The 54269-nt window shown below is 64.7% G+C and carries 62 protein-coding genes (2 of these 62 cut by a window edge); 42 read left to right on the top strand and 20 right to left on the bottom strand.

Features of this window, described 5'->3' with window-relative positions:
• The 13 genes from rplN to D3876_RS19550 form a co-directional block, all read left to right on the top strand.
• Positions 1-83, top strand: partial view of a 50S ribosomal protein L14 gene (gene rplN / locus D3876_RS19610; protein ID WP_119765380.1) — the 3' end only. It extends 286 nt beyond the left edge of the window; the window shows 83 of its 369 coding nt (coding positions 287-369); the start codon falls outside the window, past its left edge; its stop codon occupies positions 81-83.
• 2 nt (positions 84-85) lie between these two features.
• Positions 86-406, top strand: a complete 321-nt coding sequence (rplX, locus tag D3876_RS19605; protein WP_119765378.1) for a 50S ribosomal protein L24 — start codon at positions 86-88, stop codon at positions 404-406.
• Positions 399-974, top strand: coding sequence for a 50S ribosomal protein L5 (rplE, locus tag D3876_RS19600; RefSeq protein WP_119765376.1), 576 nt, complete (start codon positions 399-401; stop codon positions 972-974). Before rplX ends, rplE begins: the two co-directional genes overlap by 8 nt.
• 41 nt (positions 975-1015) lie before the next feature.
• The gene (gene rpsN, locus D3876_RS19595; RefSeq protein ID WP_119765374.1) at positions 1016-1321 is read left to right on the top strand and encodes a 30S ribosomal protein S14; all 306 of its coding nucleotides are present in this window, start codon (positions 1016-1018) and stop codon (positions 1319-1321) included.
• 12 nt (positions 1322-1333) lie between these two features.
• Entirely contained in the window at positions 1334-1729 is a 396-nt protein-coding gene (gene rpsH / locus D3876_RS19590; RefSeq protein WP_119765372.1) for a 30S ribosomal protein S8, read from the top strand.
• A complete protein-coding gene (gene rplF, locus D3876_RS19585; protein ID WP_119765370.1) occupies positions 1729-2262 on the top strand; it encodes a 50S ribosomal protein L6 in 534 nt (177 codons plus the stop codon). The genes rpsH and rplF overlap by 1 nt, the downstream gene beginning before the upstream one ends.
• A 3-nt stretch (positions 2263-2265) precedes the next feature.
• The gene (gene rplR, locus D3876_RS19580) at positions 2266-2619 is read left to right on the top strand and encodes a 50S ribosomal protein L18 (protein ID WP_119765368.1); all 354 of its coding nucleotides are present in this window, start codon (positions 2266-2268) and stop codon (positions 2617-2619) included.
• Between the two features lie 2 nt (positions 2620-2621).
• Complete coding sequence (gene rpsE, locus D3876_RS19575; RefSeq protein ID WP_119765366.1) at positions 2622-3347, top strand: 30S ribosomal protein S5; 726 nt, start codon at positions 2622-2624, stop codon at positions 3345-3347.
• Positions 3348-3352: 5 nt separating this feature from the next.
• The gene (gene rpmD, locus D3876_RS19570) at positions 3353-3535 is read left to right on the top strand and encodes a 50S ribosomal protein L30 (protein WP_119765364.1); all 183 of its coding nucleotides are present in this window, start codon (positions 3353-3355) and stop codon (positions 3533-3535) included.
• A 121-nt stretch (positions 3536-3656) separates the two neighbouring features.
• The gene (gene rplO, locus D3876_RS19565; protein WP_119765361.1) at positions 3657-4211 is read left to right on the top strand and encodes a 50S ribosomal protein L15; all 555 of its coding nucleotides are present in this window, start codon (positions 3657-3659) and stop codon (positions 4209-4211) included.
• Between the two features lie 111 nt (positions 4212-4322).
• Complete coding sequence (gene secY / locus D3876_RS19560) at positions 4323-5690, top strand: preprotein translocase subunit SecY (RefSeq protein ID WP_119765359.1); 1368 nt, start codon at positions 4323-4325, stop codon at positions 5688-5690.
• A complete protein-coding gene (locus D3876_RS19555; protein WP_119765357.1) occupies positions 5687-6337 on the top strand; it encodes an adenylate kinase in 651 nt (216 codons plus the stop codon). Before secY ends, D3876_RS19555 begins: the two co-directional genes overlap by 4 nt.
• A gap of 163 nt (positions 6338-6500) precedes the next feature.
• The gene (locus D3876_RS19550; RefSeq protein ID WP_119765755.1) at positions 6501-7025 is read left to right on the top strand and encodes an SRPBCC family protein; all 525 of its coding nucleotides are present in this window, start codon (positions 6501-6503) and stop codon (positions 7023-7025) included.
• 224 nt (positions 7026-7249) lie between these two features.
• Here the strand turns inward: D3876_RS19550 and D3876_RS19545 are convergent, their stop codons facing one another.
• Together D3876_RS19545 and D3876_RS19540 are read right to left on the bottom strand one after the other, a co-directional pair.
• Positions 7250-7558 carry a DUF7957 family protein gene (locus tag D3876_RS19545; protein ID WP_119765355.1) on the bottom strand — a complete coding sequence of 103 codons (309 nt, stop codon included), beginning with the start codon at positions 7556-7558 and terminating at the stop codon, positions 7250-7252.
• A 111-nt stretch (positions 7559-7669) separates the two neighbouring features.
• On the bottom strand, positions 7670-8212 hold the full coding sequence (locus D3876_RS19540) for a hypothetical protein (RefSeq protein ID WP_119765353.1): 543 nt from the start codon (positions 8210-8212) through the stop codon (positions 7670-7672).
• Between the two features lie 199 nt (positions 8213-8411).
• Here D3876_RS19540 and gdhA point away from each other — a divergent pair, with 199 nt between their 5' ends.
• The 7 genes from gdhA to D3876_RS19505 all read left to right on the top strand — a co-directional run bounded on the left by gdhA (position 8412) and on the right by D3876_RS19505 (position 14178).
• On the top strand, positions 8412-9767 hold the full coding sequence (gene gdhA, locus D3876_RS19535) for an NADP-specific glutamate dehydrogenase (RefSeq protein WP_119765351.1): 1356 nt from the start codon (positions 8412-8414) through the stop codon (positions 9765-9767).
• Between the two features lie 28 nt (positions 9768-9795).
• Positions 9796-10380, top strand: a complete 585-nt coding sequence (locus D3876_RS19530) for a beta/gamma crystallin-related protein (RefSeq protein ID WP_119765753.1) — start codon at positions 9796-9798, stop codon at positions 10378-10380.
• Positions 10381-10506: 126 nt separating this feature from the next.
• Entirely contained in the window at positions 10507-11433 is a 927-nt protein-coding gene (locus D3876_RS19525) for a CHAD domain-containing protein (protein WP_119765349.1), read from the top strand.
• Positions 11433-11927 (top strand): CYTH domain-containing protein, encoded by a 495-nt coding sequence (locus D3876_RS19520; RefSeq protein ID WP_119765347.1) that lies wholly within the window; start codon positions 11433-11435, stop codon positions 11925-11927. Before D3876_RS19525 ends, D3876_RS19520 begins: the two co-directional genes overlap by 1 nt.
• Before the next feature lie 321 nt (positions 11928-12248).
• Positions 12249-12617 carry a 30S ribosomal protein S13 gene (gene rpsM / locus D3876_RS19515; RefSeq protein ID WP_119765345.1) on the top strand — a complete coding sequence of 123 codons (369 nt, stop codon included), beginning with the start codon at positions 12249-12251 and terminating at the stop codon, positions 12615-12617.
• Positions 12618-12632: 15 nt separating this feature from the next.
• Positions 12633-13022 (top strand): 30S ribosomal protein S11, encoded by a 390-nt coding sequence (gene rpsK, locus D3876_RS19510; RefSeq protein WP_119765343.1) that lies wholly within the window; start codon positions 12633-12635, stop codon positions 13020-13022.
• A 94-nt stretch (positions 13023-13116) separates the two neighbouring features.
• Positions 13117-14178, top strand: a complete 1062-nt coding sequence (locus tag D3876_RS19505; RefSeq protein WP_119765341.1) for a DNA-directed RNA polymerase subunit alpha — start codon at positions 13117-13119, stop codon at positions 14176-14178.
• A gap of 142 nt (positions 14179-14320) precedes the next feature.
• Here D3876_RS19505 and D3876_RS19500 read toward each other — a convergent pair whose 3' ends face one another.
• Entirely contained in the window at positions 14321-18319 is a 3999-nt protein-coding gene (locus D3876_RS19500; RefSeq protein ID WP_119765339.1) for a beta strand repeat-containing protein, read from the bottom strand.
• A gap of 456 nt (positions 18320-18775) precedes the next feature.
• Between D3876_RS19500 and rplQ the strand changes: the two genes are divergently transcribed.
• Both rplQ and D3876_RS19490 read left to right on the top strand, forming a co-directional pair.
• Positions 18776-19198 (top strand): 50S ribosomal protein L17, encoded by a 423-nt coding sequence (rplQ, locus tag D3876_RS19495; protein WP_119765337.1) that lies wholly within the window; start codon positions 18776-18778, stop codon positions 19196-19198.
• Positions 19199-19884: 686 nt separating this feature from the next.
• Positions 19885-20334 carry a YegP family protein gene (locus D3876_RS19490; RefSeq protein WP_182912079.1) on the top strand — a complete coding sequence of 150 codons (450 nt, stop codon included), beginning with the start codon at positions 19885-19887 and terminating at the stop codon, positions 20332-20334.
• Positions 20335-20415: 81 nt separating this feature from the next.
• Here D3876_RS19490 and D3876_RS21095 read toward each other — a convergent pair whose 3' ends face one another.
• Positions 20416-20550, bottom strand: coding sequence for a hypothetical protein (locus tag D3876_RS21095; protein WP_274378995.1), 135 nt, complete (start codon positions 20548-20550; stop codon positions 20416-20418).
• A 212-nt stretch (positions 20551-20762) separates the two neighbouring features.
• Between D3876_RS21095 and D3876_RS19485 the strand changes: the two genes are divergently transcribed.
• Positions 20763-22898: a prolyl oligopeptidase family serine peptidase gene (locus D3876_RS19485; protein WP_238475458.1), complete on the top strand. Its 2136-nt coding sequence runs from the start codon at positions 20763-20765 to the stop codon at positions 22896-22898.
• Between the two features lie 145 nt (positions 22899-23043).
• On the top strand, positions 23044-23298 hold the full coding sequence (locus tag D3876_RS19480) for a hypothetical protein (protein ID WP_119765331.1): 255 nt from the start codon (positions 23044-23046) through the stop codon (positions 23296-23298).
• A 400-nt stretch (positions 23299-23698) separates the two neighbouring features.
• Here the strand turns inward: D3876_RS19480 and D3876_RS19475 are convergent, their stop codons facing one another.
• Positions 23699-25195, bottom strand: a complete 1497-nt coding sequence (locus D3876_RS19475; RefSeq protein ID WP_119765751.1) for an arylsulfatase — start codon at positions 25193-25195, stop codon at positions 23699-23701.
• Between the two features lie 215 nt (positions 25196-25410).
• On the opposite strand from D3876_RS19475, the gene D3876_RS19470 reads away from it, so the two are divergent.
• From D3876_RS19470 to D3876_RS19455, 4 genes are all read left to right on the top strand, one after another.
• On the top strand, positions 25411-25947 hold the full coding sequence (locus tag D3876_RS19470; RefSeq protein WP_147417693.1) for a hypothetical protein: 537 nt from the start codon (positions 25411-25413) through the stop codon (positions 25945-25947).
• A 160-nt stretch (positions 25948-26107) separates the two neighbouring features.
• Entirely contained in the window at positions 26108-26548 is a 441-nt protein-coding gene (locus D3876_RS19465; RefSeq protein WP_119765327.1) for a hypothetical protein, read from the top strand.
• A 307-nt stretch (positions 26549-26855) separates the two neighbouring features.
• Entirely contained in the window at positions 26856-28415 is a 1560-nt protein-coding gene (gene guaA, locus D3876_RS19460; RefSeq protein WP_119765749.1) for a glutamine-hydrolyzing GMP synthase, read from the top strand.
• A 121-nt stretch (positions 28416-28536) separates the two neighbouring features.
• Entirely contained in the window at positions 28537-28920 is a 384-nt protein-coding gene (locus D3876_RS19455) for a RidA family protein (protein WP_119765325.1), read from the top strand.
• Positions 28921-28964: 44 nt separating this feature from the next.
• Here the strand turns inward: D3876_RS19455 and D3876_RS19450 are convergent, their stop codons facing one another.
• Entirely contained in the window at positions 28965-29456 is a 492-nt protein-coding gene (locus tag D3876_RS19450) for an SRPBCC family protein (protein ID WP_119765323.1), read from the bottom strand.
• The gene (locus tag D3876_RS19445; protein ID WP_119765321.1) at positions 29453-29824 is read right to left on the bottom strand and encodes an ArsR/SmtB family transcription factor; all 372 of its coding nucleotides are present in this window, start codon (positions 29822-29824) and stop codon (positions 29453-29455) included. Before D3876_RS19445 ends, D3876_RS19450 begins: the two co-directional genes overlap by 4 nt.
• A gap of 134 nt (positions 29825-29958) precedes the next feature.
• Between D3876_RS19445 and D3876_RS19440 the strand changes: the two genes are divergently transcribed.
• The 3 genes from D3876_RS19440 to D3876_RS19425 all read left to right on the top strand — a co-directional run bounded on the left by D3876_RS19440 (position 29959) and on the right by D3876_RS19425 (position 32103).
• Positions 29959-30198, top strand: coding sequence for a hypothetical protein (locus D3876_RS19440; RefSeq protein WP_119765319.1), 240 nt, complete (start codon positions 29959-29961; stop codon positions 30196-30198).
• Between the two features lie 31 nt (positions 30199-30229).
• Entirely contained in the window at positions 30230-30577 is a 348-nt protein-coding gene (locus D3876_RS19435; RefSeq protein WP_119765317.1) for an ArsC family reductase, read from the top strand.
• 548 nt (positions 30578-31125) lie between these two features.
• Positions 31126-32103: a glycerophosphodiester phosphodiesterase gene (locus D3876_RS19425; protein WP_119765313.1), complete on the top strand. Its 978-nt coding sequence runs from the start codon at positions 31126-31128 to the stop codon at positions 32101-32103.
• Here the strand turns inward: D3876_RS19425 and D3876_RS19420 are convergent.
• Positions 32063-33079, bottom strand: a complete 1017-nt coding sequence (locus D3876_RS19420; RefSeq protein WP_119765311.1) for a phosphatase PAP2 family protein — start codon at positions 33077-33079, stop codon at positions 32063-32065. The two genes, D3876_RS19425 and D3876_RS19420, sit on opposite strands and share 41 nt — an antisense overlap.
• A 99-nt stretch (positions 33080-33178) precedes the next feature.
• Positions 33179-33331 (bottom strand): hypothetical protein, encoded by a 153-nt coding sequence (locus D3876_RS20555; protein WP_182912078.1) that lies wholly within the window; start codon positions 33329-33331, stop codon positions 33179-33181.
• On the opposite strand from D3876_RS20555, the gene panB reads away from it, so the two are divergent.
• The 6 genes from panB (at position 33330) to D3876_RS19390 (ending at position 38699) form a co-directional block, all read left to right on the top strand.
• Complete coding sequence (panB, locus tag D3876_RS19415) at positions 33330-34190, top strand: 3-methyl-2-oxobutanoate hydroxymethyltransferase (RefSeq protein ID WP_119765309.1); 861 nt, start codon at positions 33330-33332, stop codon at positions 34188-34190. The two genes, D3876_RS20555 and panB, sit on opposite strands and share 2 nt — an antisense overlap.
• A gap of 120 nt (positions 34191-34310) precedes the next feature.
• Positions 34311-35012, top strand: coding sequence for a tetratricopeptide repeat protein (locus tag D3876_RS19410; protein WP_119765307.1), 702 nt, complete (start codon positions 34311-34313; stop codon positions 35010-35012).
• Positions 35009-36382, top strand: a complete 1374-nt coding sequence (locus D3876_RS19405; protein ID WP_119765305.1) for an outer membrane protein assembly factor BamB family protein — start codon at positions 35009-35011, stop codon at positions 36380-36382. Before D3876_RS19410 ends, D3876_RS19405 begins: the two co-directional genes overlap by 4 nt.
• 111 nt (positions 36383-36493) lie before the next feature.
• The gene (gene der, locus D3876_RS19400) at positions 36494-37858 is read left to right on the top strand and encodes a ribosome biogenesis GTPase Der (RefSeq protein ID WP_119765303.1); all 1365 of its coding nucleotides are present in this window, start codon (positions 36494-36496) and stop codon (positions 37856-37858) included.
• A gap of 108 nt (positions 37859-37966) precedes the next feature.
• Positions 37967-38182: a sulfurtransferase TusA family protein gene (locus tag D3876_RS19395; RefSeq protein WP_119765301.1), complete on the top strand. Its 216-nt coding sequence runs from the start codon at positions 37967-37969 to the stop codon at positions 38180-38182.
• A gap of 91 nt (positions 38183-38273) precedes the next feature.
• Positions 38274-38699 (top strand): Hpt domain-containing protein, encoded by a 426-nt coding sequence (locus tag D3876_RS19390; protein WP_119765299.1) that lies wholly within the window; start codon positions 38274-38276, stop codon positions 38697-38699.
• Positions 38700-38861: 162 nt separating this feature from the next.
• Here the strand turns inward: D3876_RS19390 and D3876_RS19385 are convergent, their stop codons facing one another.
• The 4 genes from D3876_RS19385 to lptF form a co-directional block, all read right to left on the bottom strand.
• Positions 38862-40013: a GNAT family N-acetyltransferase gene (locus D3876_RS19385; RefSeq protein ID WP_119765297.1), complete on the bottom strand. Its 1152-nt coding sequence runs from the start codon at positions 40011-40013 to the stop codon at positions 38862-38864.
• 108 nt (positions 40014-40121) lie between these two features.
• Positions 40122-40916, bottom strand: a complete 795-nt coding sequence (locus tag D3876_RS19380) for a sterol desaturase family protein (protein WP_420801986.1) — start codon at positions 40914-40916, stop codon at positions 40122-40124.
• 97 nt (positions 40917-41013) lie between these two features.
• Positions 41014-42108 (bottom strand): LPS export ABC transporter permease LptG, encoded by a 1095-nt coding sequence (gene lptG, locus D3876_RS19375; RefSeq protein WP_119765295.1) that lies wholly within the window; start codon positions 42106-42108, stop codon positions 41014-41016.
• Entirely contained in the window at positions 42109-43314 is a 1206-nt protein-coding gene (gene lptF, locus D3876_RS19370; RefSeq protein ID WP_119765293.1) for an LPS export ABC transporter permease LptF, read from the bottom strand. It lies immediately after the preceding gene.
• 123 nt (positions 43315-43437) lie between these two features.
• On the opposite strand from lptF, the gene D3876_RS19365 reads away from it, so the two are divergent.
• The 3 genes from D3876_RS19365 (at position 43438) to D3876_RS19355 (ending at position 45936) form a co-directional block, all read left to right on the top strand.
• Complete coding sequence (locus D3876_RS19365; protein ID WP_119765291.1) at positions 43438-43965, top strand: DUF2141 domain-containing protein; 528 nt, start codon at positions 43438-43440, stop codon at positions 43963-43965.
• A 7-nt stretch (positions 43966-43972) separates the two neighbouring features.
• Positions 43973-44947 carry a diacylglycerol kinase family protein gene (locus D3876_RS19360; protein WP_119765289.1) on the top strand — a complete coding sequence of 325 codons (975 nt, stop codon included), beginning with the start codon at positions 43973-43975 and terminating at the stop codon, positions 44945-44947.
• Between the two features lie 110 nt (positions 44948-45057).
• A complete protein-coding gene (locus D3876_RS19355; protein ID WP_238475457.1) occupies positions 45058-45936 on the top strand; it encodes a hypothetical protein in 879 nt (292 codons plus the stop codon).
• Here D3876_RS19355 and D3876_RS19350 read toward each other — a convergent pair.
• The 3 genes from D3876_RS19350 to D3876_RS19340 form a co-directional block, all read right to left on the bottom strand.
• Positions 45893-47911: an ATP-binding protein gene (locus tag D3876_RS19350; RefSeq protein ID WP_119765285.1), complete on the bottom strand. Its 2019-nt coding sequence runs from the start codon at positions 47909-47911 to the stop codon at positions 45893-45895. The genes D3876_RS19355 and D3876_RS19350 overlap by 44 nt on opposite strands.
• Before the next feature lie 48 nt (positions 47912-47959).
• On the bottom strand, positions 47960-49162 hold the full coding sequence (gene spt, locus D3876_RS19345) for a serine palmitoyltransferase (RefSeq protein ID WP_119765283.1): 1203 nt from the start codon (positions 49160-49162) through the stop codon (positions 47960-47962).
• Between the two features lie 106 nt (positions 49163-49268).
• Positions 49269-49511: an acyl carrier protein gene (locus D3876_RS19340; protein ID WP_119765281.1), complete on the bottom strand. Its 243-nt coding sequence runs from the start codon at positions 49509-49511 to the stop codon at positions 49269-49271.
• A gap of 104 nt (positions 49512-49615) precedes the next feature.
• Here D3876_RS19340 and D3876_RS19335 point away from each other — a divergent pair, with 104 nt between their 5' ends.
• A complete protein-coding gene (locus tag D3876_RS19335) occupies positions 49616-50155 on the top strand; it encodes a Pycsar system effector family protein (protein ID WP_119765279.1) in 540 nt (179 codons plus the stop codon).
• Positions 50156-50193: 38 nt separating this feature from the next.
• The gene (locus tag D3876_RS19330; RefSeq protein ID WP_238475456.1) at positions 50194-51141 is read left to right on the top strand and encodes an EamA family transporter; all 948 of its coding nucleotides are present in this window, start codon (positions 50194-50196) and stop codon (positions 51139-51141) included.
• 2 nt (positions 51142-51143) lie between these two features.
• On the opposite strand, the gene D3876_RS19325 is transcribed toward D3876_RS19330, so the two are convergent.
• The 4 genes from D3876_RS19325 to obgE all read right to left on the bottom strand — a co-directional run.
• Positions 51144-51848, bottom strand: a complete 705-nt coding sequence (locus tag D3876_RS19325) for a carboxymuconolactone decarboxylase family protein (protein ID WP_119765277.1) — start codon at positions 51846-51848, stop codon at positions 51144-51146.
• 74 nt (positions 51849-51922) lie between these two features.
• Entirely contained in the window at positions 51923-52837 is a 915-nt protein-coding gene (locus D3876_RS19320) for an NAD-dependent epimerase/dehydratase family protein (RefSeq protein ID WP_119765275.1), read from the bottom strand.
• On the bottom strand, positions 52834-53976 hold the full coding sequence (gene proB / locus D3876_RS19315; RefSeq protein WP_119765273.1) for a glutamate 5-kinase: 1143 nt from the start codon (positions 53974-53976) through the stop codon (positions 52834-52836). The genes D3876_RS19320 and proB overlap by 4 nt, the downstream gene beginning before the upstream one ends.
• Positions 53961-54269, bottom strand: the end of a protein-coding gene (obgE, locus tag D3876_RS19310; RefSeq protein WP_119765271.1) for a GTPase ObgE. Its footprint extends 744 nt past the window's final position; the window shows 309 of its 1053 coding nt (coding positions 745-1053); the start codon falls outside the window, past its right edge; it ends in the stop codon at positions 53961-53963. Before obgE ends, proB begins: the two co-directional genes overlap by 16 nt.

The raw sequence follows: 54269 nt of genomic DNA, 5'->3' as shown, positions 1-54269 counted from the left end.
CCCGTATCTTTGGCCCCGTCGTTCGCGAGCTGCGCGCCAAGAACTTCATGAAGATCATCAGCCTTGCGCCGGAGGTGCTCTAACCATGGCTGCTGCCAAGATCAAAAAGGGTGACACCGTCGTCGTCCTGTCCGGCAAGGACAAGGGCCGCACCGGTGAAGTCACCAAAGCCCTTCCGAAGGAAGGCAAGGTGATCGTGTCGGGCATCAACGTCGCGACGCGCCACCGCAAACCCACCCAGGCCAACCCGCAGGGCGGCCTGGAGCGCATCGAAGCGCCGCTGCACGCCTCCAAGGTCGCGATTGCCGACCCCAAGAGCGGCAAGGCGACGCGCGTGCGCTTTGAAACCAAGGACGGCAAGAAGGTCCGCGTGGCCGTGAAGTCCGGGGAGGTCATCAATGGCTGACAAGTACACGCCGCGCTTCGAGACTCTCTATAACGAGAAGATCGTCAAGGCGATGACCGAGAAATTCGGTTACAAGAACGTGATGGAAGTTCCGCGCCTCGAGAAGATCGTTCTCAACATGGGCGTGGGCGAAGCGACGCAGGACAAGAAGAAGGTCGAGATCGCAGCTTCGGAAATGGAGCTGATCGCCGGCCAGAAGCCCGTCGTCACCAAGGCGAAGAAGTCGATCGCGCAGTTCAAGCTGCGTGAAGGCATGCCGATCGGCGTGAAGGTTACCCTTCGCCGCGCTCGCATGTTCGAATTCCTCGACCGGTTCATCACCATCGCGCTGCCGCGCGTCCGCGACTTTCGCGGCCTGAACCCGAAGAGCTTCGACGGGCGTGGCAACTATGCGTGCGGTCTCAAGGAACAGATCGTGTTCCCCGAGATCAATTATGACCGTATCGAAAAGGTTCGGGGCATGGACGTGATCGTCACGACCACCGCAAAGACCGACGAGGAAGCGCGCGAGCTGCTCCGTCTGTTCGGTTTCCCGTTCCCCATTGAAGAAGAAAAGCAGGCGGCCTGAAAAGGTCCGTCTCGCTAGCAGGAAAGGCGAGAACTTAAGTCATGGCGAAACTGAGTTCGATCAACAAGAATGAGCGTCGCAAGAAGCTGGTGAAGAAATATGCCGGCCGTTATGCGAAGCTGAAGGCGATTGCCGCGGACAACGCGCTCGATGAAACCGAGCGTCTGATTGCGCGGCTGAAGATGGCCGAGATCCCCCGCAACGGGAATCCCACGCGGATTCGCAACCGCTGCGAGCTCACGGGCCGTCCGCGCGCCTATTACCGCAAATTCCGTCTCTGCCGCGTGCAGCTGCGTGATCTGGCCAACAAGGGCCTGATCCCGGGTGTCACGAAGTCGAGCTGGTAAGGATTACAGATCATGGCATTGACCGATCCTTTGGGTGACCTGCTCACCCGCATCCGCAACGGCCAGCGGGCCCGCAAGGACAGCGTGGTTTCCCCCGCTTCCAAGCTGCGCGCGCGCGTCCTCGACGTGCTCCAGCGCGAAGGCTATATTCGCGGCTACAAGGAAGAGGCGCTTGGCGATCACAGCGGCCTGCGCATCGAGCTGAAATATTTCGAGGGCCAGCCCGCGATCCAGCATGTCGCGCGCGTCTCGAAGCCCGGCCGTCGCGTCTATTCGGGTTCCAAGGAACTCCCGCGCGTTCGCAACGGCCTTGGCATCACCATCGTGTCGACGCCGAAGGGCGTTCTGTCGGACGCCGAAGCGCGCGAACAGAATGTCGGCGGCGAAGTGCTGGCGGAGGTGTTCTGATGAGCCGCATCGGTAAAGTTCCGGTCACCGTGCCTGCGGGCGTGACGGCGACCATCGAAGGCGCGATCCTTTCGGTCAAGGGACCGAAGGGCACGCTCTCCATGCCCATGCTCGATGACATCAGCTATGGCATCGAGGACGGCCGCATCGTCGTGAAGCCCGCCAACGAGACCAAGCGCGCGCGCTCCTTCTGGGGCATGCACCGCACGCTGGTGCAGAACCTGGTCACGGGCGTGACCGACGGGTTCAGCAAGGTTCTCGAGATCACGGGCGTCGGCTACCGCGCGAACGCGCAGGGCAAGAAGCTCAAGCTTCAGCTCGGCTACTCGCACGATGTAGACATCGACGTGCCCGAGGGCATCGAGATCAAGACCCCGGACAACACGACGGTCGAGATCTCGGGCATCGACAAGCAGAAGGTGGGCCAGGTTGCGGCCGAAATCCGCCGCTGGCGCAAGCCGGAGCCCTATAAGGGCAAGGGCATCAAATATCGCGGCGAGTTTATCTTCCGCAAAGAAGGCAAGAAGAAGTAAGCCATGGCGAAACTCTCTCTCTTCGAGCGGCGCCGTCAGCGCGTCCGCACCGCACTCAAGGCCCGCGGCGCGCTGCGTCCCCGGCTTTCGGTTCATCGCTCGGGCAGGCACATCTATGCCCAGGTCATCGACGATGCGGCGGGCAAGACCCTCGCTTCGGCCTCGACGCTGGAAAAGGATGTTCGCGGCAAGACCGGCGCCACTGCCGAGGCTGCGGCCGACGTTGGCAAGCGCGTCGCCGAAAAAGCCAAGAAGGCGGGCGTCACCAGGGTGGTGTTCGACCGTGGCGGCTTCCTGTTTCATGGACGCGTCAAGGCGCTGGCGGATGCCGCGCGTGAAGGCGGATTGGAGTTCTGATTATGGCTGACGAAACCGAAAACAAGGGCGTCGAAGCCGCTCCCGCAGCCGCTGCCGAAGGTCAGCCGACCGAGGGTCGTGGTCCCCGTGGCCCGCGTGGCGGCCGTGGCGGCCGTGGCGGCGGCGGCGATCGTGACCGTGGCGGCCGTGGCCGTCGCGACGACCGCCGCGGTGGTTCGCAGGAAGAACAGGGCGAGGAGCTCATCGAGAAGCTCGTCCACATCAACCGCGTCTCGAAGACGGTGAAGGGCGGCAAGCGCTTTGGCTTCGCTGCACTCGTCGTCGTCGGCGATGGCAAGGGCCGTGCAGGCTTCGGCCATGGCAAGGCGCGCGAGGTGCCTGAGGCGATTTCGAAGGCGACCGCTGCTGCCAAGAAGGCAATGGTCCGCGTTCCGCTGAAGGAAGGTCGCACGCTGCACCATGATGGCAACGGCCATTTCGGCGCGGGCAAGGTGACGCTGCGTTCGGCACCTGCGGGTACCGGCATCATCGCGGGCGGCCCGATGCGCGCCGTCTTCGAGAGCCTCGGCGTTGCCGATGTGGTGACCAAGTCGGTCGGCACGTCCAACCCGTACAACATGATCCGGGCGACCTTCGAGGCGCTTGGCGAACAGACCAGCCCCAAGTCGGTTGCGCAGCGTCGCGGCAAGAAGATTGCCGATCTGCTGCGTCGCGGCGGCGCCTCCGAGGCGGTTGCCCAGGCCGACGCCGAAGCGGTCGTGGAGTAAATCACATGGCCAAGAAGACGATCAAGGTTACCCAGACGGGTTCTCCGATCCGCCGCGATCCGAGCCAGCGCAAGACGCTGATCGGCCTCGGCCTCAACAAGATGCACCGCACGGTCGAGCTGGAGGATACTCCCTCGATCCGCGGCATGGTGCAGAAGGTCCACCACCTCGTGCAGGTGGCCGACTAAAATCGGGCTGGCACCCCGGCGCAAGCCGGGCTAAGGCCCCACCCGAACTGGACCCCGGCCGCAAAGCCGGGGTGCAGTCGTTTAAAGTTCAGCGCGAACATAGCGAAAGCGAGTGCAAGACATGAAACTCAACGACATCCGTGACAACAAGGGCGCCCGCAAGGAGCGCGTGCGCGTCGGCCGTGGTATCGGCTCGGGGCTCGGCAAGACCGCCGGCCGCGGTCAGAAGGGTGCCAAGGCACGCTCGGGCGTTGCGATCAACGGCTTCGAGGGCGGTCAGATGCCGCTCCACATGCGCATCCCGAAGCGCGGCTTCAACAACATCTTCGCCAAGGACTTCGCGGAAGTGAACCTGGGCGCGATCCAGAAGCTGGTCGATGCCAAGAAGCTCGACGCCAAGGGCGTGATCGATCATGCCGCGCTCAAGGCTGCCGGCGTTGCGCGCGGCGGCAAGGATGGCGTCCGCATCCTGGGCAAGGGTGAGTTCAGCACGAAGCTGTCGTTCAAGGTTGCCGGCGTGTCCAAGGGCGCGAAGGAAGCCATCGAGAAGGCTGGCGGTTCGGTCGAAGTGATCGAGGTTGTCGCCGCGGCGGACAAGGCCAAGGCCAAGCATCGCACGGTCCAGAAGGTCCGCGCTGCCGAAAAGGAAGCGAAGAAGGCAGCGGCGAAAGCCTGACGCCGCTTTTCGCCGCATCAGGCTTAGACAAAGCCGGATCGCACACTATATGGGGCGGCGGGGGGCAGCGATGCATTCCGCCGCTCATGTTTTTCGGGGTCCAGAACATTTATGGCATCCGCAGCCGATAATCTCGCATCCAACCTGAACCTGTCCAAATTCGCGCAGGCCACCGAGCTCAAGAAGCGGCTGTGGTTCACGCTGGGCGCGCTCATCATCTTCCGGTTGATGAGCCATGTGCCGCTGCCGGGCGTCGACCCGCGCGCGCTCGCGACGCTCTACGACACGACTCGCGGCGGCGTCCTCGACTTCTTCAACACCTTCTCGGGCGGTTCGCTCGAGCGCATGAGCGTGATCGCGCTGGGCGTGATGCCTTACATCACCGCCTCGATCGTCGTGCAGCTCGCGACCGCATTGTCGCCCACGCTCTCCGCCATCAAGAAAGAGGGTGAGAGCGGGCGCAAGCGGCTCAACCAGTATACGCGTTACGGCACTGTCGGCCTGACCGCGATCCAGGGCTATTTCATCGCGGTTGGGCTCGAAGCCTGGGGCGCGACGCAGGGTATGTCCGCGGTCGTCGAGCCGGGCTGGACCTTCCGCATCGCAGCGGTGATTTCGCTCATCGGCGGCACGATGTTCCTGATGTGGCTGGGTGAGCAGATCACCAGCCGCGGCGTCGGCAATGGCGTTTCGCTCATCATCATGGCGGGCATCGTCTCGCAGCTTCCGATGGCGCTCGCCAACCTGTTCGAAGGCGGCCGTACGGGCTCGATGTCGCCGCTGCTGATCCTCGGGATCATCGCGCTTGCGCTCGGCCTGATCGCGTTCATCTGCTTCATGGAGCGCGCGCAGCGCCGCGTGCTGATCCAGTATCCCAAACGCCAGACGCAACGCGGACTGATGCAGGCGGAAAAAAGCCACCTGCCGCTCAAGATCAACACCGCGGGCGTGATCCCCCCGATCTTCGCCTCCTCGCTGCTGCTCATGCCGCTCACGCTCGTCCAGTTCTCGGGGCAGCAGGTGACGGGCGAGAGCGCGACGGGCGATTTCATCATCGGCGTCACCACCGCGCTCCAGCACGGCGCGCCGCTCTACATGGCGCTCTATGCCGCGGGCATCATCTTCTTCTGCTTCTTCTATACCGCCGTCGTCTTCAATCCCGAGGAAACCGCGGACAACCTGAAGCGCTATGGCGGCTTCATCCCCGGCATCCGTCCGGGCAAGAACACCGCCGATTATCTCGATTATGTGCTGACGCGCATCACCGTGATCGGCGCGGCGTACCTGACGGTGATCTGCCTCGTCCCCGAATATCTGATCTCGGCGGCGGGCATACCCTTCTACCTGGGTGGCACGAGCCTGCTCATCGTGGTCAACGTGACTATGGACACGGTGACGCAGATCCAGAGCCATCTGCTGGCACATCAATATGGCGACCTCATCAAGAAGGCGAAATTGAAAGGCGGGAGAGCGCGTTGAATATAATCCTGTTGGGCCCGCCGGGGGCGGGCAAGGGGACACAGGCAAGCCGGCTCGTCGCAGAGCACGACATGGTACAGCTCTCCACCGGTGACATGCTCCGCGAGGCGGTGAAGGCGGGCACACCCGTCGGCCTCAAGGCCAAGGCCGTGATGGATGCGGGCGAACTCGTTTCGGACGAGATCGTCTCTGCGCTGATCGGTGACAAGCTCGACGATATGGGCCCAGACAAGGGCGCGATCTTCGACGGCTATCCGCGCACCGCGGCGCAGGCCGAATCGCTGGACCAGATCCTTGCCGATCGCGGACGCACGCTCGATCATGTTATCGAGCTCGAGGTTGACGAGGACGCGCTCGTCGAGCGCATCACCGGCCGTTTCACCTGCGCGAAGTGCGGTGAGGGCTATCACGATACGTTCAAGCAGCCCAAGGTCGAGGGCGTCTGCGACGTCTGCGGCGGCACCGAGTTCAAGCGCCGTCCCGACGACAATGCCGAGACGGTGCGCACGCGCATGGCCGAATATCGCGCCAAGACTGCGCCGATCCTGCCGATCTACGAAGCGCGCGGTCTGGTGAAGCGCGTCGACGGCATGGCCGACATCGCGCACGTCAACGACGCGATCGAGGCGATCCTCGACGGCCGCTGAGCGGTTCCCTTCAAAATTGTCATTCCCGCGAAAGCGGGAATCCAGCTACGATGCCGATCTGGATCAGTGCCGGGTCGGATCGTCCCCCAGACGATCCTTGAACATGCGGGGCATGTTCAACCCGGCGCTCTTTCGCGGGGATGACATGATAGGGGGTGCCGCCATGAAACTGTTTCTGCTCGCCATTGCTGGTCTAGCCATCGCGACGCCCGCCGCCGCAGAAGTGAAGTCCGCAAGCGATGGCGGCTTCGAGGTCGTCAGCGTCGAAACGGTGAAGGCAACGCCCGCTGCCGCCTATGACGCGCTGCGCAATCCCGGCCAGTGGTGGAACGGCGAACACAGCTATAGCGGCGACGCGAAGAACATGACGATCGACGCGCGCGCCGGCGGCTGCTTCTGCGAAAGGACACCGGGCGGCGGCACGATCGAGCATGGCCGCATCATCTACGCGCAACCGGGAAAGGTGCTGCGCTTCGTGGGCGGGCTCGGCCCGCTCCAGTCCGAAGCGATCACCGCGACGATGACCTGGACGATCGAACCCGCGCCGGGTGGCGCGAAGATCACCCAGCGTTATGTCGCCAGCGGCTACATGCCGGGCGGGTTGAAGGGTATCGCGCCCGTCGTCGACAAGGTGCTCGCCGAACAACTCGGACGGTTGAAGGTAATCCTCGACAAGCCTGCGGGCTGACGACCTGAGCCCCTGTCAAAACCCGTTCGGGCTGAGCCTGTCGAAGCCCTTCGCTTCCTGTTCCCTCCCTGTCCCCGGTACCAGATTGAAACGAAAGGGCTTCGACAGGCTCAGCCCGAACGTCATTTGGCTTTGAAGTCTGGTTTGTCGTGGTGAGCGGACTGGCGGCTTATGGGAAAGGCTAGCCCGATAGCGGACGGTCACGAAGCATGATCACCAATCCGCTACTTCGTGAACGCGAGAACCGTAATATTCCCGTCGTCTGGATCAACGGAGACTTTGTAGCCAGACCACGTGAACGCGGTGAGGCTCACGCCGTCCCATCGAATCGCGGTGAAGCAATCTTGTTGCCTTGGATCGTTAAAGACGACCGGCTTAGCTCTCCAGAGTTCTGTGCCGTCGCGGTTCGTAGCGATTAGATTGCGCCCGTCTCGGACATCGTCGGCCATCCAATCATAAAGCGTCACAGTAGCGTCGTTAAGAAGCCTTGCCCTTTCGAGGATTTCGGCATTCACAGCAAACGGCTGCACCATGGATTTTTGTCCTTGTTTTTGGCTCTCTTGCAGCGTCAGCTTAATGGTAAGGAGGGGAGCCGGATAGATGACCGACTTTGCGGCGATAGCAGTCTCCCCGCGTCAACCACCTCACCCACCAACCCCCTTCAAAAACGGCCCCCAATACCCCTTCCACCGCGCCACCGCGTCGGCATCCGCCAGCTTGTCGTGATTGACCGCGAGCCCCGCCTTTCCCGGCGCCTTATCCGATCCCATCGCGGTCACCTTGGTGCCGTCGGCAAGGTCGACGCGCCAGTAGCGCCATTTCTCGGTGCTGCTTTCGCGTGGGGGGCCCGCAAAGGGCACGCCGTCGAACGTGTCCATTCCCGCGACCGCTGCGCGCCAGGCCGCGATCGCCGCGTCCTTGTCTCCCGGCAGCGTGCGCGTGGCAGCGGCGGAAAAGTCGCCCGTGCAGGTCTGTCCGATCACGCGGCGGCCGATCGCGCGCTCATATTCGACCGTGAGCATCTGCGACCACCAGCCCGGCACGCCATGTTCGCTGTGGAGTTTCGCCGCAATGTCCTTGTGCGACAGCTTTGCGGCGTCGATGCCGTCGAGTAGCTGCCGCCATTCGGGCCATGTCCTGCCCGTCGCCGCCGCGATTGCCTCATCGGAATATTGCGCCTGCGCCATAACGATCTCCCTCCGGTCCACGAAGCCAGCGTTGGGCTCACGATACCGCGAAACCGGCGGCTTCCCTACCCGCGGAAACCAGCGCTCGTTTCGCAGCGAAAACGTGATAAGCCTTTCTTCGCAATGGACGGCTCCGACTCGAACAGGAGCCGCCATGGATGGGTCGCCTGATAACTGTTTGAAGAGCAGGGGGCGAGGAATGGCCGTTAGTGATCATGTGGATCTGCCGACCTTCATCGAGGGGGTGAAGAAGCGCAATCCGGGGCAGGACGAGTTCGTGCAGGCGGTGCAGGAAGTCGCCGAGGATATTTTCGACTTCATCGCCGACAAGGAAGAATATCACCATTATCAGATCCTGCGGCGGATCGCCGAGCCCGATCGCGTGATTTCCTTCCGCGTCTGCTGGGAGGACGACAAGGGCAATATCCGCGTCCAGCGCGGGTGGCGCGTGCAGAACAACAACGCGATCGGACCCTATAAGGGCGGCATCCGCTTCCACCCTTCGGTGACGGAAAGCGTGCTCAAGTTCCTCGCTTTCGAGCAGACCTTCAAGAATGCGCTGACCGGGCTCCCGATGGGTGGCGGCAAGGGCGGCGCGAACTTCAATCCCAAGGGCAAGAGCGACCATGAGGTGATGCGCTTCTGCCAGAGCTTTATGACCGAGCTCTACCGCCATGTTGGCGCTGACGTCGACGTGCCCGCGGGCGATATTGGCGTGGGTGCGCGCGAGATCGGCTATATGTTCGGCCAATACAAGCGCATCACCAACCAGTTCACGGGCGTGCTGACGGGCAAGGGCATCGAATTCGGCGGCTCGCTGATCCGGCCCGAGGCGACGGGCTATGGTGCAACCTATTTCCTCCAGAACATGCTGGGGACCAGGGGCAGGGACCTGGCGGGTCTGACCGCCGTTATCTCGGGCTCGGGCAATGTGGCGACACATGCAGCCGAGAAGGTGACCCAGCTCGGCGGCAAGGTGCTGACGCTGTCCGACAGTCAGGGCTTCATCCACGATCCTGACGGCATTGATCTGGAAAAGATCAACTGGGTGAAGGCGCACAAGACCAAGAGACGCGGGCGGATCGCCGACTATGTCGCCGAGTACAGGAACGCGACCTTCCACGAGGGCAAGACGCCCTGGGGCGTCCCGTGCGACGTTGCGCTGCCCTGCGCGACGCAGAATGAGCTGCTCGGCGCGGATGCGAAGACACTCGTCAAGAATGGCTGCTTTGCGGTTTCCGAAGGCGCCAACATGCCGACCAACCTCGAGGGCGTCCACGTCTTCAAGGATGCGAAGATCCTCTTCGCCCCCGGCAAGGCTGCCAATGCGGGGGGAGTCGCGGTCTCGGGCCTGGAGATGAGCCAGAATTCCGAGCGCCGCTCATGGAAGGAAGCGGAACTTCAGCAGCTTCTGCTCGATATCATGGAAGGCATCCACAATAGTTGCCTGCAATATGGCCGCGTGTCGGATGACTATGTCGACTATGTCCGCGGCGCGAATATCGCGGGTTTCAAGAAGGTCGCCGACGCCATGCTTGCCTATGGAGTCGTCTGACGGAGCGGAGCGGAAGGAGGAGAGCGCCATGCGTATCATGACCATGCTCGGCCTGACGGCGTTGGTAGCCGTTTCAGTTCCGGGCTCGGCCCAGCAGGACGAACGCTTCCGGCCGCCGGGCGGTCAGGCTGAAGCGACGATCTATCGCGATGCCTATTATTCGGGGCCCGCGGTTGCGGTGCAGCGTGCTGAACCCGACATGGGGCTGGCGTGGCAAGTGCGTTCGATTCGCGTGCGGAGCGGCCGCTGGCAGATCTGCACGGGACGCAATTTCACCGGTCGCTGCACCACCGTCGATCAGGACACGCCCAGCATCGCCAACCAGTTCCGCACACTCCAGTCGATGCGGCCTTTGGGCGGCGGGGGATCGGGCGGTGGCGGCGGTTCGGGTCAGTCGCTGCGCGGCATGGGTGCCGAATTCTTCCCCGAGCCCATGCGCTATGGCCAGCGTATCCAGTGCCCGGGCGGACAATCGACCGCCAATTGCGCCAAGACGACGGCGGACCAGTTCTGCCGTTCGGCAGGCTGGAACGGCTCGCGCAACCAGTCGCTCCAGACGGTTGGCCGTCGCGTCTACATTGCCGACGTGCTCTGCGTGCGTTCGGGTTTTTGAACCGGAAGGGGCGGGCGGCGTCGGTGCCTGGCCGCCCGATGGCAACGCTCCGGACGCATCAGGCGCCGGCCTTGCCTTTGTTTCGACCCCGGTCATAATGGCGATGGGGCTGGATCGGAGCGCGCATTGGCGTATCGCCTGAAACGCAGCGACAAGTCGATTGAGAAGACGCTGCACCGGATCGTAAGCGAACAGATCGAGGCGGCGATCGTCGAGCTCGTCAGCCCACGAACCGATCGCGTCGAAATGGTCCATTCGGCGCGCAAACATTGCAAGCAGCTTCGCGCGCTGATCCGCCTTATCCGTCCGGGATTTGCCGACTTTGATGAGGCTGACGACAGGCTGCGTGCGCTCGCCGCGCCGCTTGCACTGACGCGCGATGCCGATGTGATGATTGAGACGTGCGACACGATCCTGCGTGAGTGGCCGGAGACGGATCGTTCCTCCGCCGCGGCGGTGCGTCGTCGGCTCTTGCACAATCGCAAGATGCTGGGGGCGATCGTCGACCTTGACGAGCGGCTCGCGACATTCGTCCGGGACATCGCCGTGCTGCGGGAGGATGCCGCGCACTGGCGTATCGACGGAGACGGTTTCGACATGATCGCCCAAGGCGCGGCGCGCAACTATCGCAAGGCCCGCAAGGCGATGAAGCGTGCCGCAACAAGCGGCGATGCCGAGGATTTTCACGACTGGCGCAAATCGGTGAAATATCATTGGTATCACACGCGGTTGCTCGCGCCGATCTGGCCAACCGAAATGGCGGTGCATGTCGACGCCGCGCACGATCTTGGCGAAGTGCTTGGCCATCATCACGACCTCGCGGTGCTCGATCATGCCATTGCCGCACATCCCGAAGATTTCGGTGGCATCACCGTTGTCGCGCCCTTTCGCGCTGCGCTCGCACAACGAAGCGGGTCGACCGCAGATCGCGCGCTGAACGAGGGCGGTCTTTTGCTGAGCGAGTCGCCATCTGCGCTGGTCAAGCGCTGGCGCGGTTACTGGGAGGTCTGGCGTGCCGAGGGCGACGCGGCAGATCAGGCAAGGGCTGCGTGATGGCGATCGAGATCGAACGCAAATTCCTCGTCGCGGATGATCGCTGGAAAAGCGAGGTCGTGGCGGTCAAGGCGATCCGCCAGGGCTATCTTGCACGCGAAGGCGCGGCGTCAGTGCGCGTGCGCGTCGTGGACGGGACATCCGCCATGCTCACCGTCAAGTCGGAGCGCGGTGGCGAGGGGCGTCTGGAGTTCGAATACGCCATACCCATCGAAGATGCCGAGCCGCTGCTCGGGCTTGCGACGGGTGAATTGATCGTCAAGCGCCGCCATCTCGTGCCCGTGACCGGAGACAAGCTCATATGGGAGGTCGATGTCTTCGAGGGACGACTAGCGGGGCTCGTCCTCGCGGAGATCGAGCTCGATCATCCCGGGCGCGCGGTCGATTTGCCCGACTGGTTGGGGCCGGAGGTGACCGACGACCCGCGATACCAGAATGCACGGCTCGCCGCCGCGGTTGGTCCACCCGCCATTGTTGACACCCAACCGCGATGATGGGAGCGGCGTTGCGCCAAAGCGACGATATCCTTCGATTCAGGAGCAATGTGATCTTGCGCTTTGGCATCGTGCCCGACAAAAGCTCCCCTGGAGAGCGAGGGCGATGAGACGACGCGCTTCATCAGTGCGCACGCGACACAGCGCGTTGACCGCAGCCGCGCTTGACTCCGCGGCGTCGCGACCGTATTGGGTCCTGCATTCCGAAACCCCGGCTCTCCGGCGGCGCTTTCTTGCGCTCGCCGCGTTCGTGCGTTTCGGGACTGACGCGATGAGATGGGCGGTTCTGCCAAGGCCGCCTGTGGAGCAGGAGAAAGAAAGATGGCACGTATTGCGGGGGTTAACATCCCGACCAACAAGCGCGTTCTGATCGCGCTTCAGTATATTCACGGAATCGGCCCCGCCAAAGCGCAGGCGATCATCAACCAGCTCGGCATCACGCCCGAGCGCCGCGTGCAGGACCTGTCGGACCAGGAAGTCCTCCAGATCCGCGAGACGATCGACGCCGGCCACACGGTGGAAGGTGATCTTCGTCGCCAGACCGCGATGAACATCAAGCGCCTGATGGACCTGGCCTGCTATCGCGGCCTGCGTCACCGTAAGGGCTTGCCCGTCCGCGGCCAGCGCACGCACACCAACGCCCGCACCCGCAAGGGTAAGGCCAAGCCGATCGCCGGCAAGAAGAAGTAAGGGGCGCGACAAACCATGGCACGTGAACCGCAGCGCCTTCGTCGGCGCGAACGCAAGAACATCACCGCAGGCGTCGCGCATGTGAACGCCAGCTTCAACAACACCATGATCACGATCACCGACGCGCAGGGCAATGCGATTTCCTGGTCGTCGGCGGGCATGATGGGCTTCAAGGGCAGCCGTAAGTCGACGCCCTATGCCGCCCAGGTCGCCGCCGAGGACGCGGGCAAGAAGGCCGCCGAGCACGGCGTCCGCACGCTCGAGGTCGAGGTGAAGGGTCCGGGTTCGGGCCGCGAATCGGCGCTCCGTGCGCTCCAGGCGGTCGGCTTCAACATCACGTCGATCCGCGACGTGACGCCGATCCCGCACAACGGCGTGCGGCCGTCCAAGCGCCGCCGCGTCTGATGTGATCCCCGATGGGCTGCCCGAGAGGGCGGCCCTTCGACCTATTGTTATCGGCCGGAGCGCCCCTCGCTCCCGCCCAGCCAAGGGGAAGCCCGTGTCTGTCAATGTCAAGAACTGGCAGGAATTGAAAAAGCCCAATGGCCTGGAGAAGAAAGCTGGCGGCGACGCCAAGCGCAAAGCGGCGTTCGTCGCGGAGCCGCTCGAGCGCGGCTTCGGCCTGACGCTCGGCAACGCGCTGCGCCGCGTTCTCCTCTCCTCGCTGCAGGGCGCCGCGGTCACCTCGATCAAGATCGAGAATGTGCTGCATGAGTTCTCGTCGCTCGCGGGTGTCCGCGAAGACGTGACCGACATCGTCCTCAATGTGAAGCAGATTGCGCTGAAGATGGAAGGCGAGGGCGCCAAGCGCCTGCAGCTTTCCGCGACCGGCCCCGCCGAAGTCACCGCGGGCATGATCTCGGTGTCGGGCGACATCGAGGTGATGAACCCCGATCTCGTCATCTGCCACCTCGACGAGGGTGCGACGCTCAACATGGAGCTCGTCGCGGATACCGGCAAGGGCTATGTCCCCGCCGCCGCGAACCGCCCCGCGGACGCTCCGATCGGCCTGATCCCGATCGACGCGCTCTACTCGCCCGTGCGCCAGGTTGCGTACAAGGTCGAGAACACGCGCGTCGGCCAGGAACTGGACTATGACAAGCTGACGCTCACCATCGAGACCGACGGCACCGTCACCCCCGACGATGCGCTGGCTTATGGCGCGCGCATCCTGCAGGACCAGCTCCAGCTCTTCGTCCACTTCGACGAGGGTCTGGCGGCGGCTGCGCCGACGATCGGCATGGCGGCCCCTGCGGCAGCGGAGTCGGAGAGCGACACCAACCAGCTCAACCGTTACCTGCTCAAGAAGGTCGACGAGCTCGAGCTGTCGGTGCGTTCGGCGAACTGCCTCAAGAACGACAACATCATCTATATCGGCGATCTGGTTCAGAAGACCGAGGCCGAGATGCTGCGCACGCCGAACTTCGGCCGCAAGTCGCTCAACGAGATCAAGGAAGTCCTCTCCAGCATGGGTCTGCGCCTCGGCATGGAGATCCCCGGCTGGCCGCCCGAGAATATCGAGGAAATGGCCAAGAAGCTGGAACAGGAGATTTTGGGCTAAGACGCTCCGGAGTCTGCGTTACCGAACAAAAGGGCCGTCCCGTTGGGGCGGCCCTTTTTTCTTTGACGAGCCTGACGATGCGAAGGCCAGTGCCGCATATCTCGTGGATCTCTTCATCCGTCTGGTTGAGTTTGTGACACCCTCACCATCCGAATGTCACACCTGCGCGCCCTCCGGTGGAGCCCTTCACGGTGGACCCCGCGACACCACCGCTCACCCAGACCCGATCGGTCACGCGGGCGACTACCGCACCCGAAAAGCCCTGTTGGCCGCGATAGGTGGAGAGGTTGAACGAGACAGCGACGTTCATGTCGGGCGGGAGCAGCGTGCCGCCCATCGCCATCGCCGCCGCGATTCCGCCGTTGGCCTGGCGCATCTGGCGGTCGAGCACGGCCACCTGTCCCTCGAGTGCGCTCGTTCGCGGGCCCAATCCGCCCAGCGTCGCAATGTCGAGTGTGCTCGTGCCGAGATTGCCGGCCATGTCGGTCGTCACCAGCCGCAGCGCGCCGCTCTGCGCCGCCTGGCTCGCCGAGGAATTGATTCCCGCCAGCGTGTAGGTCGAGGTGCCGGAACCGAGCGCGACCTGGTTCGGCCCCATCGCGGATGCGCCGGCACCGATCGCGACCGCGTTGGCGCCCGTTGCCTGCGCGCCCTGCCCGAGCGCGACAGCGCCCGCTCCGGTCGATTGTGCCGCCTGGCCCACCGCGACCGCGTTGTCGGCGGTCGCCTGAGCATTGTTGCCGAGCGCGGTCGACGTGGCGCCGGACGCCGTGCTGCTGTTGCCGACCGCAAGCGAGCGAGCGCCCGAGGCCACGGCGCCCGCGCCACCCGCCGAGGAATCGGCCCCCGACGGATTGGGCGGCAGCGCACCGCTCGTATTGTCGGATCCAAAGCCGCCCAGCGCCTGACCGGTGACGAGGTTCGCGACGTCCGCCAGCACTTCGTTGGTGAAATTGAGCTGGTCTCCATTCACCGCCTCGGTCGACCCGGCTGCGATCGTTCCCGGCCCGACGCCCGCGAGCGTGCGCGCGCCCTGTGCGCCGGCAAAGCTGACCGCGACTCCGTCGGTCGCGGCGCCGACCGTGAGATTGCTTCCGGGTCCCGCCTGCTGGACCAGGCCGATCGTTCCCGCGCTGATCGCATTGTTGAGGTTGGTTACGTTATTGCTGACCGTCGTGATGTTCGCGCTATTGGTGGCGGTCTGCCCCTGCAGCGTCGTGATCGCCCCCGTATTGCCCGCAACCTGCCCCTGCAGCGTCGTGATCTGGCCAGCACTGGTCACCGCCTGCCCCTGCAGTGTCGCGATATCGCCCGAATGGGTTGCCACTTCGCCCTGGAGCGCTGTGATCGCGCCGGCATTGGTAGCGCCCTGGTTCTGCAGCCCGGAGATCGCATTGGTGTTGGTGGTCACCTGACCATCGAGTGCGGTCAGCGCGCCGCCCACGCTCGTCTGGGTCGCGCCCTGGATCGTGTAGCTGGGTGCGGTGACCGTGCCGTCGGGATTGACGGTCGAGCCACCGCCCAGCGCGGTGGCGACACTTTGTGCCGAGCCAGCAAGCTGGCTGCCGTTTACGGCGTCGGTGGAGCCCGCATTGACCTGCCCGGCCGCGACGCCGGTCAGTTGGCGTGCCCCCGCCGTTCCCGTGAAGTCGACTCCTGCGCCGTCGGTGCCCCCGCCGACCAGGATGTTGGCCCCGGCCGCGGGCTGGACCACCAGTCCCGATCCCGTCGGCGGAATCCCCGCCGTCAGGCCCGCAATGGCCGCCGTGTTCGCCGCGATCTGTGAATCGTGAGAGCCCACCTGTCCCTGCAGCGTCGAGATATTGCCCGCGGCGGCAGTGGCCAGGGTCTGCAGGTTTGTGATGTTGGTGCCAGCGGTCGTGATGGCACTCGTGTTGTTGGCCGTCTGCCCCTGCAGCGCCAGAATATCGTTCGTGCTGGTTCCGACCTGCCCCTGCAGCGCGCTGATGTCAGTGACGTTGCTCGCGATGAGGCTCGAATTTGTCGCAACCTGGCCCTGCAGTGTGCTGATGTTCGCGGTGTTGGTAGCGATGTTGCCGGTATTGGTCGTGAGCTGGCCGTCGAGCGCGGCCAGCGCGGTGCCGATATTGGGGCGCGCAGCGCCCTGGATGGTGTAGCTGGGCGGAGAGAGCCTTCCCGTTGCGCTTGAATAGCTGGCGCCGCCGCCCAGGGCGGTCGCGATATCGCCGCCAAGGGCATCCGCGCGTGAAACCGCGCCCTGCAACTGAAGGACGTTGACCGCGTCGTTGGCCTGGGATCCCGCAGCCACGCCCGTGATCTGCCGCTGGCCCGAGGTGGTTCCAACGGAGACTTCGCCGATCGAGTTCTGCGGCGAAGTAAGCACAGCGGCCGTATAATTGGTCTGCGCGCCGCGCGAGGCATTGCTGTTCGCACCAACTGCCACGCTGTTGGATTGCGCGACGGTCGCGCCGAAACCGAACGCCGACGCCTGCGTCGCCCCCGTGGCGATCGTGGAATTGGTGCCGACCGCGGTGCTCTGGTTCGCAAGAACCCGGGCGTTCCATCCAATGGCGGTATCGCCCACACCCACAGCGAGGGCACTGTCTCCGACAGCCGTCGATCCCCTGCCGCTGGAAACGGTGATGCGGCCGAGCGCAACCGAACCTTCGCCGCTGGAAACGGAGTCCCTGCCGAGTGCCATAGCCCCCAGTCCGCTGGCATTTGCGGTGCGGCCGAGCGCAACCGCGTTGGCCGCGCTCGCCTGCGCCGCATTGCCGACAGCAAGCGCGTCGGTGCCCGTCGCGTCGGCCGACTGGCCGAGCGCGACGCTGCGCACACCCGTGGCAGTGGCGTTCTGCCCGAGCGCGGTGCTGACCTGGCCCGTCGCGCGCGCCGAAGTGCCAAGCGCCACCGAATTGGCGCCCTGGGCAAGGCTGTTCTGCCCGATGGCGCTGCCTTGCGCTCCGGTGGCGCGCGCCGTGGTGCCAAACGCGACGCTGTTCTGGCCGCTGGCAATCGTGCCGGTGCCAACGGCGGTCGCATCACTGTTGCTCGTCACGCTGTTGTTGCCGATCGCGATGCCATTGGTGATCGCCGTCCCGCTGCCATCGGTGGCGGCGACCGACGCGCGGGTTCCGAGCGCAAGGCCATTGGCCGAATTCACCACACTGTTGTTGCCGATCGAGATGCTGTTGACACCGACTGGAGCGACCACCGCCTGGGTGCCGAGTACGATGCTGTCGGCCGCATTCGCGGTGGAGAGAAAACCGATCGCGATGGTGTTCGCCCCCAACGCCTGTGCAAGTGTTCCCACCGCCGAACTCTGGTCGCCCGTAGCACGGCTGCCGCCGCCGAGCGCCGAAGCGCCACGCGCCGTCGCCTGCGTATCGAAGCCATAAGCCGTGCTGGCGAGCCCCGATGCGATCGAGATCGAGCCGACCGCGGTCGTCCCATCCTCGGTTGCCAGCGTGTTTCCGCCGATTGCCACCGACCCCGTCCGCGTCGCCTGCACGTTGGAGCCGATGCCGACCGCCGCGTCCCCGGATACCGTGTTCGAGCCCCCGATGGCCACTCCCAGGATCCCGCTTGCGCGCGAGTTGGAGCCGACCACCGTCGCCGTGTCGCCGCTGGCGTTGGCGCCGGTTCCGACCGCCGTGGCGTTCAGCGTTCCGGCATTGCTGCTTGCTCCCAGCGCGACACTGCTACCGCCTTGCGCCACCGCGTTGAAGCCGCCCGCGAACGAGTTCAGGCCGCTCGCACGGCCGCGAGAACCGATGGCGACAGCCTGACCCACGCCTGATGACCCTGCGGTTGCGCCGGTGCCGATCGCAACCGAGTCACCGGTGCCGCTGGTGGTGGTCGGGGTGCTGCGGTCGTTGCCGATTGCAATCCCGCGATCATCGTTGACCTGTGCGGCGGGGGTGGGCCCGGCCGGGCAATCGGTCGCGCCGCTGATCGCGATGCCGCTTGTCACCGGCGGGTTCACCACCGCCGGCGGATTGGCGGGGCATGCTGGAACGGGCGCCGGCGTGGTGGGCTGGACAACGAGCCCTTGTGCCATCACGGGCTGAACGAGCATGGGCATGGCCAGCCCAATCGACGTAAGCGCGGTGGAAAAGAGTAATGACACGATCTTCGCACGATGATCTGGGCGCTCCATGATTATCCTCCTGTGACTTCATCAGCCGGATTCGAATAATTTGGTCTTGGCCCCCCGATTTTTTCGTTCGTAGCTCAATGTGTCTCGCGCCGTTCTCCCTCGAATCTGGCCGTCGAGGATAGATCAGCAGCGGGCAGTCGCAATCGGGATAATCCCCGGCTTTCCGGTCTATTTTGGCATTATGCGCGAGCGTCCGGGTACGTTCCGTCCCTTCGCGGCGGGCTGGTTCGCCTGTTTTCACGGCCCGGAGAAGAAGGCTGGCGACGACGCCAAGCGCAAGGCGACTTTCGGCGCGGGCCAATCGAGCAGATCCCCTGAAAAATCCTTGACTCGAACGCCGTGATCGGCTTTGGGGCTGCTCTTCACGCATATGTGACTGGTTTTGGGCGGTGGCCTTATTCACCGCCTGGTCCGGGGTACCTGATACGGCCCCCGAACGAACGAAGGAAGAAGACAATGCGTCATCGCGTAGGCGGCCGCAAGCTGCAGCGTACCGGTTCACACCGTACAGCCATGTTCCGCAACATGGCGGCAGCGCTGATCAAGCACGAGCAGATCATGACCACGACAGCCAAGGCGAAGGAACTTCGCCCCTATGTCGAAAAGCTGATCACGCTCGCCAAGAAGGGCGGCCTTTCGAACCGTCGTCTCGCGCATGCGCGCCTGCTCGACGACACGCAGCTCAAGAAGCTGTTCGACGTTCTGGCCGAGCGCTACAAGGACCGTAACGGCGGCTATACCCGCATCATCAAGGCCGGCTTCCGCGCCTCGGACGCGGCGGCGGTCTCGTACATCGAGCTGGTCGACCGCGACGTCAGCGCCAAGGGCCAGGATTCGGGTCCGGTCGCTGGTGACGATGACATGGACGAAGCGGCCTGATCGCTTAGGTTCATCAAGAACACGTAAAAGGGCCTCGCGGAAACGCGGGGCCTTTTTTGTTGATCGGGGGGCTGGTCGACGCGTTGCGGATATGCCTGCGCCGGCCTCGCCGCATCCCCTCATATGCGAGGATTGGCGGCTACCGTTGTAACAGTTGTCTGTGATGCCCATATCGCCTCCATCGGCACAAGATCTTCGAGCATTGCGTCGACCGACAGACAGATGAGAGCTGCCGCTTGTTTCTGGCGAGAAGCTCACATGAAAATCTGCACGCATCGGGAGTATTTGCTTGATCGGGCCCGACATTGTCGAGAAGCCGCAGAGCATACCGCCAGCGAAGCCATTCGCCGGACCTATCAGGGTTTTGCGACACATTATGAAGGCGCGGCAAGGGTCGAGGCCGATCTGGAGGCACTACACCCCGCCGAACCACCGCGGCCGGTGGCATTGCGCTAGCGGCCCTGCCGCTATGCCATAATCAGCCGCTTCTCGCTGATCGTGCGCTGACGCCTGTCCGCCCAATATCGAATGATCGGCCGTGAAGCGCACGCCGCGCGACGCCAAGCGCGTATTCGCCAAAAGCTGCGTTTGCGTGTACCATGCGGCATCGTCGCTTCCGTACCTTCTGCAGGCCTGTGACGACTGAGAGACACGCGCTGCTCCCGCTTGCCAATGGGAGCAGAAATATGTCGTTCAATCGTAACATGCCCTCGCAGTGGCGCGGAGCGCTGAGTGCCGCAGCTCCGGCGCCCGAGGAACTCCGTACAGATATCCTTTCCGCATATGTGCAGGCCGGCGGCGCCGCGAACGCCAATCCGGAAAAGACGCCGCCGACAGCGATCCGGGCGAGCGGACTGACAGACGATCACCCCTGGCGTCTGGTGTCCTGCTGGGTGCCGAGCAAGACGGATCAGGGCGCGGACGCCTATTTCGAAATCTATCGCGCGTCGGAGGTCAGCTTGACCTCGACGCTTCGGTCGGGGGGCGATTGGCGGTGGCGCCTTCGCACCGCGTCCGATCGTATCCTCGCTTCGGGGCGCGGCTATCGAACCGAAGGACAATGCACGGAGGCGGTCGAGCAGCTCAAGCACTTCGCCACCGGCGCCGACATTCGCCCGAGTTCCGCCCCGCTCTGAACGGGTAGGGGGCGACGGCACGGACGCGATGGCGTGGGCGCTGATGATCGCGGCCGGCGCGGGGCCGCGGGTGTGAATGCCCTAGACCTGGCGGCGCTCGTGCTTGCGGCGCTCTCCGGTGCGGCGGTCGGGACCCTTGAAATCGGGGTCGGGCGGACCGCGCCGGTCCGTATCGCGGCGGTCGCCCTTGCGCTTGTCTTCGGTCTCGTCGGTCATGCCTCACCCCATCGAATGGCTTGGATGCGACCCATTTGTTTCGATAACGATATCAATTGCGCGCGTGGACGCAAGATCATGTCGTTCGTCGAGTCGGGTTTGCGATCCATCGCTCGGGCGCTACGCTTCACCGCAACAAGATCCAGTTTCGGAGACGATACCCCATGCGCCACGCGCTTGCCCTTTTGAGCCTTCCCCTTATCGCGCTTCCCATGAGCCTGAACGCGCAGATCCCTGCCGACGACGCCGCGCCAATCGCGGGCAGCGCGGCCGCGCCGACCTTCGCCTATCCGGCGAGTGACAGGAGCGGGCCGACCGAGACGCATTTCGGGATCAGGGTGGCGGATCCGTATCGCTGGCTCGAGAATGACGTGCGCGGCGACGTGAAGGTGAAGGCGTGGGTGGACGCGCAGAACGCGGTGACCGACGCCTATCTCGACACGCTGCCCGGGCGCGACGTGCTCAAGGCGCGGATGACGAAGCTGATGAACTTCGAGCGCTTCGGCGTACCGCGCAAAGCGGGCAGCCGCTATTTCTATACGCGCAACGACGGGCTGCAGAACCAGTCGGTGCTTTATGCCCAGGACGGGCTGGCGGGCGCGCGGCGCGTGCTGATCGATCCCAACACATGGGCAAAGGATGGCGCGACGGCGCTTGCCGAATGGGCGCCCTCGGACGACGGGTCGAAGCTCGTCTACGCGATCCAAGATGGCGGCAGCGACTGGCGCACGGTGAAGGTGCTCGATGCTGCGACGGGCAAGATGCTCGACGACGAGGTCAAGTGGGTCAAATATTCGAATCTGTCCTGGGCGGGCGATGGCAGCGGATTTTATTATTCGCGCTTCGCGGCGCCCGCGGAAGGGCAGGCCTTCCAGTCGACGACCTCAAACCAGCAGGTCTGGTTCCACCGCATCGGCACGCCGCAGTCCGCCGACACGCTGGTCTACGAGACGCCCGATCGTCCCGCGCTGGGCCATAGCGCGCAGGTGACCGATGACGGCAAGTATCTGCTCATCACCTCCTCGGCGGGCACCGACGAGCGCTATGAGATGCACGTGCTCGATCTCGGTACGCCGGGCGCGAAGCCCAAGGCGCTGGTCAAGGGCCTCGAGAACAACTGGGAACTGGTCGGTAATGTCGGCGCGCGCTTCTATTTTCTTACCAACAAGGGCGCGCCGCGGCAGCGGCTGGTGACGCTCGACGCAGCCAGGCCCAAGGCCGCGCCGGTGCAGATCGTCCCCGAGCGCACAGATACGTTGGTCGGCGCGTCGATGGTGGGCGAGAAGATCGTGCTCGCCTATCTGGGCGACGCCAAGTCCGAGGCCGAGATGGTGACGCTGGACGGTAAGCCCGGCGGCGCGATCACGCTGCCCGGCATCGGCACCGCGGCGGGCTTTGGCGGCAAGGCGGGCGATCCCGAGACCTTCTACACCTTCTCGAGCTTTGCGACGCCGCCCACGGTCTACCGCTTCAACACGACTACGGGCGAGGCGAGCGTGTTCGCGCAGCCCAGGGTGGCGTTCGATCCCGCCGCCTATGAGACGCTCCAGCAATTCTATCCGTCGAAGGACGGGACGAAGATCCCGGTGTTCATCGTCCGCAAGAAGGGACCGATGCCCAGCGGTGGCGCGCCGACGCTGCTTTATGGCTATGGCGGCTTCAACATCTCGGTGACGCCGAGCTTCTCGGCGACCAAGCTCGCCTGGCTTGAACAGGGCGGGGTGCTCGCAATCGCGAACCTGCGCGGGGGCGGCGAATATGGCAAGGCATGGCACGACGCGGGCCGGCTGCAGAACAAGCAGAACGTGTTCGACGACTTTATCGGCGCGGGCGAATATCTGATCGCGCAGGGGATCACCGCGAAGGACAAGCTCGCGATCGAGGGGCGATCCAATGGCGGGCTCCTCGTAGGCGCGGTGGTCAACCAGCGTCCCGACCTGTTCGCCGCCGCGCTCCCCGGCGTGGGCGTGATGGACATGCTCCGCTTCGACCGCTGGACCGCAGGGCGCTATTGGGTGGACGATTACGGCCACCCCGACAAGGAGGCCGATTTCAAGGCGCTGCGCGCCTATTCGCCCTATCACAATGTGAAGCCTGGCGCCGACTATCCCGCGATCCTCGTGACCACCGCGGATACCGATGACCGCGTCGTCCCCGGCCACAGCTTCAAATATACCGCGGCGCTCCAGGCAGCGGACATCGGCGCCAAGCCGCACCTCATCCGGATCGAGACGCGCGCGGGCCATGGCTCGGGCAAGCCTACCGACAAGATCATCGAGGAATCCGCCGACATGTACGCGTTCATCGGCAAATGGACGGGGCTGAAGATCGACGCGGTCGAAAAATAGACGCGATCGGCGCGCGCCGGCCATGAGACGTTTTCGCCCCAAGTTCCCGCGCGGGGAAACGAAATTTTACACGTGCGGGAACCGCTTCGAAGGTCGGAGGTTCTGTGCTATGGGCACATGCGCCCACCAAGAAAGGGGATCAACGATGAAGAAGTTGGGAACCATGGCTGCCGCGGCGGCTGCACTGATGATGGCGGCGACACCCGCCATTGCTGCAGCACCTCAATCGGCTGCCTCGAAATTGTCTGTCGTCAATAATGTCAAGCGTTCGGGCGCCGCGACCAAGGACGCCAACCAGATCGCGGGCGCGAGCTGGATACTCATCGCGGTTGCTGCAGTCGCGGTGGTCGTTGGGATTATCCTGATCACCGACGACGATGACGAGCCGGCAAGCCCCTGAGCTTATCGGAGCGGCCGCGGAGGAGCGCGGCCAACTGAAACGCTAATACTGGTGACGCTGATCGCGGTGGGACGAAAGCGCCCTGCGATCAGCGCGCATCGTCTCGCCCAAGGCTGCCATTCGCGGCTGCGGGACCCCCTGCATATCCGTTGCTGCTGAGCAGTCGGCACCATCGCCGCTTGCGGTTGAAAACGCCCTGCCACCCGCGCCTTGGCTGCCGATAACTAGCGTATTGTACGTTTAACGGGGTGCAGTGCTCCAGCGAAAGCAGGAGTCCATTTTTCCGGACATACAGTCGTTTCCGGCATAGGCTCCCGCTCAAGCCCTGACCACGAAAAGCCACAATCTGGGCACCCGCGCGCCGGCCCGTCAGGGCCGACGCCGGGTAGTGTGATGTGCTTCAGTTCTGGTTCGGGCTCGCGGTCGCGATCTTGTCCATCGCATCGCTCACCGTGAAACTCGCCGCCTTGGCACGCGGCGGGAAGTCCTTGAAGCTTGCGAGCAGCTTGGCAACGATCGCCTGCGCGGGCACCATCAGGAACATCCGGCGGGCCACAAAGTCCGCATAGTAGATGCTTTCCGGGCCGCGCTCGAATGGATCCGATCGCAGATTGTACATGAGTGGCGCGCGGAGCGGCGTGAATGCACCCTGCCACACGCCGAGCGGCGCATGCGGGCCGATCTCGGTGTTCTGTGCCATGAAAGTGACCTTCCAGTGGCGAACGCGCAGTGCCATCAGGTCGCCGTCGTCGCTCCAATAGGCAAAGCCCTGGCGTGGCGATTCCTTCTCCTCGCCCTTGAAGAACGGGATAAGGTTGTACCCGTCAAGGTGCACCTTGAAGCTCTTGTTGCCGATCTTTCCGCCCTTTTTCACCCTGTCGACGACATCGCTGTCGCCCGCGGCCGCGCCGAGGGTGGGCAGGAAATCCTCATGCGCGCAGATGTCGTTGACGATCGTGCCCGGCTTGATCGTTCCGGGCCAGCGGATCACGCAGGGCACGCGGAAGCCGCCTTCCCAGTTGGTTGCCTTCTCGCCCTTGAAGGGCGTTGTGCCGCCATCGGGCCAGGTGAAGCATTCGGCGCCATTGTCGGTCGTGTAGACGACGATCGTGTTGTCCTTGACGCCGAGCTCGTCGACCAGCGCCAGCAGTTCGCCGACATGGCCGTCATGCTCGACCATGCCGTCGGGATAGAGGCCGAGGCCGGTCTTGCCCTTCGACGCCTCCTTGAGGTGCGTGAAAATGTGCATGCGCGTCGAGTTGAAATAGCAGAACCAGGGCGTGCCCTCACCCTGCTTGCGCTTGATGAAGTCCTTGGCATCGGCGAGGAATTCCTCGTCGACCGTCTCCATCCGCTTGCTGCCCATCGGCCCCGTGTTCTCGATCGTCTGGCCGCCCTTGCCATCGGCCTTGCACCTGAGCACGCCGCGCGGGCCGAATTTCTCCTTGAACTTCGGATCCTTGGGATAGTCCTCGTTCTCCGGCTCCTCCTCGGCATTGAGGTGATAAAGATTGCCGAAGAACTCGTCGAAGCCGTGCATCGTCGGCAGATGCTCATCGCGGTCGCCGAGATGGTTCTTGCCGAACTGGCCAGTGGCATAGCCCTGTGCTTTCAGCACCTGCGCGATGCACGGATCGTCGGGCCCGAGCCCGAGATCGGCGCCCGGCAGGCCGACCTTGGTCAGGCCCGTGCGGATCGGCGACTGGCCGGTGAGGAATGCGGCGCGGCCGGCGGTGCAGCTCTGCTGCGCATACCAGTCGGTGAACCGCGCACCTTCTTCTGCGATCCGGTCGATATTGGGCGTGCGATAGCCCATCATCCCGCTGTTGTAGCAACTGGGATTGAACCAGCCGATATCGTCACCCATGATGAAAAGGATGTTCGGTTTGTCTGCCATGATCGCCTCCGGTGGGGGCGGCCGGATGCGCGAAGCCGAAATCATGCGCCAATAGCCGCACCCCTTTGTGCGTCCCGAACGGTGCGAGCGCCATCGGGTCTTTTCCGTAGGGGCGATCGGGCGGGTCGCGGTTCATCGCGCGGTAAGACCGGCTCGTCTAGCATCACCGAAATTGCCCCATTGCTATGGGCACCGAGCGGGAAGGAACGCGCGACATGGCGAGGATGCACAGGATTGCCGCAGGCGCCGTGATCGCGGCGTTGCTCGCCACATCGACGACGCCCGCGCTCGCGCGCGGGCCGCATCGCGGCTGGGGCAATGGCGGCTGGGGGCATGGCGGCGGCTGGCGCCACCGCGACAGGGTCGACGCCGGCGACGTGATCGCGGGCATCATCATCCTTGGCGGGATTGCCGCGATCGCATCGGCGGCATCGAAAAACCGCAGGCCTGCACCCGACAGTCGCTATCCCGAAGATCAATCGCAATCGCGCCCCGCGACCGACGACGAGGATGTCGCCGTCGAGACTTGCGCGCGCGCTGCCGAGGCGCGTGCGTCCGAGGGCGGCCTCGATGCGCGGGTTCGCGAGATCACCACGGTCGACCCCGCCGATGATGGCTGGGAGATAGCCGGGGTCGTCGAAACGCGCGACGGCTATCGCACGCGTTACGCAGGCGGCCGGGGCTTCATCTGCGCGGTACGCCATGGCCAGGTCGAGGACATCACGTTCGACAGCAGCGTCGCTGTACGCTGACCCGACGCCGGCAGCGGTAGTCGCATGCCGGCGCGATGAAGCGACAGGATATTCGGACCGAACCCTGCGCGCGTGTACGGCGGATGCCAACGGTTCATTGCGGCGAAAGTGCGCTCCCGATAGCCCGGTGCTTCTCCATTGTCTCGGAAGGGTAGCGTCTATGTCGGGTATCAAGGTTCTCAGCGGATCTGCGGTTGTGGCAGCGTTGCTGCTCGTGCCGGCAATGCCGGCGCTGGCCTTTGATCCGCCCCAGCGTCTCCAGAATGAGGACGGGAGCGAACAGACCTTGCCTTCGGACGAGGTGGAGGTCGGGTTCGGCGATGAGGAGGCCGCAGAGGCGGCGCCTTCCAGCGCCGAGGACGCGGCAGTCGATCTTTGCGCGCTCGCCGCCGAGCGCGAAGCGACGGTTGGCGGGCAGCGCGGCCGGGTCAACGCGATCGGGCAGGTGCGTGAGACAGGCGGCGGCTGGGAGGTCGAGGGCGTCGTTGAAACCGGGCGCGGCGTTTTGGGCCTGTTCCGCGACGAGACGTTGTTCACCTGTTTCGCGCGCAAGGGCCGGGTGGAGAGCATGCGTCTGGACGACGGATCTGAAGCGGGTTGAGAAGGCCGCGCAGATATGACGCATCGTCAGGAATGATTGCAGGCTCCCCCATCTTTAATCGCTCTTGCGAGGCATTATCATTTATGCTTTAAAGGTTGCACAGGCGGCTCCCTCTCCCCGTCCTGTTCGAGTTTTCTCGATACCTTAGCCGCCGGCCATCTTGCTGCCCTTGCAAGGCCGGCGGCACCTTTCTCTCCAGCTCGCCCCGGATGGCTCGCGCCACCTGATGCGCCGCAAAACTGGACAGGCGCGCGCGCGCGCTTTAACCGGCGCGCACCTCCTCATTTCAGACATTTCAGGCGACTCGATGACCATACAGCCGCAGGACTCCATCCTCATCGTCGATTTCGGCAGCCAGGTGACGCAATTGATCGCCCGGCGCGTGCGCGAGGCGGGGGTCTATAGCGAGATTGCGCCATTCAACGCCGCCGCCGAGGCATTCGAGCGGATGAAGCCCAGCGGCATCATCCTGTCGGGCGGGCCGGCATCGGTCACCGACATAGAGAGCCCGCGCGCGCCACAGCATTTCTTCGAGGCGGGCATCCCCATCCTTGGCATCTGCTACGGCCAGCAGACGATGATGGAACAGCTTGGCGGCAAGGTGGAGGCGCACGACCATGCCGAATTCGGCCGCGCCTTCATCGATATCGCCGAGCGTTCGACGATCTTCGACGGGCTGTGGGCCGAGGGCGAGACGCATCAGGTGTGGATGAGCCATGGCGACCGCGTGACGCAACCCGCGCCGGGGTTCCGCACGATCGCGCAATCGGACGGCGCGCCCTTTGCGGCGACGGCCGACGAGGCGCGGCGCTTTTATGGCGTGCAGTTCCACCCCGAGGTCGTCCACACCCCCGATGGTGCGAAACTGATCGCCAATTTCGCACGCCATGTCTGCGGGCTCAAGGGCGACTGGACGATGGCCGAGTTCCGCGAGACCAAGATCGCCGAGATCCGCGCGCAAGTGGGCAAGGGCAAGGTGATCTGCGGGCTGTCGGGCGGCGTCGACAGCGCGGTCGCGGCGGTGCTTATCCATGAGGCGATCGGCGAGCAATTGACCTGCGTGTTCGTCGACCACGGCCTGATGCGCTCGGGCGAGGCCGATCAGGTGGTGAGCCTGTTCCGTGGGGCTTATAATATCCCGCTCGTTCACGTGAATGCGGAGACGCTGTTCCTGTCGGGGCTCAAGGGCGAGACCGACCCCGAAAAGAAGCGCAAGTTCATCGGCAAGACCTTCATCGACGTGTTCGAGGAAGAGGCGCGCAAGATCGGCGGCGCCGAATTCCTGGCGCAGGGCACACTCTACCCCGACGTGATCGAATCGGTGTCGTTCACCGGCGGGCCGAGCGTGACGATCAAGAGCCACCATAATGTCGGCGGGCTGCCCGAGCGGATGAACATGAAGCTCGTCGAACCCTTGCGCGAGCTGTTCAAGGACGAGGTCCGCGCGCTCGGTCGCGAGCTTGGGCTGCCGGAGGTGTTCGTTGGCCGGCACCCGTTCCCGGGGCCTGGGCTTGCGATCCGTATTCCGGGCGAGGTCAGCAAGGACAAGTGCGACATATTGCGCAAGGCTGACGCGATCTATCTGGAAGAGATCCGCAATGCTGGGCTCTATGACGCGATCTGGCAGGCCTTTGCGGTGCTGCTCCCCGTCAAGACCGTAGGCGTGATGGGCGACGGGCGGACCTATGACAGCGTCTGCGCGCTGCGTGCGGTGACCTCGACCGACGGCATGACCGCCGATGTCTATCCCTTCGACGCCAGCTTCCTGACGCGCGTGGCGACGCGGATCGTCAACGAGGTGAAGGGCATCAACCGCGTGGTCTATGACTATACCTCAAAGCCGCCCGGCACGATCGAATGGGAGTGAAGAAATCACCCTGTCCGGGGGACAGGATGCTTTCTTCACTCGAAAAGGGGGCATCTGAGAGACGGCTCCTTTTCTTACTCAACTTGGGGCGAAGGCCGCCGCATCTCACAAAGGATCACGCATGGCACGCAGACTGATTTCCAGTGGATCGCCGTTCGAGGCGACGATCGGCTATTCGCGCGCGGTGGTGCAGGACGATTTCTGCTTCGTCTCGGGCTGCACGGGCTATGATCCCGACACACGGATCATGCCCGACAGCGCCGCCGAACAGGCGCGCAACGCGTTCCGCGTGATCAGGGGCGCGCTCGCGGAGGCGGGCTTTGAAATGGCCGACGTTGTGCGCGTGGTCTATTACGCCACCGACCAGAAATGGTGGAACGAGGCCATGCCCGTCTTCGCCGAGACCTTTGGCGATATCCGGCCCGCCGCGACGGGGCTGATCGTCGGGCTGATCGCACCCGAGATGAAGGTGGAGATCGAGGTCACGGCGCTGCGACGGGGCTGAGCGCAAGGGGCACGCTCAGCCCTCGCCGCGCAGCGGCGTCCGGATCAGCGCGCGAGGTTGCCCGCCTTGATATAGTCTACGAGCTGCGTGAGCACGGTGCCCCAGCCATCGTGGAAGCCCATTTCCTCATGGCTCTTGCGCGTCTCCTCATTGCCGTGGATCGCGGTCGCGGTGTAGCGCGTGCCCGTCGCGGTCGGCTCAAGCTGCAGCGCCGCGGTGAAGAAGGGCTTGGGCGAAGGGCGGAAACCGGGAAGCAGCGTGTCGGTCCAGATGAACCGCTGATGCGGCACGACCTCAAGATAGCAGCCGACATTGGGGAATTCATCGCCCTCGGGGGAACGCATCGTCGTGCTGAATATGCCGCCGGGACGCAGGTCGATCTCGCACGCGGTGATCGTCCAGGGCTTTGGCACGAACCAGTGACGAATGTGCTCGGGCGTGGTCCATGCCTTCCAGACGAGCTCCAGCGGCACGTCGACCTCGCGCTCGAGAACGAGGTCCAGTTTCGGATCGGGCTTACCAAGGGGGAACGTCATTTAGGATTCTCCTCTTCCTTCATTTTCAACAGATGGTCGTCGAGCCGGTCGAGCCGGCGTTCCCAGAGCGTGCGCTGGCGACCAAGCCAGTCCTCGGCGAGCTTCATGCAGTCGGGCTCGAGCCGGTAGGTGCGGACGCGCCCGACCTTGCGCGAGCGCACGAGGCCGCAGGTTTCGAGTATCTTCAGATGCTCGACGAAGGAGGGCAGCGCCATCTTGTAGGGCGCGGCGAGCTCGCTGACCGATGCCTGTTTCGCGCTCAGCCGTTCCAGCACGTCGCGCCGCGTGGGGTCGGCGAGCGCGCGAAAGATGCCGTCGATCATCGGCGGGGGCGGCGGCGGCGCGGGAATCGAAAGCCCTGGAAACATGGCGGCAGGGCTAGCGCCATCCAATACTTAGGTCAATACCTAAGTATTGGATGGCGTGTCGGTTCCTGCTCCCGCCCGGCTGCGCGCGCATGTCGCGGCTGGTTTCAAGTCGCAGGCGCGGTTAGGAAGGGAGCATGAAGGTCCGCTATCGCGTCATCCATCAGCGCAAATCGGCGATCGCCGCACTGCTCAGCGGGCGCGGCTATACCGACTGGTACATCGCCCAGCGCAAGCGGCTGTTCGGCTGGGCTCCGCTCGGCACCTATCCATCGCTCGAAGAGGCCGAGGCAGCGTGCGATCAGCATGCAGGGGGCAAGCTGCTTCCCGGCGGCGGGCATGTCGTCGCCGAGTTCGTGCGCCTCGACGAGGATTGACCCCGCGACGGGCGCGCGTCACACACCGCGCATGAGCATCACCATGTACGGCATCAAGAATTGCGACACGATCAAGAAGGCACGGACGTGGCTGGAGGATCGCGGAATCGCCTATGACTTCCACGACTACAAGGCTGTGGGCGCTGACGAGGCGGCGCTGCGCGGCTGGGTGTCGGAGCATGGCTGGGAGACGATCCTCAACCGCGCGGGCACGACCTTCCGAAAGCTGCCCGATGCGGACCGCGTGGGGCTCGACGCCGACAAGGCGATCGCACTGATGCTGGCGCAACCCTCGATGATCAAACGGCCCGTGCTGGATCTGGGCGAGCGGCGGCTAGTGGGCTTCAAGCCTGATCAGTATGAGGCTGCGCTGGGCTGAGCGGGAGCGGGTGATGTCTGGAATGGCGTGGAAAGCAGACGTCTCGAACCCCCTCTCCCTTAAGGGAGAGGGTTGCGCAGACTTGGCGGCTGTGCCGCGTAGTCGGAGCTGGGTGAGGGGGCGTAAGTCAACGGCAACGCACGACTCCCAAGCTTCCACCCCCTCATCCAACTCCGCCTAGTTGCGCTCACGCGCAGCAAGGCTCCGTATCCTTCTCCCTTGAGGGAGAAGGTCTTCTTTTGGTCGAAAGCAAACGTCGCTTGGGGTTGCGCCCTTCGCGCCCCGGAGGCCTGCATCTCTATCCAGTGACCATCGAATGGCACCATCGCTCCAGCGCGCTGACCGGCCCTCCACCGTTCAGATGCACGCCGAACGCGAAGAGCATCGCAGCGGGAACCATGGCGACGGGGTAGCCCAAGCGCGGAGGCCGCCAAATCGCGCTTGCCATCAAGGTGCAACACGCGGCCTTTAGGCGGTCACCGAGGAGAGCCGATTTGCCAAAGCCGGGACTGGCGCTTGCCATATGGGTCGCTACGTTGGGCGCCGCCATGCCCGTTTCCACCGAGCCCGCCGCCCGCCCCATCGTCATCGCGCATCGCGGCGCGAGCGGGGAGCGGCCCGAACATACGCTTGCCTCCTATACGCGCGCGATCGAGCTGGGTGCGGACTATATCGAGCCCGATCTGGTAATGACGCGCGACGGCGTGCTCGTCGCGCGGCACGAGAACGAGATTTCGGGCACGACCGATGTTGCCGACCGCCCCAAATTCAAGGCGCGAAAGACCGTAAAGACAATCGACGGCGAGCGGGTGACCGGCTGGTTCACCGAGGATTTCACGCTTGCCGAACTCAAGACGCTACGCGCGCGGGAACGGCTGCCGCAGTTGCGCCCGCAGAACACTGCTTATGATGGACAGTTCGAAATTCCGACCTTTCAGGAGATCATCGACCTCGTCCGCACGCGGGAGGCAGTGACGGGGCGGAGGATCGGCATCTATCCGGAGACCAAGCATCCCGGCTATTTTCAGGGGCTGGGACTGGCGATGGAGGCGCCGCTGGTCGCGATGCTGGAGAGCAACGGTTATCGTACCGCCGACGACCCGGTGTTCATCCAGTCGTTCGAGGCCGCTAACCTGCGCGTGCTGCGCGGGCTGACGAAGCTGCGGCTGATCCAGTTGCTCGGGAGCGAGCCGCAATTCGCCGCGATGGCGACGGCGGAGGGGCTGAAAGCGGTGGCGGCCTATGCCGATGGCGTGGGCGCGGCCAAGGCGCTGATCGTGCCCGTGTCAAAGCTCGGCCGGCGCGGGACGCCGACGCGCTTCGTGGCGGACGCGCACGCCGCGGGGCTCAAGGTCCATGCCTGGACCTTTCGCGCCGAGAATTACTTCCTGCCAGCCGACATGCGCAGAGGGATCAATCCGCGCGCGCATGGCGATCTGGCCGCGGAAATCCGGTTGTTCGTGGACCTCGGCGTCGACGGCCTGTTCAGCGATAATCCGGGCGAGGCGCTGGCCGCGCTCGAGTGAGCAGCGCGGTCGCCTTCCACAGCGCGACCATCATCGCCGCGCCGACCACGCCGTCGCTTGCGTAATGCCATCCGAAATGGATCGATCCGATCCAGATGGCGATGGCAAAGCCCGTCATCACCCAGCCGAGCCAGCGGCGGATCTGAAAGCCGCCGATCGCGAACAGCGCGGCCATCGCGACGTGCATCGAGGGCATCGCCGAGATGCCGCCCACCGCCTCCAGCCGCGGATTGAGGAAGGTGGAGAGAAGTTGCGGCTGATAGCCGAGCGTGTGGATCGTGACCCCCGCCGCCTCGGCGCTGCGCCCCAGTTCTGCAAGCCGCTGGTTGAGCAGCGCGAAATTGGCATCGGGGCCAACCAGTGCATTGTAGTAGCACGGGCCCGCCGATCCGAGGATCCACGCCGCGACGCTGCCGATGAGGATCCAGGACGCCAGCCAGCAACTGACGAGCCGCAGGCGGATCTCGTAGCTTTTGGCCAGCGCGATCGCGATCGCCGGGAAACAATACATCAGGATGAACCAGCACTGCGTGTAAAAGATGTCGAGCAGCTTGGCGGCCTGCCAGCCGCCGATCAGGCTGTGCGTGACCATCCACGGATCGCGGCCGAGGAACAGCCAGCGATCGAAAGCCGCGAGCGCGGGATCGAGCGGAAAGCCGCGCGGGGGCATTACGAACTGCTTGAACATCAGGAACGAGGTGATCGTCGTCCCCGTGACGAGTGCGGCAACGCCGAGCCAGGGCGCATAGTCGAAAGGTTCGACGTCGACCGGACCACGTTTCAGGCGGAAACGGTGGCTGGTGAAGCCGATGCAGAGTGCAGCACCTGCCGACAGCAGAATATAGAAGGCGAGGAAGAGGAAGAAATCCGCATAGCCCGCGGGTGTAAGGATGAGCAGAAGGATGCCAGCAGCGCCGATCAGGCCCAGCAGCCGCCCCATGCTCCGGCGCTGATGCGCCGGCACATCGAGGACCATGCGCGCGATGTTCAGCCTCGCCCTTGCCCCATTCCGCCCTGCCAATGACTTGCCTTCGTTCGACCCGGCGCAGCCCTACCGCGCGGTGCCCAACGCGATTTAGCAAAGGCTGGCGCGCGGGCAAGGGCGGATATGGTCGCCCGCCGTCATGCGGCCCCACTCCATCGCGGTAAGGATGGTGCCGAGTGCGATATTGACCGATGTGCCGGCGGTCTGGCGGATATGGGATTGAGCGGCTAAAGAGGCGGCCATGTCCACGACCTATACACTCGACACCTCCACCAGCCGCGCGCATCCGACTCCTGCGCCGATGAAGCGCATGACCGTGCCGCAGATCCAGGCGCGCAAGGGCAAGGATCCGATCGTCATGCTCACCGCCTATACGGCGCGCATGGCGCAACTTCTCGACCGGCACTGCGACATGCTGCTGGTGGGCGACAGCCTGGGGCAGGTGATCTATGGCCTGCCCTCGACCTTGCCCGTGACGCTCGAGATGATGATCGCACATGGCGCGGCGGTCGTGCGCGGCAGCTATCATTCGGTGGTCGTGGTCGACATGCCCTTTGGCAGCTATGAGGCGAGCCCCGAGGACGCTTTTCGCGCAGCATCGCGCGTGCTCGCCGAAACGGGTGCGGCCGCGGTCAAGCTCGAGGGCGGCGAGGCGATGGCGCCCACCGTCGATTTCCTGTCGTCGCGCGGAATTCCGGTGGTCGGCCATATCGGCCTGACCCCGCAGGCGGTGAACGCGCTGGGCGGCTATGGTGCGCGCGGCCGCACCAATGCCGAACACGCCAAGATCATCGCGGATGCACGCGCGATCGCCGATGCGGGCGCTTTCTCGATGGTGGTCGAAGGCGTGCTCGAGCCGCTCGCGCAGGCGGTGACCGCCGAGGTGTCGTGCCCGGTGATCGGAATCGGTGCGTCGGCGAAGTGCGACGGCCAGGTGCTCGTGATCGACGATATGCTCGGCATGTTCGAGCGCACGGCGCGCTTCGTGAAGCGCTATGACGATCTGGCGACGCGGATCGAGGACGCGGCGACACGCTATTCTGAGGAAGTGCGCGCGCGCACATTTCCGGGCGTGGAGCAGACCTATCAGCCGAAAGATTGAGACGCTTTCGTTTCTGAGCCCGCGCGAAGGCCCGTTGACGCATGATTGGCGGAAAACCGTTTTCACTTTTCCGATCATGCTCTAGGGTCCGCGCCAATTTGCATATCCGGAGAATAAAAGTTGGCATCGACGCCCCCGACCAATGAAGCATTCCTGCGCGAAGTGGATGAAGAGCTGCGCCGCGACCAGGTTGCGCGCGCGGCCAGGCGCTGGGGCAAGGCCGCGATCGTCGCGGTCGTCATCGCGCTTGCCGCCTTTGGCGGCTGGCTGTGGTGGAGCCATGAGCAGACCAAGAAGGCCGAAGCCGAGGGCGAGGCGCTGGTCCAGATCCTCGACGACCTCGAGGCGGGCCGCCAGCAAGGCGTCGAGGCGCGGCTGAAACCGCTGATCGAAAGCAAGAATGACGGCTATCGCACCACCGCCAGGCTGACGCTCGCCAGCATGAAGCTGCAGGCGGGCGACACCAAGGCCGCAGTCGCGGGTTACAAGGCTGTTGCCGAGGACCAGAGCGTCGCCAAGCCGTTTCGCGATCTTGCGCTGGTTCGTCAGACCGCCGCCGAATATGACAGCCTGAAGCCGCAGGACGTGGTCGCACGCCTGAAGCCGCTGGCGGTCGAAGGCGGGCCGTGGTTCGGCAGCGCCGGCGAGATGGCCGCTGTCGCCTATCTCAACATGAACAAGCCCGACCTCGCCGGCCCGCTTTTCGCCGCAATTGCGAAGGATGAAAGCGTTCCGGAATCGATCCGTTCACGCGCGGTCCAGATGGCGGGCGTATTGGGGGTTGATGCGGTCGTTGAGCCGCGTGGGGAAAAGAAGGAATGACCTTGGTGAGGAATGGAGTTCTGGTTGCGGCTGCCGCAATCCTGCTTGGCGGCTGCAGCATCCTCGGGGGCGGCGGCGACAACAAGCCCAAGACACCAACCGTGGGCAAGCGCGTTCCGGTGCTGACCGCCGAGACCAGCGTCGAGGTTGATCCTGCGCTCGCTGAAGTCGCGGTTGTCCTGCCCGCCGCCGCGGCCAACGCCGAATGGACCCAGCCGGGGGGCAGTGCCTCCAAGTCGATGGGGCATCTGGCGCTGGGCGCATCGCTTTCGCCCGCCTGGACCGCAAACATGGCGGGCAGCAGCAAATATGAGCGCCTCGCATCCGCGCCCGTCGTCGCCGAGGGCCGTGTCTATGCGGTCGACAGCCGTGCGAAACTGCACGCCTATGACGCGCAGTCGGGCGCGGAAGTGTGGACCGTCCAGATCGGCGACGCAAAGGATGTCGCTGGCGGCCGGAGCTGGTGGACGGGCGAGCTGACGGGCGATGTCGGGCTGCTCTTCGGCGGCGGCGTGAGCTATGACGGCGGCACGCTCTATGCCACCAACGGCATCGGCGACGTCGCGGCATTCAACGCCCAGACCGGAGCACAGCTCTGGAAAAAGCGTCCTGGCGGCCCGCTGCGCGGCGCGCCGGGCGTTGGAAACGGCAATGTCTATGTGATGAGCCAGGACAACCAGATCTTCGCGATGCGCATGAGCGACGGCAATCTGGAATGGACGCGTTCGGGCACGCTCGAGACCGCGGGCGTCTTTGGCGTCGCCAGCCCTGCGGTGGCGCAGGGCACGGTCGTCGCGGGCTATTCGTCGGGCGAGCTCAGCGCCTATCGCTACGAGAACGGTCAGGAAGTGTGGCAGGATGCGCTTGCACGCACGAGCATCTCGACACAGGTCGGCATCCTGAGCGACATCGACGCCGATCCCGTGATCGATCAGGGCCGCGTCTTCGCGGTCGGGCAGGGCGGCCGCATGGTATCGCTCGAGCTGGTGACCGGCCAGCGCCTCTGGGAAATCAACGTCGCGGGTATCGCTACCCCCTGGGTATCGGGCGAATGGGTGTTCGTGGTGACCGACGAGGCAAAGCTGCTCTGCCTGTCGCGCGTCAGCGGCAAGGTGCGCTGGATGACGCAACTCGCGCGCTACGAGAACGAGAAAAAGAAGACGGGACCGATTAGCTGGCAGGGGCCCGTGCTCGCGGGCGACCGGCTGGTGCTGGTGAACAATCAGGGCGTCCTCGCCGAGGTTTCGCCCACCGACGGCGCGATCGGGAACCAGCGTGAGCTGAAGGCGGCGGTCGATCTGCCCCCCGTGGTCGCCAACAACACGCTCTACATTCTCGATGACAGTGGCCGGCTGACCGCCTTCCGCTGAAGCGAGCCCGCGCCGATCCGGGCGCAGGCATCGCGACAATTTGGTTGAATCGAGAGGACGATCCGCCCCATCTGGGGTGGGTCGTCCTCGATTGCTTATGGAGAAGGCCAGATGGCCAGGAGATTGCCCGTTGTCGCCATTGTCGGGCGACCCAATGTGGGCAAATCGACATTGTTCAACCGGCTCGTCGGTAAGAAGCTCGCGCTGGTCGACGACCTGCCCGGCGTGACACGCGACCGGCGAGAGGGCGAGGCCAATCTTCTTGGCCTTGATTTCCGCCTGTTCGATACGGCGGGCTTCGAGGACGAGGATCCGCAGAGCCTTCCCGGCAGGATGCGCGTGCAGACCGAAGCCGCGGTTGCCGAGGCCGATGTCGCGCTGTTCCTGATCGACGCGCGCGCGGGGATCGTCCCGCTCGACGCCGAGATCGCACGGTGGCTGCGCGGGAGCACCACGCCGGTCATCCTCGTCGCCAACAAGGCCGAGGGGCGCGCGGGTGAGGCGGGTATTCTCGAATCGCTTGAGCTCGGATTCGGAGATCCCGTGCAGATTTCCGCCGAGCATGGCGAAGGCGTCGCCGATCTCTTCGAAGCGCTCCTCCCGCATATCGACCGCGGGGACGACGGCGATGACGATGACGACGACGCGGACGAGGATGGTCCGCTCAAGCTCGCGATCGTCGGGCGGCCCAATGCGGGCAAATCGACGCTCGTGAACAAGATCCTCGGCGAAGACCGGATGATCACGGGTCCCGAGGCGGGGATCACGCGCGACTCGATCGCGATCGATCTCGCCTGGCCGCATGAGGGTGGTGCGCGCCCGCTGCGGCTGATCGACACCGCCGGGCTCCGCAAAAAGGCCAAGGTGCAGGACAAGCTGGAGAAGCTCTCGGCCGCCGATGCCCTCCATGCGGTCGATTTTGCGGAGGTGGTCGTGTTGCTCCTCGATGCCACGCGCGGGCTCGAGGTACAGGATCTGCGAATCGCCGACCGCGTGCTCGAGGAAGGCCGCGCGCTCGTCATCGCGATCAACAAATGGGATGTCGCAGAGGATCCCTCCAGCCTGTTTCAGGGAATACGCAAGGCACTCGACGAGGGACTGGCGCAGGTGAAGGGCGTGCCGCTGATCGCGGTTTCCGCGGCGACGGGCAAGGGCATCGACCAGATGGTCGACGTCGCCTTCGAGACGCGAGAGGCGTGGTCCAAGCGTGTTTCGACGGGACAGCTCAACCGCTGGTTCGAGCGCGCGATCGAAGCCAATCCGCCGCCGGCGCCCGGCGGAAAGCGCATCAAGCTGCGCTATGTGACGCAGGCCAAGACGCGCCCGCCGGGCTTCGTGCTGTTCGGAACGCGCGTCGACCAGTTGCCCGAAAGCTATCGCCGCTATCTGGTCAACGGAATCCGCCGCGAGCTGGGCTTTGGTGCGGTGCCCGTGCGGCTGACGCTGAGGGCGCCAAAGAATCCCTATGGGAAGTGAGGGACTCCGCTTCGAGTACCCCGGCGAAAGCCGGGGTCCAGGGTGGCAGATCACGGTGCTCGTGACTCCTGGACCCCGGCTTTCGCCGGGGTACTCCGAGGTAATCGCATGACCCCGCTCGTCGATGCGCGCGGGATGCGCTGCCCCTGGCCGGTGCTGAGACTCGCGCGTGCGGCGCGTGAGGCGGGTGCGGGCGCGACGATCCGCATCGTCGCCGACGATCCGATCGCGGCTGGAGAGATTGCGGCGCTCGCCGAGGAGCGCGGCTGGGCGGTCGCGCCCGTCGCGACCGGGATCGGCTCCGGTTTCGAAATCGAAACCTGACGCGTCAACGCTCTGTTTACCGCCCTCGGGCTATTCTGCCGATCGGGAACAAGCGTTTCAGATTACTGGAGGATCGGGTTTCGTGACCCAGATGGATCAGACTCTCGTCGATTGGCCGGCCTTTCTTGCTGCGCGGCAAGAACTTGGCGCGGATTTCATCCGGATTCTCGGTTATTTCCGGGAAGACGGCACCAAATCGGTCGCCGCGATCGAGGAGGCCATGCGCGCCAAGAACGCGACCGCGCTGATTCTGCCTGCGCATACGCTGAAGGGCGAATCGCACCAGTTCGGCGCCGAGCCGCTGTCGGTGCTCGCCGAGCAGATCGAGGCGGTTGCGCGCCGCTGCGTCGAGACCCACGAAGCCCCCGACGAGGTGCTCCAGCAGGTCGTCCAGCTCCGCCCGACCTTCGAGGCGACGCTCGCGCTGCTCGAACGCGAATGCAATCCGCTCGTGGAGCGCCGCGCGGCATTCGGCAAGAAGCCCGTGGTCAACAACCAGGGCTTCGGGCGAATTTAGAGCGTTCGCTTCCTTGCGGTCGCAATCCATGTGTGACAGGCGCGAGCGCACCGCTGAGTGCCCCGGCGCAGGCCGGGGTCCAGTGGCACATAGGCGCGGAACCGAGTCACTCTGGACCCCGGCCTGCGCCGGGGTACATAGAGGGACACAGGCCAGCCACGCTCAGAGCGGCTTTTCGTAGATCACATATTCGCGGTTGATGGTGCTTTCGATCGTTTCGGCGATCGCGCGCATGCCTTGGTTGTCGTCGAGGATCCAGCCAATCTCGCCGCGCGTGGCGCCGTAGTTCTTGATGGCCTCGCGCCGGATATATTCGATCATCATGAAGGCGAGCTGGCTGGCGAGTCGTGAGGACTGGAGCTTCTTGACCACGCCCATCAGCGGGACGCGCATCGTCCTGACCTTCGGTTTGCGCAGCCACCAGAGCAGCTTCGCCCAGCCAAAGGGAAGGAGTGATCCGCCCATCGATTTGAGCGGCTCATTGAGATCGGGGAGCACGATCATGAAAGCGACGGGCTCGCCCTCGACCTCGGCGACCATGATCAGGTCCTCGAAGACGATGGGCTTCAGCTTCTTGCCGACATAGGCAATCTCGTCGTCGGTCAGTGGCACGAAGCCCCAGTTGTCCGACCAGGCATCGTTGAGGATGCCGAGGATCAGCGCGGCTTCCCGGTCAAAGTGACTTTTGTCGACCTTGCGGATGACGATGCGGCTGTTGCGCTCGCCCGACTGGACGATGCGTTGCACCAGCGGCGGAAAACCTTCGGTGATATCGACGTCGTAAGTGAGGAGCGACTTGGCGGCAGCATAACCGGCATGCTCGACCCAGTCGCGATAGGCGGGGCTGTTGTGCCCCATCATCACCGTCGGCGGATGATCGAAGCCGCGGACGAGCAGGCCGGGCTCGTCCCAGATCGACAGGCTCAAGGGGCCGAGCGAACGGTGCATGCCCTTTTCGCGCAGCCACTGCTCGGCGCGCCCGATCAGCGCCTGAAAGACGGCTTCGTCCTCAGCCTCCATCATCCCCCAGTTGCCGGTGCCCGGGCCCATGCCCTGCGCCGCAGGCTGGGTGAGCGCGAGATGGTCGATATGCGCCGAGATGCGTCCGACCACGCGGCCATCGCGCTCGGCGAGGAAGAGCTGCGCCTCGCCATGGCCGAACCAGGGGTTCTTGGCGGGCGTGATCAGGCCGTGAACCTCCGCCTTGAGCGGGGCCACCCAATTGGGATCGCTGGCATTGAGCCGGTAAGCGAGGTCCACAAACGCCTTGCGATCGGCCGCGGTTTCGACGGGCCGGATGGTGATGTCGGTCATTTTATGTTGGTTCCCCGCATGTCGGGCGCGGTTTTACCCCGGCGCAAGCCGGGGTCCAGAGGCTTTCGCAAAAAGCTGGGCCCCCGGCTTACGCCGGGGCGCGCCAAGTCAGCCCTTCATCTTCGCGCGAAGCCGTTCGACCGGGTGACCGGTGGCGACGCCGCCCGAGAGATCGGCGACATAGGGATAGGTCTCGGCAACCTCGGGCGTGTAGCCGAGATTGAACACGGTCGGGCTCTTGCTGCGCTCCGAAACGCGGTCGTAGAGCGTGCCGAACAGCCGGTCCCAGAAATAGTTGGTGATGCCGAAATTGCCCGTTTCGTCATGGAAGTGATGCGCCATGTGGCGCTGCTTCATCATGAGGATGAGCTTGTTCTTGGGCTTGTACGCCAGATGCTGGATGCAGTGGCAGAATTCGTAGAAGCAGGTGGTGAGCAGCCCAGTCGCGGTCGCGATCGCGGCGCCGCCGAAGCCGCCGATGAGATAGCCGAGCGGCGCGGTCGCGATGACGATCGTCGGCAGCGTCGTGTGAAGCGCGCCGAACAGAATCTCGAGATGATTGGGGTCCTGGTGATGGTCGTAATGGATCCGCTTCCACGTGCCCGCGAGCCATTTGTGCTTCCACATCCACTTGCTGTGGAGCACCCACCGGTGCAGCGAATACCAGGCGAGCGGATAGATCAGCACCGCAATGCCGATCGAGGCCGCGGTCTGGAGGAGCGGCGCGGGGCGCCATGTCCAAAGCCCGATGCCGACGACGGCGAGCAGCAGATAGGCGATGATCGCCGGATATTGGAAATAGGCGACGACGAGTTCTTTCAGCGTCATCCGGTCGAGATGATGCGATTTGTTCCAGAAGCCGGTCTGCGCCGTTTCAGCGGTTTTCACGTGCGTACCCTCGATTCACTGGTCGTCGGCCCGGTCTCTCAGACGCAGGCCAAGCAATATAATGGTCTGCTCTGCCGGGGCAATACGGCACAAATGGGGCCAAGACCGGGCGCTATTCCTCGGTCCGGATGAGCACCGTCTCGCCGATCAGGAAGAACAGCAGGAATGGGCCCCAGGCCGCTAGCCAGGGCGGATAGGCGCCGAGATTGCCCATGGCGAGCCCGAAATTGTCCGCGACGAAATACGCGAAGCCAAGCGCCATGCCGATCACCGCACGCAGGAAAAGCTGGCCCGAGCGCGCAAGGCCGAAGGCGGCGACCGCGCCCAATAGCGGCATTAGCACCGAGGAGAGGGGACCCGCGATCTTGTGCCATAAATTGGCTTCCAGCGCGCGCGTCGGTCGGCCCGCATCGTTGAGATCGGCGATTGCGTCCTTGAGCCCCATGAAGGACAGGCCGTCGGGATCGACCTGCGCCAGCGTGAACTGGTCGGGGCGGATGCTCTCGCCGACGGTGATCGTGCCCATCGGCTCGGTCACCCCCGTCGCGACATTGAAGCGCGTGGCATCCGCAAGCGTCCAGCCTTGTCCCGAAAAGTTCGCCGATGGCGCTTCGATGATCTGGAGCAGGCTGTCTGCTTCGCGGTCATAGATCGTGACCTTGTCGAGCCGTGTATTCGCGCCGCGTCCGCGCACTTCGGCGGCGTGGACGAGATTGTTGCCGTCGCGCACCCAGACATTGGTCTGCAGCGCCTTGTCCTTGGGCAGCGGACCGAAATCGGCCTTTTCCCAGCGGTCGAGCGTGTCGGAAGCGCGTGCGACGATGCGTTCGTTGAAGGCGAAGGAGACGCCCGCGACGAGCAGACTGGCGAGGATCAGCGGCGCCAGCACCTGATGCGCCGAAAGCCCCGATGCCTTCATCGAGACCACCTCGCTGTTCTGATTGAGCGTGATCAGCGTGATGAGCGTGCCGAGCAGCACCGAAAAGGGCAGGAACCGCGCGATGATCTGTGGCGTGCGCAACGTCACATAGGTCCACAGTTCAGGGTTGCCGTTGCCGGGATAGGCCAGAATCTTGTCCGATTCGCCAAGCAGGTCGAGCGCCTGCAGGACGAGCACCAGCGCGGCCAGCACCGCGAAGCTGCGGACCAGAAACATCCGGCCCATGTAAATGGACATGGTGCGCGACGGGAAAAACTGGGTCTGCATTTAGGCGCTTGCCTCCAGCTTGCGCCGCCCGAAGCGGAACCATTTCTTGACGATCTTGCCGAGGCCCGAAAAGGCGCGTTCCAGCGCGCCGATGGGCTGGCCGCCGGGCACGGTGGCGAGGGTGTGGTACATCCACATGATCAGTGCGGCGAAGAGCAGAAATGGCCCCCATAGCGCGATGATCGGATCGACCCGGCCGAGCGCGCCCAGCCCTTCGCCATATTCATTGATCTTGTGATAGGTCACGACCATCACGATCGACAGGAACACGCCCAGCGCCGAAGATGATCGCTTTGGGGGGACGGCGAGCGCGACCGCGAGCAGCGGCAGCAACAGCATCATCGCGACCTCGACCATGCGGAAATGGAAATTGGCGCGCGTTTCGTTGCGCAGCGTGTCGGGCGTCCGGGCGTCGCGGTTGACGCGCACGAGCTCGGGGATGGTCAGTTCGCGATCGGCGCCGCCGCGGCCGCGGAACGCCTCGATCTTGGGGAGGTCGATCGGCAGGTCGTGGCTCGAAAAGCTGAGCACGCGCGGCGTCTTGAAATTGGGCGCGTCGTGAATCAGCACGCCGTTTGTAAGCCGCAATATGATCGTGTCGGGATCGTCGGTAGCGAGGAACTGACCCGATTTGGCGGTGGCCGAAACCGACTGCTGGTTGCGGCTTTCGGCGCGCACGAAGATGCCCGAAAGCTCGCGCCCCTGGTTGCGGCTCTGTTCGATTCTCAGCGTGATGCGGCTGCCCAGCCGGGTGAATTCGCCGACCTTGATCGATGCGCCGAGCGCGCCCGACCGCAGCTCGAAGCGCAGCCCCTCATAGGCATAGCGCGCATAGGGCTGGACGAAGCCGACGATGGCGAGGTTCACCAGCGCGAGCGCGATCGCGAACATATAGGGCACGCGCAGCAGCCTACCGTAGCTCATCCCCACCGCGCGGAACACGTCGAGCTCGGACGAGGTGGCGAGCTTGCGGAAGGCGAGCAGAATCCCGAGCATCAGTCCGATCGGGATGCCGAGCGAGAGATATTCGGGGATGAGGTTGGCGAGCATCCGCCACACGACGCTGACCGGTCCGCCCTCCGACGCGACGAAGTCGAACAGCCGGAGCATCTTGTCGAGTACCAGCAGCATCGCGGCGATCACGAGCGTCCCGAAGAGGGGCAAGGCGATCAACCTGGCGAGATAACGGTCGGTGGACGTGAGCATTTTCAGAATTCAGTCGTCCCATGACCATGATTTGGCCGCAAACGCAGCCGATCTTCAGGAAGACACGGGGGCAAACCATGTCCGGCAACGGGCTTGGATATAGCGTCCAGGAGTGAAGAGGTCATGTTGAAACTTTCGGGTGTCGCGTTCACCGGCCTTGTGGCGGCCGCGATGCCATTTGCAATCCCTCTTGCAGCAGCCGGGGCGACGACGCTTGGGCCGCATGCGGCGTCTTGCCAGAATGGCGGACCCGCGGTGATCGCGCGCGTGAACGGCCTGAAGGCCCGCACCGGCGTGGTCCGCGTCCAGCTCTATACCGACAACAAGGCGACCTTCCTCGAGAAGAAGCAGTATGTCGAACGCGTCGACGTGGCGGCCACGCGCAGCGGCGCGATGGACATCTGCGTGCCCGTGCCCAAGGCGGGCCGCTACGCGATCTCGGTGCGTCACGATGTCGACGGAAACGGGAAGACGAGCCGCGCCGATGGCGGCGGCTTTTCGGGCAATCCGAGCGTTTCGATCAGCGACCTGGCGCTGAAGCGCAAGCCCGACATCAACCGGGTGGCGTTTTCGGTGGGCAATGGCGCGCGGGTCGTCCCGGTTACGCTGAACTATATTCAGGGCCTCTCCTTCAAGCCGGTGGGAGCATAGCGGAACCATGGCTTGCGTCGCGCTCCTCTCCAATCCGCGCTCGACGGGCAATCGCTCGCTCTTGCCGCGCGTGCGGAGCTTCTGCGCGGGCAGGCCGGACATCTTCCACTATGAGGTGGAGCATGTCGGCCAGATCGGCGAGGCGTTGCGCACCATCGCGCGCGTGAAGCCCAAGATCCTCGTCATCAACGGCGGTGACGGAACGGTGCAGGCGGCCTTGACCGAGCTCTATCATGTCGGCCATTTCGGTGATGCACCGCCCCCGGTTGCGGTGTTGCCCAACGGCAAGACCAACCTGATCGCGCTCGACCTCGGGGCGGCGGGCGATGCGCTTGCGGCGCTCGAACGCGTGATCGAGCTGAGCAAGGCGGACCTTTCGGACCATATCGTCGCGCGCGAGCTGATCGCGCTCAGCGACGGCGTCGCGGGCTCGCGGCCGACGCTGGGGATGTTCCTCGGTGGCGCGGGGCTGGCTGACAGCATCCTCTATTGCCGCACCAAGATCTATCCGCTTGGGCTGCCCAACGGGATCAGTCATATGCTGACCGCGCTGGCAGTTCTGGTGTCCGCGCTGTTCGGCATCCGCACCAGCTTCCTGCCGCCCAAGCCCAATCCGGTTCGCATCTCGCTCGTCCGCGAAGGGCAGCCGCTCGGCTATTTCTCGGTGTTCATCGTCACCACGCTGGAAAAGATGCTGCTGGCCGCGCGCGCCGACAATGGCGCGCACGTCCCCGGCCGCATGAAGTTCATGGCGGTCGAGCTGACCTTCCCGGCGATGGTGCGCGCGCTCTATGGCGCGATCTTCGGACGGCTGGGACGCGAAAAGCTGAGCGGCGTCCATTTCGAGCGCGGCGACATCGTCCGCATCGAGAGCGATGGCTCGAGCGTTATCCTCGACGGCGAAACCTTCCGGGCCGACCGGGATCATCCGATCGTACTGACCTCGACCGCGCCCGTGCCATTCCTGCGCCTGGCGGCGTGAACATGACCACCTTGGCCGTCATTCCAGCGTAAGCTGGAATCTCCCTTTTCTTTAGATGCTGGCGTACGGGTAAAGAGCTTCCAGCTTACGCTGGAATGACGGAAGTGAATTTGGCCCAAACATCATCGACCCTTGAAATCCTGATCGCAGCCGAACTGGCCGAGCCGTCCGATCCGCGCGTCGTCAGGATGGCCGGGGCGATCGCCGCGCAATATGGTGCCGCCGCGCGCGCCGTACTGTTCTATGGCTCATGCCTGCGCACCGCCGAGCTCGAAGGACAGATGCTCGATTTCTACCTGATCGTCTCCGACTATCGCGCGGCCTATGGCAAGAGCTGGCTGGCCAGCGCAAACCGAATGATTCCGCCTAACGTCTTTCCTTTCGGCTATGACGGCCTTGCCGCCAAATATGCGGTGCTGAGCGAAAGCGACTTCTCGCGCCTGTGCCGGCCCGAGGCGAGCAACGTTTCGGTCTGGGCGCGCTTCGCGCAGCCCGCGCGGCTGGTCTGGGCGGCGGACGATACGGCGCGCAAGGCTGCGATCGCGGCGATCGCCGAGGCCCCTGCGACCATGGCGGCGCTGACGCCGCAAGCTACCTCGAACGATCCGCTCGATCTGTGGCGGCGCGGCTTCGCGCTCACCTATGGCGCAGAACTCCGCGCCGAGCGCAGCGACCGTTCGGGGTCGATCGTCGATTTCGATCCGGACCACTATCGGCGGCTGTCGGCGGCACTTTCCAGCGCGCCTCCGGCTAAATTGGCCGATCTCGACGCACGCTGGCGGCGGCTGCGGCGCAATGGCAAAGCGCTGACGCTGATCCGCCTCGCCAAGGCCAGCCTGACCTTTGCGGGCGGCATCGACTATCTAGCATGGAAGATCAATCGCCACGCCGGAACGGCAATAGAAGTCCGCCCCTGGCAGCGCCGTTTCCCGATATTGGGGGCGCTTATTCTGCTGCCGCGACTGTTGTCGCGCGGCGCCGTGCGTTAGGCGCCGCAGCGAGCGCCGCCTCGATCGCGTTTTCGAGCGTGCTGATCGTGAAGGGCTTCCTGAGCACCGAATGCCCGCCAAAGGCGCCCGCGTCGTCGACATCGGCATAGCCGGTGACGAAGAGGATCGCGACGTCGGGATAGAGCGGCGCGACCCTGGCGACGAATTCGGGGCCAGTCATCCCTGGCATGATGACGTCGCTGACAATGATGTCGATCGCGCTGTCGCGTTCGAGGATCGCGATCGCTTCTTCGGCCGAAGCCGCGCAGATCGTTGTGACGCCCAGTTCCTCGAGCGCGCCTGACGTGGCGGCGAGCACGCGCGCATCGTCCTCGACGACCAGCGCTATGCGACTGGCAAGCGAGGGCTGGGGCAGTGCCTCTTCGACGACCTCGGGCCGGGGGGCGGCGGAGTCCTGATCGGCATCCTCGCCCGAATGGTGGCGCGGCAGATAGAGCGAGACCGTCGTGCCAAGCCCTTCGGCCGAGGCGATGCTGATTTCTCCGCCCGACTGCCGGACGAACCCGAAGATCTGGCTGAGCCCGAGACCCGTGCCCTTGCCCACAGGCTTGGTGGTGAAAAAGGGTTCGAACACGCGATCGAGCACCTCGCGCGACATGCCGCAGCCCGTGTCGGTCACGTCGACCCGCACATAGTCGCCGGGCAGTGATTCCCCGACCTCGTCAGCCGCAAGCGCAACGTTGGAGGTGCGGATGATGAGCTTGCCTTCGCCCTCCATCGCGTCGCGCGCATTGACCGCGAGGTTGAGGATCGCGTTTTCGAGCTGGTGACGGTCGACCCAGATGCTCCAAGGGTGCGCGACGCTTTCGACCTCGAGCCGGATACGCTCGCCCAGCGTGCGGTCCATCAGGTCGTTCATGCCGCGCACCAGCGTATCGGGATTGACCGCCTGGGGCAGCAGCGGTTCGGCACGTGCAAAGGCGAGCAGGCGGCGCGTGAGCGCGGCGGCGCGATTGGCGCCTTCCATCGCATTGTCGAGATGGCGCTCGGCATCGGCCGCATGATCGTGCAGCTTGCGCTTGGCGAGTTCGAGGCCGCCAACGACGACCGCGAGCATATTGTTGAAATCGTGCGCGATGCCGCCGGTCAACTGGCCAACCGCCTCCATCTTCTGGATCTGGCGCAACTGCGCCTCGGCATGAGCGCGCTCGCTTGCCTCGGCAAGCAGCCGCTGGTTGGCGAGACGCAGTTCGGTGGTGCGCTCGGCGACCGCGCCTTCGAGCATTTCGGCGCGGAGCGTCTCGATGTCTGCGGTCCGGCGTGCGCGGCGGCGCTGGGTGATCGCATCCACCGCCGTCCAGCCGAGGCCGATCGCGCCGACGACGAGCAGCAGGCCGAGAACCGACAATGTCGCGGCGAGCTTGTTGGACTGCGCCATGAAGCCCTTCGCCTCGCCCGTGCGGGCGGCGAGCAGCGTCTGCTCATTGGCGACAATCTCACGAAAGATCGCCCTGATCCGGTCGGGCGTTTCGGACTTGCCCGCGTTGAAATAGACCGAAAGCGCATTCTGTTTCTGGTCATAATTGAGCCGGAGCGCGGCTTCCTCGAGTTCCTCGCTGCGTGTCCGGTAGAGCGCCTGAAGATCGCGCAAAAGCGCGGCCTGTTGCGGATTGGTGCGTGTGATCCGCTGGAGCCGCGTGATCATGCTGCCGGTGCGCCGCCAGTTATCGTAGAACTGGCGCGCGACATCCTTGTCAGAGGCGATCACCGCGCGGCCGAGCGTGGCTTCGGACTGCGCCATCTGACCCTCGATCGCGCGTACCGCGATCATCACCTCGAAGCTGCGCTGTTGCCATATGAGCGCGGTGTCGCGCTGTCGCGACGACAGCGCCAGCATCGCGATCAGCGCGATCAGGATCGAAACGACGATCCCCGCGCCAATCCAGCCAAGCCAGCGTTGCCAGCCCGGTTGTGCGCTTTCTTCGCCCCCGAAGTCGGTTTCCTCGACCGCCATGCTCAAAGGATTAACAAATCGCTGCGGCCAAGGAAAGCAAGACGATGCCTAGCTTATCACGCCGACGTTACGGCCTGCTGCCGCGAACATGCCGAGAATCTGCTCGACCTGCTCCGCGGAGTGCTCGGCGCACAGCGAACAGCGCAGCAGCGTCATGTTGGCGGGGGTCGCGGGCGGCCGGGCGAGATTGACGTAGAGGCCCTCGGCCAGCAGCGCTTCCCACATCGCCGCGCCGCGCTCGAGATCGGGCATGATCACCGCGATGATCGCCGATTGGGGCTCGTCGGTGCCGAGCTGGAAGCCCAGTTCCTTGAGGCCCTTGTGCAGGCGCTTCGAATTTTCCCAGAGATGCGCGCGCTTGTTGGAGCCGTGCATCAGCTTGCGGATCGAAGTCGCGGCGGTCGCGACCACGCTCGGCGGGAGCGAGGCGGTGAAAACATAGGGGCGGCAGACGAGGCGCAGGATCTCGAACTTGGGATGGTTGGAGACGCAGAAGCCGCCGACGGTGCCGACGCTCTTGGAAAAGGTGCCGATGACGAAATCGACGTCCTCCAGAACGCCCTGATCTTCCGCCACACCGCGGCCATTGGGGCCGATGAAGCCCATTGAATGCGCCTCGTCGACAAGCACCATCGCGCCCGCCTCTTTCGACACGCGGATCATTTCCCTGAGCGGCGCGATGTCGCCGAGCATCGAATAGACGCCCTCGAGCACGACGAGCTTGCCAGCCTCTGCGGGCAGGCGTTTCAGCCGCTTTTCGAGCGCCTCGATGTCGTTGTGGCGGAAGGCGACGATCTCGGCGTCGCCCATCTTGCAGCCGTCATAGATCGAGGCGTGGCTGTCGATATCGAGGATGACATAGTCGCCCTTGCCCGCGATCGTCGATATGATGCCAAGATTGGCCTGATAGCCCGTCGAGAACACCATGGCATGATCCATGGCGTAGAATTCCTTCAGCGCCTCCTCGCACTCCTTGTGGCCCTGATAGGTGCCATTGAGGACGCGGCTGCCCGTGGTGCCCGCGCCGAATGTGTCGAGCGCGTTCTTGCCCGCTTCGATCACGTCGGGATCGAAGGTCATCCCCATATAGTTGTAGGTACCGAGCAGGATCGTCTCCTTGCCGTTGCAGACCGCGACGGTGGGGGACTTCACAGCCTCCATGACGAGGCTGAAGGGATCCTTCACGCCCGTCGCGAGCAACGCCTCGCGCTGCTGGATCAGCGGATCGAACTTGGAGAAGAGGTCGGTCATTTTTTGTCCCTGTCATCCCCGCGGAGGCGGGGATCCACGAACACCGCCTCGTCCGGATGAAACTGAGTTCATGGATTCCCGCTTTCGCGGGAATGACAATTAAAACTTAACCTCTGAGCTTGCCGACCGCGTCGACGAGCTGGCCGACGGTTTCGATCTCGGCCTGCATGTTCATCGTGATGATGATGTCGAACTCGTCCTCGATCGCGGCGACGAAGTCCATCACGGTCAGGCTGTCCCATTCGAGATCGCCCGCAAAGGTGGTGGTTTCGCTAAGCGCGACACCCTTTTTGTTGAAGGGCTCGATCTGCGCCGAGACGGTTTCGAAAATCTGCTGTCTGTCGGTCATGCGCGGTCCTTAATCCTGTGTGTGCTGCATTGCCAAGCGATTGCGGCACAAAAGCGGCGTTCGCGTTGCTTGTCGAGGGCAGGGGGGCGTGTCATGATCGCGCCATGGGGGACGAACCAGCCAGCAAGCCCGCCGCGGCGCCGGGGCAGAAATTTCCGCCCAATGCGGTGCATCTGGTCCGTACCGTGCAGCAGATCAACGTCCAGCTCAGCCAGATGGCCGACCAGAAGGCGAGTATCCTGATGGGCGCGACCTTCGTCGTCTTCACCATCTCGATCGGACAGGCGCGCGGCGGAGACGTTTCGGCGCCGCTGGTGGTGCTCGCCTTTTTCTCCTTCGTTTCCGCGATGCTCGCGGTCTTCGCGGTGTTGCCCAAGACGAAGCCGTCGCCCGGCGGCAACCCCAATATGCTGTTCTTCGGCACCTTCACGCAGATGTCCGAGCAGGAGTTCGCCGATGGCGTGATCGAGGCGCTGCGCGACGAGGAAACGCTGTACCGCGCGATGCTGCGCGACGTCTATCAGAACGGGCAGGTGCTCCAGCGCAAGAAATACCGATTTCTGGGGCTGGCCTACAAGACGTTCCTTGTCGGGCTGGTGCTGACTTTCACGAGTTTTGCGGCGCAGTATCTGTTTCAGGCCTGATCGTTTTTCGCGCGTGACCGCGTGAGGAGCGCTGCTAAATGCGCGGCATGAGCGCTTCCGTCCATTCCGCCGCAACCACACACGGGCTGTCATTGCGCCACGCCCTGCTCGCGCTGGCGGTGGTGGCCGTCTGGGGCACCAACTTCGTTGTGATCCGCGTCGCGCTCGACGATTTCCCGCCGCTGCTGTTCGCGACGCTGCGCTTCATCATCGCGTTGCTGCCCGCGGCCTTCATTCTCAAGCGGCCGGCGGTCTCGTGGCGATCGCTTGCGAGCTATGGCTTTCTGATCGGCTTTGGCCAGTTCGGTCTGCTCTATATCGCGATGGACGGTCATATCTCGCCGGGGATCGCGTCGCTGGTGATGCAGGCGCAGGTCTTCTTCACCATCGGCCTCGCGATGTGGCTCAGCGGCGAACGATTGCGCGGCTTCCAGATCCTCGCGCTGCTGCTCGCGACGATCGGCTTCGGCGTGATCATGGCGCATACCGGCGGGAGCACGACCGCCTTCGGGCTTGGCCTTGCGCTCGTCGCCGCGATGAGCTGGGCGGGCGGCAATCAGGTCGCGAAGTCGAGCGGGACGACCGACATGCTCGCCTATGTCGTCTGGGCGAGCCTGTTCTCGATCCCGCCGCTGCTGATCGCATCGCTGCTGCTCGAAGGACCGACGGCGATCGGCGCCGCTCTGGTCGCGGCGAGCCCGGAGGCGTGGGCTGCGGTCGTCTGGCAGTCGGTGGGCAATACGATGTTCGGCTATGCGGCGTGGAGCTGGCTGCTCGCGCGCTATCCGGCGGCGACGATTACGCCGACCGCGCTGCTCATCCCGATCTTCGGCATGGGCGCCTCGGCGCTGCTGCTCGCGGAAGCGCTGCCCGGCTGGAAGCTCGGCGCGGCGGCGCTCGTCATGGGCGGGCTCGCTATCAACGTGCTCTGGCCGATGGCGTCGCGGTTGCCCGGTTTCCCCTGGCGGCGCGGCGAGCCCGTTTGAGGCTAGCGCGCCTTCAGCCCGAAATTGCCGTTGTGAAGCCGCAGCCGTAACGAATTCTGATAATAGGCGACCAATTGATATTGCCCCACGACGATGGGCAATTCGATGAGCTGCCTGTCGTCATAGTGCCCTGAGAGCACATCCCAGGTTGCATCGGATATCATCGCGTCGCCGTGCAGCTCGTCGGTCGCGCGCAGGATCGCGCTGTCCAGTTCGCTCCAGCCCTCGGCGTCCGGCCCCTCGGTGATACGCTCGATTTCGGCGCTGGTGACGCCGAAACGCTTGGCGACGAAGACATGCTCACCCCATTCATAGGGCGCCTGGCACAGCCAGCCGATGCGCAAAATGGCAAGCTCCCGATCGCGCGCGGACAAGGCCCCCTCTCGCAACAGGTGAAGCCCCACCTCGGTATGCCGCGCGAACAGATCGGGGTGGCGCAGCATCGTCCTGACGATCTCGGGAAGCTCGCCCAGATCGGCGGATATGTCGGCCGCTGATCCTTCCGCGTCGTTCGTTTCCATCACCTTTGTAAGCGCGCCCTGCTCGCGTGAGGCGATCACGGAATTGATCTGGGCCATGCGGGAAACGATCTGCAGCAGTTCGTCGGACAGTTCCTCCACCGCCAGTGGTGCGATGCGTGGGCCGTCGCCGTGAATGCGGGATTCGCGCTGGTCGACCGTGGCCGGCGCCTTGCTTTCGGTCTTCATCGCAGCCGCGTCGCCTTTCCGTTCATGGGGATATGGCCGACTTTGCCGCGAAAGCCGCAATTGACAACCCTGGCCTAACCCAGCCAGCCCTTGCGGCGATACCAGGCGGCGGTGGCCTTGAGCCCGGCGCGTGTGTTGACCTGGGGCTGCCACAGCTCCGCTGGCGGGCGCTTTGCCGGGTCGATCACCCAGTCGGGATGGCTGAAATAGTTGACGCGGTCGGCGGTGAGCTTGGCCTTTGAGCGGCGAACCGCGCGGTCGATGCGCGAGGCGACGCGCAGCATCGATTTGGGCGCAGCGAAGGTCGCGATACGGCGATCGACCGCATAGCCCAGCGCCTCGGCGAAACCCTTGTGCGTCCAGCCATGCTCGACGCCGTCATCAGCCTCGTAGATCGCGCCGACCGATGCGCGATCGGGGACAAGTGCAAGCAGCAGCCGCGCGAGATCGTTGACCTCGATCACCGACATGCGTCCGCCGGGCGGCAACAGCACGATGCCGCGCCGCGCCATGCGGAACATCTCGAACATCTCTGTGTCCTCGGGCCCGTAGATCGCGGGGGGGCGCACCATCGTCCAGTCGAGACCGCTGGCGGCGACGACCTCTTCGGCCCCCGCCTTGGACCAGCCATAGTCGGAGAGGCCCGGCTCGCGCGCGGCGAGCGAGGAGACGTGGATGAAGCGCCTGACGCCCGTGGCGGCCGCTGCTTCGACCATCGCGCGGGTGCCCTCGATATTTCCTGCTGCGAAACCCGCGCGATTCGGAGCGTTGACCACCCCCGCAATGTGCATCACCGCATCGCTGCCCCGCGCGAGTTCGGCGAGGCTTTCGGGACGATCGAGCGCGCCGTCGATCCAGGTGACGCCTTCGCGCGGCGGCTGTGGGCGGCGGGTGAGCGCGCGGACCGCGAAGCCCTTGTCCAGCGCGAGGCGGATGACGGTTTTGCCGACGAAACCCGTGGCGCCGGTGAGCGCGAGGGTCGTCGTCACAGAAGCACCATGTGGTCGCGGTGAATGATCGCGGCGCGGGGCGCATAGCCGAGAATCTGCTCGAGCGCACTGCTGCGCTTGCCGACGATCCTGGCGGCGTCGGCATGGTCATATTCGGCAAGCCCGCGCGCGATCGTCTTTCCGTCGGGATCGATGACGTCGATCACGTCACCGCGTTCGAAGCTGCCCCGTATCTCGGTCGCGCCCGCCGCGAGCAGGCTCTTGCCCTTGCCGAGCGCGGCGGCGGCGCCCGCATCGACATGGACCGCGCCCGCAATGCGCAGCCGTCCGGCCAGCCATGCCTTGCGCGCACCCGCGCGCTTTTCGGGCAGGAAGACCGTGCCGTGGCCCGAGTCGAGATAGCGCTGGAGCGCGTGATCGTGCTTGCCCGTTGCGATGGCCAGCGCGGCGCCCGCACTGTTGGCGATGCGCGCGGCCTCGAGCTTGGAGACCATGCCGCCCGAGCCCATGCCCGATGCGGTGCGGCCATCGGCCATCGCCATGATCCGTCCGTCGATCCGCTCCACGCGCGGGATCAGCATGGCGCCCGGATCATGTCCCGGATTGGCGGTATAGAGCCCGTCGACATCGGAGAGCAGTACGACGCCCTGCGCGCCCGCGGCCTGCGCGACGCGCGCGGCAAGCCGGTCATTGTCGCCGAAGCGGATCTCGGCGGTGGCGACGCTGTCATTCTCGTTGATGACGGGAACCACGCCAAGCGTCAGCAAGCGGTCGAGCGTGGCACTGGCGTTGAGATAGCGGCGGCGATCCTCGAGATCGTCGAGCGTTACCAGTATCTGCGCGGCGATGACGCCGTGCGCGGCGAGCAGGTCGGCCCAAACCTGCGACAGCGCGATCTGCCCGGTCGCCGCGGCGGCCTGCGCGTCCTCAAGGCTCGCGCGCCCGCCCTTGGGGAGCTTCAGCCGGCGTGCGCCGAGCGCGATAGCGCCCGAGGAGACGATCGCCACCTGCTGACCCGCCTTGTGCGCCTCCGCAATATCCTTGACCAACGTGCCGAGCCAGCGGCTGCGGATCGCGCCTTCGGGATCGACGAGCAGCGCCGACCCGACCTTGACGACGAGCCGGGGGCACTGGGCGGGAGAGAAGCGGGCGCTGTCGCGGCTCAGATCGGCGACCATTCCCCGCTTCCCCCTTCGTCCTCCTCGTCGACGGTGTCGGCGACGGGGATAGGTTCGCCGATCGCCGCGATCAGACGGTCGAGCACCGCGTCGAGCCCGTGGCCGGTGGCCCCCGATAGCGGCAGCACTTCGGCGCCGCTTTCGGCAGCGAGTTCGGCCGAGAGCGCCTCGATCAGCTCGTCGTCGAGCGTATCGACCTTGTTCAAGGCGATGATCTCGACCTTGTCGGTCAGACCTGCGCCGTAGTTCTCGAGCTCATCGCGCACGGTGCGATAGGCGGCCGCGGGATCCTC

This window comes from Sphingomonas cavernae, from assembly GCF_003590775.1.
In the GTDB taxonomy this organism is placed as follows: Bacteria; Pseudomonadota; Alphaproteobacteria; order Sphingomonadales; family Sphingomonadaceae; genus Sphingobium_A; species Sphingobium_A cavernae.
The sequence above is the reverse complement of the archived record's forward strand: the minus strand, read 5'-3'. Positions and strand labels throughout refer to the sequence as shown.

Coding starts and splice junctions, on each gene's coding strand:
- rplX (WP_119765378.1), top strand. CDS start 86: ATGGCTGCTGCCAAGATCAAAAAGGGTGACACCGTCGTCGTCCTGTCC.
- rplE (WP_119765376.1), top strand. CDS start 399: ATGGCTGACAAGTACACGCCGCGCTTCGAGACTCTCTATAACGAGAAG.
- rpsN (WP_119765374.1), top strand. CDS start 1,016: ATGGCGAAACTGAGTTCGATCAACAAGAATGAGCGTCGCAAGAAGCTG.
- rpsH (WP_119765372.1), top strand. CDS start 1,334: ATGGCATTGACCGATCCTTTGGGTGACCTGCTCACCCGCATCCGCAAC.
- rplF (WP_119765370.1), top strand. CDS start 1,729: ATGAGCCGCATCGGTAAAGTTCCGGTCACCGTGCCTGCGGGCGTGACG.
- rplR (WP_119765368.1), top strand. CDS start 2,266: ATGGCGAAACTCTCTCTCTTCGAGCGGCGCCGTCAGCGCGTCCGCACC.
- rpsE (WP_119765366.1), top strand. CDS start 2,622: ATGGCTGACGAAACCGAAAACAAGGGCGTCGAAGCCGCTCCCGCAGCC.
- rpmD (WP_119765364.1), top strand. CDS start 3,353: ATGGCCAAGAAGACGATCAAGGTTACCCAGACGGGTTCTCCGATCCGC.
- rplO (WP_119765361.1), top strand. CDS start 3,657: ATGAAACTCAACGACATCCGTGACAACAAGGGCGCCCGCAAGGAGCGC.
- secY (WP_119765359.1), top strand. CDS start 4,323: ATGGCATCCGCAGCCGATAATCTCGCATCCAACCTGAACCTGTCCAAA.
- D3876_RS19550 (WP_119765755.1), top strand. CDS start 6,501: ATGAAACTGTTTCTGCTCGCCATTGCTGGTCTAGCCATCGCGACGCCC.
- D3876_RS19545 (WP_119765355.1), bottom strand. CDS start 7,558: ATGGTGCAGCCGTTTGCTGTGAATGCCGAAATCCTCGAAAGGGCAAGG.
- D3876_RS19540 (WP_119765353.1), bottom strand. CDS start 8,212: ATGGCGCAGGCGCAATATTCCGATGAGGCAATCGCGGCGGCGACGGGC.
- gdhA (WP_119765351.1), top strand. CDS start 8,412: ATGGCCGTTAGTGATCATGTGGATCTGCCGACCTTCATCGAGGGGGTG.
- D3876_RS19530 (WP_119765753.1), top strand. CDS start 9,796: ATGCGTATCATGACCATGCTCGGCCTGACGGCGTTGGTAGCCGTTTCA.
- D3876_RS19520 (WP_119765347.1), top strand. CDS start 11,433: ATGGCGATCGAGATCGAACGCAAATTCCTCGTCGCGGATGATCGCTGG.
- rpsM (WP_119765345.1), top strand. CDS start 12,249: ATGGCACGTATTGCGGGGGTTAACATCCCGACCAACAAGCGCGTTCTG.
- rpsK (WP_119765343.1), top strand. CDS start 12,633: ATGGCACGTGAACCGCAGCGCCTTCGTCGGCGCGAACGCAAGAACATC.
- D3876_RS19500 (WP_119765339.1), bottom strand. CDS start 18,319: ATGGAGCGCCCAGATCATCGTGCGAAGATCGTGTCATTACTCTTTTCC.
- rplQ (WP_119765337.1), top strand. CDS start 18,776: ATGCGTCATCGCGTAGGCGGCCGCAAGCTGCAGCGTACCGGTTCACAC.
- D3876_RS19490 (WP_182912079.1), top strand. CDS start 19,885: ATGTCGTTCAATCGTAACATGCCCTCGCAGTGGCGCGGAGCGCTGAGT.
- D3876_RS21095 (WP_274378995.1), bottom strand. CDS start 20,550: ATGACCGACGAGACCGAAGACAAGCGCAAGGGCGACCGCCGCGATACG.
- D3876_RS19485 (WP_238475458.1), top strand. CDS start 20,763: ATGAGCCTGAACGCGCAGATCCCTGCCGACGACGCCGCGCCAATCGCG.
- D3876_RS19480 (WP_119765331.1), top strand. CDS start 23,044: ATGAAGAAGTTGGGAACCATGGCTGCCGCGGCGGCTGCACTGATGATG.
- D3876_RS19475 (WP_119765751.1), bottom strand. CDS start 25,195: ATGGCAGACAAACCGAACATCCTTTTCATCATGGGTGACGATATCGGC.
- D3876_RS19470 (WP_147417693.1), top strand. CDS start 25,411: ATGGCGAGGATGCACAGGATTGCCGCAGGCGCCGTGATCGCGGCGTTG.
- D3876_RS19465 (WP_119765327.1), top strand. CDS start 26,108: ATGTCGGGTATCAAGGTTCTCAGCGGATCTGCGGTTGTGGCAGCGTTG.
- guaA (WP_119765749.1), top strand. CDS start 26,856: ATGACCATACAGCCGCAGGACTCCATCCTCATCGTCGATTTCGGCAGC.
- D3876_RS19455 (WP_119765325.1), top strand. CDS start 28,537: ATGGCACGCAGACTGATTTCCAGTGGATCGCCGTTCGAGGCGACGATC.
- D3876_RS19450 (WP_119765323.1), bottom strand. CDS start 29,456: ATGACGTTCCCCCTTGGTAAGCCCGATCCGAAACTGGACCTCGTTCTC.
- D3876_RS19445 (WP_119765321.1), bottom strand. CDS start 29,824: ATGTTTCCAGGGCTTTCGATTCCCGCGCCGCCGCCGCCCCCGCCGATG.
- D3876_RS19440 (WP_119765319.1), top strand. CDS start 29,959: ATGAAGGTCCGCTATCGCGTCATCCATCAGCGCAAATCGGCGATCGCC.
- D3876_RS19435 (WP_119765317.1), top strand. CDS start 30,230: ATGAGCATCACCATGTACGGCATCAAGAATTGCGACACGATCAAGAAG.
- D3876_RS19425 (WP_119765313.1), top strand. CDS start 31,126: ATGCCCGTTTCCACCGAGCCCGCCGCCCGCCCCATCGTCATCGCGCAT.
- D3876_RS19420 (WP_119765311.1), bottom strand. CDS start 33,079: ATGGTCCTCGATGTGCCGGCGCATCAGCGCCGGAGCATGGGGCGGCTG.
- panB (WP_119765309.1), top strand. CDS start 33,330: ATGTCCACGACCTATACACTCGACACCTCCACCAGCCGCGCGCATCCG.
- D3876_RS20555 (WP_182912078.1), bottom strand. CDS start 33,331: ATGGCCGCCTCTTTAGCCGCTCAATCCCATATCCGCCAGACCGCCGGC.
- D3876_RS19405 (WP_119765305.1), top strand. CDS start 35,009: ATGACCTTGGTGAGGAATGGAGTTCTGGTTGCGGCTGCCGCAATCCTG.
- der (WP_119765303.1), top strand. CDS start 36,494: ATGGCCAGGAGATTGCCCGTTGTCGCCATTGTCGGGCGACCCAATGTG.
- D3876_RS19395 (WP_119765301.1), top strand. CDS start 37,967: ATGACCCCGCTCGTCGATGCGCGCGGGATGCGCTGCCCCTGGCCGGTG.
- D3876_RS19390 (WP_119765299.1), top strand. CDS start 38,274: ATGGATCAGACTCTCGTCGATTGGCCGGCCTTTCTTGCTGCGCGGCAA.
- D3876_RS19385 (WP_119765297.1), bottom strand. CDS start 40,013: ATGACCGACATCACCATCCGGCCCGTCGAAACCGCGGCCGATCGCAAG.
- lptG (WP_119765295.1), bottom strand. CDS start 42,108: ATGCAGACCCAGTTTTTCCCGTCGCGCACCATGTCCATTTACATGGGC.
- lptF (WP_119765293.1), bottom strand. CDS start 43,314: ATGCTCACGTCCACCGACCGTTATCTCGCCAGGTTGATCGCCTTGCCC.
- D3876_RS19365 (WP_119765291.1), top strand. CDS start 43,438: ATGTTGAAACTTTCGGGTGTCGCGTTCACCGGCCTTGTGGCGGCCGCG.
- D3876_RS19360 (WP_119765289.1), top strand. CDS start 43,973: ATGGCTTGCGTCGCGCTCCTCTCCAATCCGCGCTCGACGGGCAATCGC.
- D3876_RS19350 (WP_119765285.1), bottom strand. CDS start 47,911: ATGGCGGTCGAGGAAACCGACTTCGGGGGCGAAGAAAGCGCACAACCG.
- spt (WP_119765283.1), bottom strand. CDS start 49,162: ATGACCGACCTCTTCTCCAAGTTCGATCCGCTGATCCAGCAGCGCGAG.
- D3876_RS19340 (WP_119765281.1), bottom strand. CDS start 49,511: ATGACCGACAGACAGCAGATTTTCGAAACCGTCTCGGCGCAGATCGAG.
- D3876_RS19335 (WP_119765279.1), top strand. CDS start 49,616: ATGGGGGACGAACCAGCCAGCAAGCCCGCCGCGGCGCCGGGGCAGAAA.
- D3876_RS19330 (WP_238475456.1), top strand. CDS start 50,194: ATGCGCGGCATGAGCGCTTCCGTCCATTCCGCCGCAACCACACACGGG.
- D3876_RS19325 (WP_119765277.1), bottom strand. CDS start 51,848: ATGAAGACCGAAAGCAAGGCGCCGGCCACGGTCGACCAGCGCGAATCC.
- proB (WP_119765273.1), bottom strand. CDS start 53,976: ATGGTCGCCGATCTGAGCCGCGACAGCGCCCGCTTCTCTCCCGCCCAG.